Raw genomic sequence first — 56,471 nt, 5'->3', positions numbered from 1 at the left:
TTACCGGCTGCGGACATCGGGGGGCACGCCGAACTGCGCGGTCGGGGCGTCGACGTCGCACTCGACGAGTCGCTGGCAGCGGTCGGTCCCGACGGAATCCTCGACGCCGGCGCGGCAGACGTCCTCGTCTGCAAGCCGATGGCGCTGGGGGGGCCGCGCCGCACGCTGGACGTCGCCCGCCGAGCCGCGAGGCGGGGTGTCGACACCGTCGTCACGACCACCATCGACGCGGTCGTCGCGCGCGTCGGCGCGCTACACGTCGCCGCTGCCCTTCCAGACGTCCGCGCCTGCGGCCTCGCAACCGGGTCGCTGCTCGCAGACGACGTCGGCCCCGACCCGGCGCCGGTCGAGGACGGCGCGATGTCGGTTCCGACAGGTCCGGGCCTCGCCGGAGAGACGTTCGAGACGCTCCGAAAATGACCGAGACGTTTCGAGGATGGCCGAGACGTTTCGAGGATGGCCGAGACGTTTCGAGGATGGCCGAGACGTTTCGGGGATGGCCGAGACGCTCGTGGACGGCAGCCATCCGCCCGTGAGTATAAACGGCACCGGGCCGTACACCGGATATGGCAGAAGCGACATCGGGGCAGCGTCGACTCCTGGCCGGCCTGTTCGCGTTCGCAGCACTCATATTCGTCGGCGGTATCGTCGTCGTCGCGTTCCTCGCCGGAGCCGTTTGAAACGGTATGCAGGGCGGGGTGGCCGAGACACCGAGTCGGTAGCGCGGAGTGGTCGGGAAAACTGACCGAACGGGATCAGCCGTCGTCCGGGCGGTGCGTGACGCCCGATCTGCTGTCGGCGTCCTTCCGCCGGATCGCGGCCGCGGCGTTCGACGCGTCGTAGCCGAAGTGGACGTTTTCCGCGTAGGCCTCTGCGACCTCCGTCGCGTGGACGAGATCGTCGAGGTCGAGGTCGACCGCGTACAGTTCGATCGAGAACGGCGTGTCGAGCGGGTCGAGAAGACTCTCGAACCCCTTTGCGATCGTCTCCAGCCAGTACGTCGTCGCGTAGTGCATATCGTAGAGCGGCACGACGAACTCGTCGACGTAGTCGGCCAGGATTTCGACGTCGATTCCGGCGCGTCGGTAGAGATGGCCGGGGTACGGATCGGGATACAGCGTGAGATAGGTCCGGCCGGGAATCCGCTCGGCGGCCGCAGCGACGAAGTCCGTGATCTCGGCGGCGCGCCACGCCTGTCGGTCCTCGTACTCGCTCTCTGCGAAGCGGCGCTCACAGCGGTCACAGCGGCAGTAGCCTTCGCGCGGGAACCCGACGTCGTCGAGTCTGACGTCGCCGTTCTCGGCGGCGCAGTCCTCGACGATTTCGAGGAGTCCGGCGCGGTACTCCTCGTTCGTCGGGCAGATATGCGACCAATCGAAGTACGGCTGCTCGCGGGTCGCGCGGTTCCCCTCGGCGTCGACCGCGGCGAGGTCCGGATTCGAGTTTACGGCCGCGTTGTCGCCGAAACACGAGATCATATTCACCGCGTTCGAGAGCGGCTCTGCGGCCCGGCCGGTCACGTCTTTGACCTCGTAGAAGCCGGCGTCGAACTCGCTCCAGTCGACCTCCTCGGCGTTCCGCGTGACGATACCGTACATAGTCGGCGTTTCGCGCCGAGCGGTATCAGTCGTTCGTTCCGTCGGACCGGCCGCGGGCGGCCGTCACGTAGGCTAGGGGTCAGCCGGCCGACCCATCGAGCGATAGCCGATGCGATCTCTCGCTGTAGGTAGCTATCGCTGACGCGTCATCGTCCGTCGAAAAGGCAGGATTCGAGTTATTCCTCGTCGATGTCGACTTCGACGGGTTCCTCGCCGCCGGAGACGACGAAGTAGACGAGTGCGATGAGCGCCAGTACCAGGATGAATTTCGCTTTTCCGGACATACCCGGAGATACATCGTCTCGGTACAAAGTCATTTCCCCTCGACGACAGGCGAAGCGTGATTTTTCCCGGACGTGGTCGGGCGGGACCGACCGCTAGGCTCGCCTGAGCGGGAGTCGAGTCAGGACACGTTCAGGTGTGTGGCAACCTCGTCCTCGCGGACGATTTCGCCGCAGTAACCGCAGCGGAGGCCATCTTCGAGGACGATAAAGCGCGTCTGAACCGGTTCGTCGGCGTTCGTGATGCAGTTCCGATTCGGGCACGCGAGCACGTCATCGACCGACTCCGGCCGCTCGATGCGCTTTTTCTCGACGACTTCGTAGTCGCGGATGATGTTGATCGTCGCCTCCGGGGAGATGACCGAGAGGACGTCGACCTCAGATTGGCTCAGCTCTCGGTCTTCGACCTTCACGATGTCTTTCTTCGCGAGCTTATCCGAGGGGACGTTCATCCCGACGGAGACGCCCTCGCCGCCGGAGCCGTCGATGCCGAGGAGCGCGAGGACGTTCAGCGCCTGTCCAGCCGCGAGGTGGTCGATGACGGTCCCGTTTCGGATCTTCGAGACGCGGAGTTCTCGGTCGGCGTCGCTCATTGGTCGTCCTCCGAGGTAGCGTTCTCAAGCAGCATATCGAGCAGCGCCATACGGACCGGGACGCCATTATGCGCCTGCTCGAAGTACTTCGCGTGGCTGGTCTCGTCGACTTCGGGCGCGATCTCGTCGACGCGCGGGAGGGGGTGCATCACGGTCAGCGACTCTTTCGCCCGTTCGAGGTCGTCGGTGTCGATCTGGTACTCACCGGCGACTTTCAGGTACTCGTTCTCGTCGGGGAAGCGCTCGCGCTGGATGCGGGTGACGTAGAGGACGTCGAGGTCCGGAAGAACCTCCGTGAGCGAGGTGTGCTCACGGACCTGTGCGCCCTCCTCGTGGAGGTCGTAGCGGACGCTTCGCGGGAGACTGAGGCTCTCGGGGCTGATGAAGTGCTGGCGGACGTCGAAGTTCGTCAACGCGGCCGCGAGTGAGTGGACCGTTCGCCCGTACTTCAGATCGCCCATAATGCCGATCGTAACGTCGTTGAGGCCGGCGTTCTCCCGCATCGTGTAGAGGTCGAGCAGGGTCTGTGTGGGGTGCTGTCCAGCCCCGTCGCCCGCGTTGACGAGCGGGACGTCGACGAACTCGGTGGCCATCTTCGCCGACCCTTCGAGCGGGTGCCTGAGCACGAGTGCGTCGGCGTAGCCCTCGACGACGCGCATCGTGTCGGCCAGCGTTTCGCCCTTCTTGACCGAGGAGGACTCGACCGACCCCATATCGATCGTTCGGCCGCCCAGTCGTTTCATCGCGGTGTCGAAGCTCATCCGCGTACGGGTGCTCGGCTCGAAGAAACAGAGGCCGAGGACCGATCCGGCGTGCCGCCCCTGCCAGGCGTCCATATCGCCGTCGATCTCCGCCGCGCGGTCGAGCACCGCCTCGATGTCTTCCCGCGACAGTTGTGTCGCGGAGATGAGGTGGTCCTGACGCATTGTATACTCCCGCGCCCGGCACGAACTTGAATCGCTCGGGTTGCTGGCGGTGTGCCTCGCGGGAGCACAGTACCGAGTGAATCGGCGTCGGAACGAACACGCGAGGCTGGACGCCCGAGTGATCGAATCCGACACAGACGAAAGAAGCGGAGTACCCGATGGCGTGTAAACCGCTCGTCTACGGCCAGTTGCCGCTGTTGGTGTAGGCGTCGACGATCCGCTGGATGGCGACGACGTAGGCCGCGACGCGGAAGTTCGGCAGGTCGTGCGTCTCGTATGCATCCACGAGGTCGTCGAAGGCGCTCGTGATCACCGCTTCGAGTTCGTCGTTGACGCGCTCTTCGGTCCACGAGAAGCGCTGGCGGTTCTGGACCCACTCGAAGTACGAGACGGTGACGCCGCCCGCGTTCGCGAGGATGTCGGGGACGACGAGGACGTCGCGTTCGGCGAGAATATCGTCGGCGTCGGGCGTCAGGGGGCCGTTCGCGGCCTCGACGATGATGTCGGCGTCGACGTCTTCGGCCAGGTCGGCGTCGATTGCGTTTTCGAGCGCCGCCGGGACGAGCAGGTCGACGTCGAGCGTCAGCAGATCGTCGTTCGTCATTTCCTCGACGTCGCCGTACCCCGTCACCGAGCCGGTCTCGTTCTTGTGCTCTTTGACGGCGACGGCGTCCAGTCCGTCGGGGTCGTAGATAGCGCCCGAGGAGTCGGAGACGGCGACGACGGTCGCGCCGAGGTCCTCGATGAGTCTCGCAGCGATCGAGCCCGCGTTCCCGTAGCCCTGTACCGCGACGGTCGCGTCGCCGATGTCGCCACCCCGGTATTCGAAGGCGTCGCGAGCCGTGAGCATCGTCGAGCGACCCGTCGCCTCGACGCGGCCCTCACTGCCGCCAGAGGAGATCGCCTTTCCGGTGATGACGCCGGGAGCGGTCGTGTTTTCGAGGGTCTCGTAGGTGTCTTTGATCCAGTTCATCTCGCGCTGGCCCGTGTTCACGTCGGGTGCGGGGATGTCGCGGTCGGGGCCGACGAGCGGACGGAGCTCTTTGGCGAACGAGCGGGTGAGCCGTTCCAGTTCCGACTCCGAGTGCTCGTCGGGGTCGACGATGATGCCGCCCTTGCCGCCGCCGTACGGGATGCCGACGATGGCGCACTTGTACGCCATCCATCCGGAGAGCGCCTTGACTTCGTCGCGCGAGACGTTCGGGTGATAGCGGATGCCGCCCTTGTAGGGACCGCGATCGCCGTTGAACTGCGACCGGTAGGCCTTGAACCGCCGGATCTCGCCGTCGTCCATCTCCACCGACAGGTTGGTTTCGAGCACGCGCTCGGGATGCTTCAGGCGTTCGACGACGTCGTCGCCGACATCGAGATATGCCGCTGCGTCGTCTACTTGCTCTTGAAGGCTTTCGAACGGATTCGCTTCAGACATATTGATTCAGTCTGTCGGGGGGAGTTTAAACGCTGCTGTACAAAGCCGTGACTTGTGCCTCATAAATCGATAGAATATTTCGATTGGTTAATTCAGGTGTCGATCAGTGGATGAATACTTCTAATAGTAAACTACTATATAGTTTTATCTGAAGACCGGTACAAAAGCATCGTATTTGAATGAGGGAGAATTCAATACATATAATTCGAAAGTGCAACTCAGAATTGGATTGTCATCTAATTCAAAGCCTATGTCTCCACAAAAATAAACTCATATAATGTTTTAATATATTTCAACACTGGACACAGTTAGTTTTCACACCGAAAATGTATGTACTTCCTTATCTATCGGGTACATATGACCAAGAAGGCGAACCACCCCGTACGGACCAGCGAGAAGACGTTGGAGTTGATCGAGACGCTCGATACCGACGACGGCTTTCGGCTCAGCGAACTCGAAGATCGCCTCGAAATGAGCAAGAGCGGCATTCACAACCACCTCAGCACGCTCAGAGAGCACGGATACGTGGAAAAGAACGGCGACGAGTACGCGCTCAGCCTGAAATTTCTCTCCCTGGGTGGCCACGTTCGCAGTCGCTCGCCGCTGTATCAGTACGGGCGCTCGAAGATCGACCAACTCGCGACCGACACCGGAATGTTGGCGAACCTGGCGACCGAGGAGAACGGCCGCGCGGTGTATCTCTATCAGTCCCGCGGGAGTTACGCTGTCAACCTCGATACGCACGTCGGATACCGACTGCGACTGCACAACATCGGCATCGGGAAGGCCATCCTCGCGTCGCTCCCTCGCGAGCGCGTCGAGGCGATCGTCGACGAGTGGGGGCTGCCGGAGGCGACCGAGAACACCATCACCGACCGCGAGACACTCTTCACGGAGCTCGATCGGATCCGGGAACGTGGATACGCGACGGACAACGAGGAGCGCACGGAGGGACTCACGTGTATCGGTGCGCCGGTCAAACTCGGCGGTGACGTTCTCGGCGCGATCAGCATCTCCGCGCCCACGAAGCGACTCGGGAACGCCGGCTTCGACGACGACATCACCGCGGAGGTCGAGAGCACCGCCCACGAACTCGCCTTGGACATCAAGTACGCGCGGGAGTGACTCACCGCCACCGGGCAGCAGGACCTCGCGGTTCGCGCCCGATACACCGCGTTCGTTAGTGAGAACAATTATGACTCCCCTCGGGAGTAGTAGCCACTATGCCAGAAATCGTCGACGGCTATACGCACATCCTGACCGAGCACTTCTTCGAGAAACTGACCGACGAGTTCGGCTTTCAGGGCCTCTCCGGTCGGCCGGAGTTCCTCTGGGACGTCGAACAGCGAAAGCAGGATATGGCCGACTACGGCGTCGGCAAGCAGATCATCACGCTCGCACTCCCGACGATGTTCCAGGGGATGGATCACGATCTCGCGCTGGAGATCACGCGCCTCGCCAACGACGAGATCCGTCGGCTCGCCGACGAGCACCCCGACTCGTTCATCCCGGTCGCAACGCTCCCGATGGTGAGCGAGGCGTTCCTCGCTGAGTTCGACCGCTGCGTCGGCGACCTGGATATGGCCGGCGTCCAGATCTTCTCGAACGTCGACGGTCGCCCGCTCGACGACGATCAGTTCTGGCCGCTCTTCGAGGAGGCCGAGACAACCGACACCCCGCTGTGGATCCATCCGCAACTCTGGGAGTGGTACGACTGGGCCGCCGAGTATATGGAGCACCGTCTGTTCGGCTGGCCGTTCGACACGACGCTCGCACTGTCGCGGCTGGTGTTCGGCGGTGTGATGGAAGCATACCCCGACCTGAAGATCGTCTCGCACCACGGCGGGGGAATGGTCCCCTTCTACGGGCGGCGCATCGAGATGTTCTATCAGCAGCGGCAGGCGTATCCCGAGAACTACCCCGGCTTCCACGAGAACGCCGCGTCGCTCTCGCAGCCGGCCGAGGAGTACTTCAAGAAGTTCTACGCCGATACGGCCGTCTCGGGGTCCACACCGGCGCTGGAGTGCGCCGACTCGTTCTTCAACGACGGGAACGTCGTCTTCGGCACCGACTACCCGTTCAGTCCCGAGCGGGGCCGTCGTACCGTCGACGTGACGATCGACGCGGTCGAACGGATGGACGTCGACGCCGACACGCGCGCGGACATCTTCGCAGGTAACCTCTACGACTTGATCGAGTAGTCGCGGCGCGTTTTCGCATTCAGAATTCTTGCGGTGGCGAGCGCTCCCGAAAATGTCGTTTAATCCGGTCCAAACAGGCGTACGTGTGTTATTTCCAAAGAAGGTATGACTGCAAATAGTCCTGTAGCGGCAGTTACCGCGTTTCGCCCTCTCACCCCACACCGTTTTCAAACAGAAAACTAGAGCGGTCGCGGATTCGTTACTCGGCGCGGACCTCGATCGAGCCCAGATTCGAGAACTCGACGTTGTAGACGTCGCCAGGCTCGATGTCGATGGCTGCGGTGATGCCGCCGCTCATCACGAGTTCGCCCTCGCGGAGTCCGTCGTCGACGTCCGCCAGACGGTCGGCGAGCCACGCTACCGGTCGCGCGGGATTGCCCATAATGTCCGCACCGAGGCCCGTCGCTTCGACCTCGCCGTTCACCGAGACGGCGACTCCCTCCATCTTCAGATCGAGGTCGGTGACGTCGCGGTACTGCTCGCCGACGATGACCTTGCCGGCGGAGGTGAGGTCGGCGATCACGTCCTGTGCCGAGGGGATCGACCAGCCCTGGAAGCGGCTTTCGAGGATCTCGACGACCGGGACGACGGCCCGCGTCGACGTGAGTACGTCCATCGTCGAGACAGGTGCGGTGAGGTCCTCGTCGAGGATGAAGCCTATCTCGGCCTCGATGCGGGGCGAGATCATCTCTTCGGTCGGCACGGGCTCGTTATCCAGTACCGTTTCGTGGGCGACGTACCCGAAGATCGGTTCCGGGATCCCGAGCTGCTCCTGTTTCGCCTCGCTGACGAGTCCGAGTTTGTGACCGACAATGTCCTCGCGGCCACCTTCGCTGAGCCGGTCGAACACCTCGAACTGGATGCGGTAGGCGTCTTCGGTCGAAAATTCGGTCTCGTCCGAGAGCGGCGCGATCGGCTCCTTCTCGTCGTAGGCCTCGTACAGTGTCGTCGCGAAGCGGTCGATCTCGTCTTGGCTGAGTGGCATACGTTCCTACGTTCGCTGGTGCATTCATTATACTTTCGACACTCACAGCGACGTTCGCCCCGCGAGTCGGCCCAGCTCCGTTTTCAGGTCGAAACCAGTCCACGGATGCACGGCGATCTTGCTTCGCCTGCACACTGGAGTTGCGTAATTGAATATGGTTACATTTCTGGAGTTGATCCATAATAGGCAACCGGTTCCGGGGTCGGTATTATTTTACTCGTGGGACGTGTTCGCAGACGTGTATGTCCGAGAGTGAGGTATCCCAGGAGATCTCGACCGACGCCTTCTGGAACGCCCTCTACATCGACGGTGAGTGGGAAACGCCCGACGACAGAGACCGAATCGACGTGACGAACCCCGCGACCGGCGAGTCCGTCACGGAGGTCCCGGCGGCCTCAGCCGACGACGTCGATCGCGCCTTCGAGGCCGCTACGCGGGCCCAGGCGGAGTGGGAGGAGACGACCCCCGACGAACGCGCCGCCGTCGTCCGCCGCGCGGCGACTCTCATCGAGGAGTACGAGGACGAAATTCGAGAGATTCTCGCCGTAGAGAGCGGCGGAACGAAGCCGCGCCAAGACATCGAAGTCGGCGGGACCATCACTTTCGTTCACGACGCGGCATCCTTCGCGTTTCGCTCCTCCGGCGGGCACAATCAGTCGAAGATCCCCGGCAAGGAGAACATCATCCAGCGCGAACCAGTCGGCGTCGTCGGCGTGATATCGCCGTGGAACGTCCCGTTGAAGCTCTCGATCCGCGCGGTCGCGCCCGCTATCGCGCTCGGAAACAGCGTCGTGCTCAAGCCCGCACAGGAGACGTCGATCTCCGGTGGGTTGCTGCTCGCGCGCCTCTTCGAGATGGCCGGGCTCCCCGAGGGCGTCCTGAACGTCGTCACCGGTACCGGCCCCGAGGCGGGCGACCGCGTCGCCTCGCACCCCGACTGTGAGGTCATCGCTTTCACCGGATCGACGCCGGTCGGCCAACTCGTCGGACAGAACGCGGTCGATCACTTCGCGTTCCCCGCTTTAGAACTCGGCGGCAACAACCCCCACGTCGTGCTCGAAGACGCCGACCTCGACGCGGCGGTCGATGCGGGCGTCTTCGGCTCGTTCTGGAATCAGGGACAGGTCTGCATCTCGATCAACCGCCACCTCGTCCACGAGTCGATCTACGACGAGTACGCCGAACGACTCGCCGAGCGCGCCGCCGAACTGAAGATCGGGGACCCGCTCGACGACGACGTCGTGATCGGCCCGATCATCAACGCGGACCAGCGCGAGGAGATGCTCGACTACATCGACCGTACCGTCGAGCAGGGGGCGACTCTCGAAACCGGCGGTGCTGGCGAGGGCCTGTTCGTCGAGCCGACCGTCCTCACGAACGTCACCAACGAGATGGCCGCCGCGTGCAACGAGCACTTCGGGCCCGTCGCGCCGATCATCCCCTTCAGCGACGACGACGAAGCGGTCAAACTCGCGAACGATACCGAGTACGGCCTCGCAGCGTCGGTTCACTCAGCCGATCGCGGTCGCGCCCGCGACGTCGCCGACCGGATCGAAGCCGGGATGGTCCACGTCAACGATCAGACTGTCAACGTCGAACCGCACGTTCCCTTCGGCGGGGTGAAAGACTCGGGAATGGGCCGCTACAACGGCAAGTGGATCATCGACGAGTTCACTCAGACCAAGTGGACGTCCGTCCAGCGCGAACCACGCGAGTACCCCTTCTAAAAGGGACTGACACCAGGACTCTGCTTCTCTCTCGCGTCGTTCTACTCCTGATCTGGCCTGACCCGATCTGACACCGACAGCATCGCTGCTATTCGTGCCGCCCGCGGTACGTCGAGAGGTAATCCCGGGCGGTCTCACCGAGCATCGCCAGGTCGGGCCCCATCGCCAGGAAGTCGACGCCCCAGTCGTCGCGGACGTCGACTTCCGCACGGCTCGTCGCGAGCGTGCCGACCGGCGTATTCGCCTCGTCGGCCGCGTCGACGATCCGGTCGACGGCGTCCTGCATTTCGTCGGCGTCGTAGTCGCCGAACACGTCCAGCGAGGCCGAGAGGTCGACCGGGCCGATGAACAGCGCGTCGACGCCGTCGACGGCAGCAATCTTCTCGACGTTTTCGACGCCCCGCTCCGATTCCACCTGTACGATCGTCAGCACCTCCTCGCTCGCCGACGCGACGTACTCCTGGAGGTTCGCGCCGTAGCCGGCCGCACGGTAGCCCGCGACGCCGCGGCGTCCGTGCGGTCGGTACGTGCAGGCGTCGACGGCGCGTTCGGCCTCCGCGGCCGTCTCGACAGACGGCACCATCACGCCCACCGGACCGAGGTCGAGGACGCGCTTCACCTCGGTCGGATCGTTCGAGGCGACGCGAACGATCGGGACCGTGTCCGTGCCCGCGGCCGCGACAGCCCGGACCACCGTCGCCAGCGCTTCCAGCGTCATCTCGGTGTGTTCGCCGTCCAGTACGGCGAAGTCGTAGCCGACGCCAGCGAGGAGTTCGGCGCTGGCGGGATGGCCAATCGAGATCCAACAGCCGGCGACCGGTTCGCACGCGCGGAGTCGCGACGTGAAGTCGTCTCCCATACTGAGGTCGTCTCCCATACCGTCGAGTACCGCTGCAAATCGTTTGAACTTTCGGGTACGCATCATATTCGGCGGTCGCACTCGAATCGCGTGATCTACAGTACGGAGTCCGTATCCGCGTTTCGCGCGGGATTTTCCACCGGCCTACCCGCTCTGCCCGCGTACCGTAGGCGAAGTTATTTGTACGATAGATTCCTACCGAACGATATGTCGTTAGATGCGGCGATAGTCGGTCCGGGTAACATCGGAACCGACCTGATGTACAAGATACTCGACCGGAGTGAGGATATCGACCTCCAGCGGATGGTAGGTATCTTCCCGGTCGAGGAGTCTGAAGGACTCCAGGCCGCCGTCGAGCAGGGAATCGACGTCGGTACCGAAGGCATCGACAGCATCGAAGAACACGCAGACGAGTTCGACATCGTCTTCGAGGCCACGAGCGCGGGCATCCACGAACAGCACGCGCCGGTCTACGAGGACCTCGGGCTGTTCGCGATCGACCTCACGCCGGCCGCGATCGGCCCCTACACCGTTCCGGTCGTCAACCTCGACGACGTGATCGGCGAGACGCAGAACATCAATATGGTCACCTGCGGCGGCCAGGCGACGATCCCGCTCGTCCACGCCGTCAACCGCGTCTCGAACGTCGAGTACGCCGAGATGATCTCACACATCGCCTCGAAGAGCGCCGGGCCGGGCACGCGGGGCAACATCGACAAGTTCACTCAGACGACCGCGGCCGGTCTCGAAGAGGTCGGCGGGGCCGACGACGGGAAGGCGATAATCACCCTGAACCCGGCGGAGCCGCCGATTATGATGCGGAACACCGTCTACACGATGGTCGACGAGAACACGGACGTCGACGAGGTCCGCGACTCCGTCTCCCGTATCGAAGCGGACGTCCAGACGTACGTCCCCGGCTACGAGGTCACGCTCGAACCGACAGTCAAAGACCAAGACGACGTCGCCTTCGACCTCGGCGATTCGATCATTCTCACCACGATGATCGAAGTCGAGGGCGAGGGCCAACATCTCCCGCCGTACGCGGGCAACCTCGACATCATGACAAGCGCAGCACTCGGTGCCGCCGAACGGATCGCACAGCAGCCAGTCGACGCCAGCCCCATCGGAGGTGTCAGCGATGACTGATTCGGTTCGGTTGGTCGATATGACGCTCCGCGACGGGATGCACGCCGTCGACCACCAGTTCACGCCCGAGGAGATGGCAGACGTCGCCAGCGCCCTGAACGCGGCCGAGATGGACGTCGTCGAGGTCTCTCACGGCGACGGAATGGGCGGCTCCTCGATCAACTACGGCTTCTCGGCGGCCAGCACCGAGGAGTACCTCGACGCCGTGACGCCGGAACTCACCGACACTGAACTGTCGGTCCTGATGCTGCCCGGCATCGGCACGATCGAGGAGATCGATATGGCGATCGACCACGGGGCGGACATCTGCCGGATCGCGACCCACGTCACCGAGGCTGACGTCTCCGAGGAGCACTTCGAGTACGTCAAAGACCAGGGCCTCGAAGCGAACGGTCTCCTGATGCTCTCGCATATGGCAGCGCCCGAAACGGTGCTCGAACAGGCCCAACTGATGGAGAGTTACGGCGCCGACGCCGTCTACGTGATGGACTCCGCCGGCGCGTTGCTGCCGAGCGACGTCCGCGACCGCGTCAGCCTGCTCGTCGACGAACTCTCTATCGACGTGGGCTTTCACGCGCACAACAATCTCGGGCTCGCGATCGGCAACTCGCTCGCGGCGCTCGACTCCGGCGCGGTGACGATCGACGGCTGTCTGCGCGGGCTCGGTGCGGGTTCGGGCAACGCCCAGATGGAGGTCCTCGTCGGCACGCTGGAGAAGGCCGGCTACGACGTCAACCCGGACTTCTTCGGCACGATGGACGCCGCCGAGGACGTCCTCGTCCCGATGATCTCCGACGACGAGATGCCCGAACTCGACAACGACTCGCTGCTTTTGGGCTACGCCGGCGTCTACTCCTCGTTCCTCCGGCACACCCGTCGCGCGGGCGAAAAGTACGACATCGACCCCCGCGAGATCCTGATCGAACTCGGCGAAATGGAGGTCGTCGGCGGCCAGGAGGACCTGATCACCGACGTCGCCTCGCGACTCGCCAGCGAGAAAGACGCCGAGACCGCCGAAGCGGCCTCCGACGACTGACGACGAATCGACCGCGCTTTCGTTTTCTGTCTCTCCGGTTCTCGGAACTTATAGGGATCATCGTAAGTCTGCATAGATGTCTCGCCGGACGGTACGGCGAGAATCTCCGAACAGTTCGATAATCCCTATTAGAGGTCTTCTCGCGGCTCGACCAGTTCGATCACGTGCCCGTCTGGGTCCGTGATGAAGGCGACGCGCGCGCTCGCGCCCGTGGAGTCGAGCGGGCCGCGGAGCAGTTCTGTCTCGGTCTCCTCTTGCAGGCGCTCGACCTCCGCGTCGGTGTCGTCGACTTCGAGCGCGAGGTGGTCGAAGCGAGCGCGGGTCTGCTCGCCGAGGTCGTGACCGGGCTTGTGCTTGAACTGGATCTCGGCGTCGCTCTCGCCGCGAACGTAGACGTTTCGGGCGTCGTCGCCGCCGACGAACTCGTTCGTCTTCTCCAGACCGAGCGCACCGACGTAGAAGTCGAGCGTCTCGTCGATGTCCGATACCCAAATCGCGCTGTGAATCACGTCCATACTCCAAGGCGGGGCAGGCGTCGACATAAATCACGGGGGTCAGCGTTCGCGGCCCGCGTTCGGGTGCCGGACACCAACCTATTTGATGCCCGACTCAGTAGCGGGCATATGGCAGTTCCAGCAGAAACCCGCGAGGAGTTGGCCGAATCGCTCTACACGGCGCTTCGGACGCAGTCGCCGATCGATCGCCTCACGGCGGACCACGAACTGACGAAGTCGGACGCCTACGACATCCAGACGCGACTCGTCGAGCGCCGTCTCGACGACGGGGCGGAGATCGTCGGCCACAAGATCGGCCTGACGAGCGACGGTATTCAGGAACAACTCGGCGTCGAGGAGCCCGACTTCGGCCGCCTCCTCGATACGATGTTCGTCGCGGGGCGAGAGATCCCCGGCGACGAACTCCTCCAGCCGCGGGTCGAACCCGAGATCGGGTTCGTTATGGAGGAGTCGCTCTCGCCGCCGGTGACGTATTTGGACGTGCTCGATGCGACCAGTTCGGTGCTGCCGGTCGTCGAGGTCATCGACAGCCGCGTCCGCGACTGGGACATCCGGATTCAGGACACGATCGCAGACAACGCCTCCTCCGCGCTGTACGTCGCGGGCGAGCAGACGACGGTTCCCGATCAGGATCTCTCGCTCGAAGGCGTCAAGCTCTACAAGAACGGTACGCTTGAATCGTCCGGCGTCGGCGCGGCCGTGCTCGATCACCCCGCCCGGTCGGTCGCGTGGCTCGCGAACACCCTCGCAGACTTAGACGAGCAGATCGAAGCCGGTCATCTCGTCTTGAGCGGGTCGTTGACGCCGGCCGTCGATCTCGCGCCGGGCGACGTGATCTCCGTCGAGTTCTCCTCGATCGGCACGGTCAACGCCCGACTCAGCGACGAATAAAAGACGGCGCGGTTCGCGGGCGCGCGCCGCTATTCGGTGTACGGGATGCCGCCGAGACTGTACTGCGTGCCGAACCACTGGTGATCGGACTCCGACCCGATCTCTTCCTGCCAGACGACTGTCTCCCAGTCGGGCTCGAAGTTGAGATAGCCCGGCCCGGCGAACAGTTCGAGACGGATGCCGCTGGCGGGATCCTTGACGTAGAGGTAGTTCGCGTTCGTGATGGCGTGCTTGCCGGGACCGCCGTCGATCTCGATGTTGTTCTCCGAGAGGATGTCGGCGGCGTCCCACAGATCCTGCAGGTGATCGAGGTGGTAGGCGATGTGGTGGAACTCGTGTTTTTCCTCTTCGAGTCGGTGGACTGCGATGTCGTGCGGCAGCGGCGTCGTAGCGTGCCACCATCCCCAGGTCGTGCCGTCCTCGGATTTGAAGACCTCGTTCAGTCCCATCCCGAACTCCTCCTCGAAGAGCTGTGAGGTCTGCTCGGGCTGTCCGTCCTGCACGTGGGTGTGGTCGATCCGCTGGGGGTACACGCGGTTCGCGTACTCGGGGCTGTAGCGCCGCATCGGAATCTTCGAGCGCTGTTCCCCGTCGATATCGGGTTTGTCCATCTCGTAGTAGATCTCGAAGCGGTGCCCCGCCGGGAGCTCGAACATAATCGAGTCGCCGATGCCCGCCTCGTGACCGTCTTCGGTCCACGTGACGTCCATCCCGAGCTCGTCCAGTCGCTCCGCGTACTCCTCGACGGATTCGGGGTTCTGCGCGCGGAACGCGATGTGATCGACGGCCCCCTTCTCGCCCTCGGTGAGGCTCATCGTGTGATGCTCGTAATCCCGGAGCGCACAGAGATATGCGGTGTCGTCCTCCCGTTCGACGACCTTCATACCCATCAGGTCGCGGAAGAACCACAACGACTCCTCGAGATCGGGCGTCTCGAACGCTATGTGTCCAAGTTTGGCAAGTTCTGCCATACTGTGTATCAGTTTTGCAGTTCTGTTATATACATTTTTCTAAGACTGCGGCGAGTGCGTCGTTCGATGGATTCCGAAAGTACTCCCCGAAACGACGCTACGCGTCTGTCGTAGCTGAGGCGTCACCCGGGCGGCGGTGTTCGGAAAGCGAGTACGGATACCGAGACGCGAGCGTCAGTCCGCTTGCGCGTACTCGGAGACGAGGTCGCCGGGGACGACGCCCTCGTCCGTCCAGCCGCGGTGGTCGTAGTACTCCTGGATCGAGGACTCCAGATCGGGCAGGTCGTAGGGGAGCGTGTCGTCGGTGGCGTCGCGGCCGCGCTGATTGCTGAAGTGCCGTTCGAGGTTCACGACCCGATCGCCGACCGCCAGCAGGTCCTCGTAGTCGACGTCGAAGAGCGCCTCGAAGATGTCTTCCTCGATGACGCGACCGAGACCGAACTGGCAGAGGACGGCGCTGTCGCGGACGGCGTTGCGGTTCTCGTTGTCGATGATGAACTCCGCTTTGCCGGCGGTGCCTTCCGCGGGGATGACATCGTTGTACTCGGCGATCATCGTCGTCGAGTACATATGGTCGGCGCCGCGGTTCGCGACGGCGTAGGAGAGCCCTTGGCCGTGGACGACGCGGCCGTCGTGGGCGGCGAAGTCCATTCCCTTCACGGTCCAGTTGTCGACGGCGAGGTCCTCGTAGATGCGGTCGATACCCTCTGCGAGTTTGTCGCCGATTCCCTCGCGGTAGGCGATCTTCTCGACGAGTTCGTGAATCAGTTCGACGTTGCCGAACTCGTCCTCGCTGGCGAGGTACGCGGCGATGGTGTTGCCGCAGGAGATGGTGTCCATCCCGAGGTCGTCACACAGCTCGTTCGACTTCATCACGTCGACGATGTCGTCGACGCCGGAGTTGCTGCCGAAGGCCATAATGGTCTCGAACTCCGGCCCTTCGGTCTCCAGCCCGCTCGCCTCGTCGCGGGTCGGGAGCTTACACGCGAACGCGCACACTGAACAGGCTGCCTTCTTGTACTTCTTCTCCTCGACGCGGTCGCCGTTGATCTTCTCGGCGTTCTCGAAGGAGAGCTCCGAGAAGTATCGCGTCGGCAGCGAGAAGTTGTCGTTGAGGATCTGGACGAGATGAGTCGTCCCCTGCCGGCGGAAGATGTCGTCGCTGGTCGCGGCCTGGCGGTGCACGTCCATCTGGACGTCCTCGTTGGGCATCTCGATCTCGGGCGCGGAGTCGCCCTCGAACGTGAGACACTTGACGTTCTTCGAGCCCAGGATCGCGCCGAGTCCGCCGCGGCCGAAGGCGCGCTCGTCGTAGGTCATCGCCGAGGCGAACCGGACCTCGTTTTCGCCCGCCGGACCGATCGTCACGAGGTTCTCGCTCTCGAGGCCGTGACGTTCGTTCATCGCCTCCGTGACCTCGGGAACGGTCGCGCCTTCCAGTTCGGGGACGGCCTCGAACTCGACGCCGTCGTCGCGGACGTGCACGGCGAGGAGTTCGTCGCTCGCGCCCGCGACCTCGACGACCGGGTGGCCGGTGCCGACGAAGTTCCGCGAGAGGTAGCCGCCGGCGTTCGAGGAGAGAAGCCCGTCAGTGAGCGGCGAGAGGCCGGTCATATTCATCCGCCCCGTGAAGCTCATCGAGGACTGCTGGAGCGGCCCGGAGGCGAGGTAGACCCGGTTCTCCGGGCCGAGGGGATCCGCGTCGTAGGGGATCCGGTCGTGCGCCAACTTGGTCGAGACGCCGCGCCCGCCGATGAACTCCGAGAGTTCCTCGTCGATGTTCGTCGTCTCCGCTGTGCGGTCGCCGACGTCGACCGTCAGCAGCGATCCGTGTGCGTGTAGCATCGTACGCAAATACGCAAGCGAATACAAAAACCCGTCGCCACGGATGACGAGCAGTGGTCACGCGCACGCCGCCGTCACGTGCTTGCGTCCGTCGTTCACCCGGCCATTGCGAGGATTCCGAGTTGGACCGGCACCAAGAGGAGAACCGTCGCGAGCGTGACCGCGGCGACGACGCGGATCAGTTCTCGCGCCTCGACGATCTCGTACGCCAAGATGACGACGAGCACGGCCGACTGATAGGGAAAGAACGGCATCTGGAGCGCAACCGCTTCCGTCAACGTGATCGGTACGACTGGGAGGCCCGCATCGGCGGCGAACGCGACGACGACGGGCGTCACGACGCTCGCAGCGGCCAAGCCGCTGATGACGAACATCAGCCCCACCGTAAACAAAAAGACGATCGCGAGCACCGCAAAGAGCGGTGCCTCAGTCGGGACGATAGTCAGGAGGCGTTCGGCGAGTGCGGACGCAACGTTCGTCCGAGTCAGTCCCTCGCCGATCGCCAGCACGGCGGCGATGAAGAACAGGATCGAGAAGTCGATGTCGCCGACGGTGTCCTCGAAGTCCGCGATGCCGATCCCCGGGAGAAACGCGAGCACCGCTACGAACATCGCGCCGTACACCGGGTGCAGTCCGTGGAACACGTCCGTCACCCAGAGGGCGACGCCCGCCAGCAGGAACGCGAGCATCCGGCGTTCGGCACCCGTCATCGACCGCAGCGTCGACGTCTGTTCCTCGATCGTCCAGTCGGCCTGCGGCCGATAGAGCGCGTAGACGACCCCGAGGATCACGAGCAGTCGACCGACGCCCATCACGGGAAAGAGCAGGACGAACCACTCGGTCCAGGCGATCGACGTCCCCGTGATCGACTCGAAGATCCCGAGCACGACGATGTTCGGCGAGCCGCCGGTGAGCACCGCGACGGTCCCGAGATACGTGATCAGAATCGGTCCGAAGAACAACCCGAGCTTCGCGTCCCGGGCGTCGAAGCGGTCGCCGACTTCGAGTGCGACCGGCGCGAGGACGAGCACGCGGACGATGCCGACCGGGATCACGAGGACGAGCGCGAGTCCGGCGAGCGACAGGCCGGCCAGCAAGCGACGGTACGTCCGGACCGGATGCGCAGCGGGGTCCTCGACCGTGACGCGGTGGACGATCCAGCGCCCCGTCCACTCGGCGAGCCCGCTCCGCCGGGTCGCCTCGCCCATCACGAGACCGAACGCGATGAGCCACGTCGCAGGCGAGCGGAACCCCGAGAGCGCGAGGTCGAGCGAGAACGCGAGGCCGACGAGTCCGAGACAGAGTACGCCGGTGTAGGCCGGCGAGATGAGGTTTCCGATCCACAGCGCGATGCAGAACGCCGTGATGGCGAGCATCGTCGCCCCTGCGGGATCGAACGGCGCTCCGAGCCGCACGCCCGCCGCTGCGACGAGCCCGATCGGGACCGACAGGGCCGCGCGGTCACGAACGATAGCGGTAGCGACGTTCGTCATCGCCGCGCTGTTCCCCCCGACGCTGGCTCCCGTTTCAACACGGATGGGTTATCGACGATCGGTTGTATATATGTTCGGACTTCGCCGTGGTCGACGACTCCGGATTCGATGTACGCGACGGGGACGAATTATTCAACGTCACTCATTATACACAGATTCGTCTTCCGACTGTGTCCCCTGTACACGACCAACGCGGGAAGGACCGTAGGTCACACCAGATCGCATATGATCCCCACGAACGACGCCGACCGAACTGACGACCGTACAGTCGCCGAGTCGATGCTTCGGTCGCTCGCCGAGAGTGGCCTCGGGTACGTCTTCGCGAACTTCGGCACCGACCACACGCCGTTGATCGGGGCCGCGCGCCTTCGCGAGGCCGACGAAGCGATCCCGGAATTCGTCGTCTGTCCGCACGAGTTCGGCGCGATGTTTGCCGCCTACGGCTACGCCGCCGTAGCGGGCGACCCGGAGGCGGTGTTCGTCCACGTCGACGTCGGAACACAACATCTCGGCGCGGCGATTTCGGCCGTCGACCATAGATAGAACGCCGTCGTCGATGTCAGACTCGACGCCGAGTAGTGCCGGAGGACGGCGACGAGAGAGCGGGGTCTCTGTTCGGTCACTGTCTGATTGAAGCATCTACGACGAACGTAGAGATTTTCAATTTCAAAACAATCGGTTCGAGGACGATTTCGGATTATATCTACATAAACCAGGATTTATACCTATTTTCTCAAATTTAATGGCTCAATTCGTGGCGTATATTGTCGAATAATTCGCTTATACGTTAAAACATTGAATATTCTAACGAAAACCGATGACGTACTGTCACTGAAAGCGCTCGTAGCTGCGCCTCGAATAACAGATGTACTGTTGTTTGCATACTCGGATCGGCGTTCAGTCAGCGTCGCGTTCCGAGATCCGTTTTCACATACAGAACTAACGTAGCATTCGCACGTCGTCACGAACGTAATTGCACGACAGCGTGATCGGCTGTGTAATCACTTTCGAACGCGACGATAGCTGTCCAGGGGGACGCGGACTCCGACATACGTGCTGCGTTGGGTCGCCGCCGAACTCGAATCCTAGCGCAACCAACAGGAAGTCGCTGAGTGCAGGGAGTGAACGACAGTCAGCGTCAGTCGCGCTGACACTCACAGCCGCGCTGTTCGAGGAACTCCGAGATAGAGTACTGTTCGCCGCAGTTCTGACAGAGCACCTGCACGTCCAAGAGCACCTCGAACTCGTCGACGTCGATCCGGCCGGTCTCGCGAAGTTTCTCGATGCGTTCTTCGGTCACCGAGAGCGTCCGCGTCATCAGCCGCTGGATGCTCTGGAGGTCCTTCTCCACTTTCTCCTCGTCGGAGAGTCGTCGGTACTCGGCGTCGCGGTACTCGGTGAGGTACGATCTGATCGCCTGGTAACTGACGAAATCGGATTCGAGCGCGTCGACGTCGACGCCGTTCTGTTCGAGGCGATTGCGCGTGTCTGTTCTGACACCTGTACTGACCTCGTCGTCGGTCAGATTCTCGTACGTCGAAGAGACATCGCTCTCGAGCGCGCTCATTCCGGCGTCGATGAGGGCTTGCTCTAGGAGCCGTTCGTTGAAGTAATCCGCGAGGTCGCGCAGGCTCGTCCGCTCGACGCCGTCGCCCGTCCAGCGGGCTTCGAGCTCGTCTCCGAGGCCGTCGAGGCCGTATTCGGAGATCAGCCGCGCCACCTTGCTCGATGGTCGATTGTCGGTCGTGTTTGACATTGGGGTTCTTTCGCCGAAGGGTCTGAAAAATGTACTGGGCTGTCGGTCCTGATGGGGCTCAGATCGACGTCACGCGTGTGAACCGGTCGTCGAGGGCCTGTGCGTCTTCGGGCAGCAGCGCGACGACGAGGAAGTCCGCGTAGTCCGCGAAGTACTCGACGAGCGCGGCGATCCGGTCGGAGTCGATCGCTTCCAGCGAGTCGAGCACCATAAACGGCACCGACTCGTGGAGGTCGTGGACGAGATAGCCCGCGAGCGCGAAGATCAGTCCCGTTACCTCTCGTTCGCTCTCCGAGAGGTGGTCGATCGTGTCCTCGTAGGCCGCGCCGTTCTCGGTCGTCCGCACGATGTGCAGTTCGAAGCGCGTCTGCCCGTTCGTCGAGCCCGCGTCCTCGATCCGCTCGATCCAGATGCGCTCGATGTTCTCATAGCCCAACAGGTCGAGGATCGACTCCATGTGCTCGTTGAACGAGTCGACCGCTTCGGCCTCGATCTGGTCGATCTTCGTCCGCTGGTCGGTGAGTTCGTCGACGAGTTCCGTGCGCTGTTCCCGGAGGTCGTCCGCGCGCTCGACGTCGGCTTCGATCTCTTCGATCTCGCTCGTCACGTCGTCGAGGTCGGATTCGAGGCTGTCGATCTCGAACTCCAGTTGGTTCGCCTCCTTGTGCAGGGTGAGGATCTCGTCGAAGTCCGCCGATTCGAGGCTCTCCACTTCGGACTCCAGAGACTCGACCTCGTCGGTCAGGCCTTCGCGGTTCGCTTTCAGCGCGTCGATCTGCTCGTCACGCCGGTCGAGTTCCGCCTCGATATCGTCGAGTTTGCGTTCGATTTCGGTGCGACGACGCTGCTTTTTCGTCGCCTCTCGCTGCTCCTGTTTCAGCTCTTCGAGCTGGCTTTTGACGTCGTTGAGGGCGTCGACCTTCTCGGTGCGGAGCGATTTCAGCCGGTCGATCGTCGATTCGATCTGCTCGCGCTCCACCGAGGAGCCACAGGTCCAGCAGACGACCGTCTCGGAGTCGGAGTCGACCAACTGGTCGGTGAGCGAGCCGCCGCTCTCCTCGGCAGCTGCGCCCCCGTCCTGCAGCAGTTCGTAGTCCTCGGCTTCGAGGCGCTCCTCGTTGTACTGGATCAGACTGCGGAGTTCGTTGATCTCCGTGTTCAGATCCTGCCGTTCCGTACGGAGCCGATCGATCTCGGATTCGAGATCCCGGTGGTCGCCCATCGGCGTCTCCGGCAGATCGTCGAGATCCGACTCGAGGTCGCTGCGTTCGCGCTTCAGCGACGAGATGCTCTCCTCTTGGCGCTCGATCTTGCGGCGGATGGTTTCGAGTTCCGAGCGGGTCTGCCGCAGCTCTTGGAGTTTCTCTTCGAGTTCGGCCTGCTCTTTCCGCCCCTGCTCGACGTCCCGGCTGCTGTCGTCGATCTCGTCTTCGAGTTCGGCGAGTTCCTCACGCTTGTCCTCGATCTTCTCGCGGAGGGTGTTGCGACGCTGTTCGAGTTGCGGGAGGTCGCGCTTTCGCGACTCGATGTTAGCCAACTCGTCGTTGATGTCGCCCTTCTCGGTTTCGAGTCGGCGGATCTCCGCTCGGATCGCGTCGACGTCGACAGGTCGCATAATGACGTCACGAAGCTGGTCGCCACGGGCGGCCGCCTGCCGGGCGTCGTTGGTTTCGAGCAGGAATGCGAACAGGTCGGCGACTTCGGGATCGTCGAGGTAGCCGTCGCCCTCGAAGGTGACGCCGTCACCCACTCGCTTGAGCGTTCGCTCGTAAGTGTCGCCGTCGAGCGTCATCTCGACGCGACCTTCGTCCGCGTCGCCTTTCAGGGAGGCTCGCTGGCTCCCCATCGCACACATAATCGATCGGAGGAAGGAGGTCCGGTTCGTCGCGTTCTTGCCGGTGAGAACCGTCACGCCGGGCGGAATATCGACCTCTGTCTGGTCGATCCCACCGATGTTCTCGACCGAGAAGTGAGCGGAGTCAGTCAGTTGCTCGGATGTAGCCATACCTGTCCTATTTTCTCTTGCGTATATATACTTTGTGTACTATTATCTGGCCTCGGACAGATGCCCTCGTCGGTCTCGTGTCCAAATATCGCTGAACTGCGTTGGACGAGCCGGTGCCACACCGGACCCAAACCGTCGGAATGCGACGATCGAGACGCCGGACAAGAGTGAGACACGTCCTTCGCTCCGGACGTTCCGTCACGGAGAGAATAACAATTGTACTTCCGTTAGGACCTCGCGACAGTGGTGGGGTTGATCTGCTGGCCGATCCGTGAGGAAAAACACGATTTCGAGTAATAATTCCCCGCACGTCCTAGCCACGAAAGGCCCACAGCCTTCGCCTCGGTGAACGGCTGACAGTTCGCCGAATCACGTTTGCGTTCGGCACGTGGGAGGACCGCGCTCGTTGCCGGACTACCGCAAGCGTCTCATCGCCTCTGGTCAGAACGTGTGTCTGAAATGCCCAGCGTGGCGTCTGAGAAAGTCGGACGGAATCCTAATTCTACATTCTCACACTCAATGCGTCTGCTTCTTTGCTATGAGCCGATCCGATTGTCGGGCCACACTGTCTGTTAGTCCTGTCTTAGTACGCGAAAAGGAACGTCCACACAACGGTTTCGCCGCAAGAGTAGCTCCTCTGATTCGACCGACATACTGTTCGAAATAACCGATGTCTTTAGGTCCGTCGAGTCTGATGCTCGACGTAAGAATGACCGACGACACGCCACCGCTGAAGACGGTCCAACGAGCGTTCGAGATAATGGAAGTACTCAAAGAGGAGAAACAGGTCGGGGTCGCCGAGCTGGCACGACGACTCGATCTCCCGAAGAGCACCGTCCACGACTACCTGCGGACGCTGCGAACGATGGGCTACGTGGTCAACGACGACGGTACCTACCGGCTCGGATTCCAACTGCTCGAACTGGGTGGCCAGGTGAAGTACCGGAATCGGCTATTTCACGTCGCTAAACCCGAACTCGAACGTCTGGTGGAAAAGACCGGAGAACAGGCCAGCGTCAACGTCGAAGAGCGGGGCGAATTCGTCATTCTCCATACGGAGTTCGGATCCGACTCCCTCCAACTGGGAATCTATCCCGGATTCCGGACACCGATTCACACGCACGCGGGCGGCAAAGCCATTCTGGCCCACCTCGGCGAGGACGCCATAGAGCGTATCGTCGAGACGCACGGGTTGCCGGCGCAGACCGCGAACTCGATCACCGATCCCGAGGAACTGACCGCCGAACTCGAAGCGGTCCGCGAGCAGGGATACAGCATCGACCGTGACGAGCAGGTCGTCGGGATGGGCGCGGTGGCGGCACCCGTCCGCGTCGAGGACCGCGTTCTCGGTTCGGTCGGGATCGTCTGTCCGAGCGATCGGCTCCTCGACGACGAGCAACGAGACGAGTTCGTCAGGGAGGTCCAGAAGTCTGCGAACATCGTCTCGGTCAACTACCAATACGCGCCCTGAAAGCGTCCGAATATATCGTACGAAGACGAAACAGTACATCCCGCACAAGGTTGGTGTCACTCGCGAACACGCGCGACTGGAGGGCCGTCTTACGACTCCAGTCACCTATTACCGTACGAGATCGGCATACCCTTATCGGCGTACCGATTTCGCCGGCCACTGTTTCCACATTATACTGCAAACCTCCGATAAATTAATTATGGTAGCTCCGAACTATCACCCGATGGACGAAGCAATCGAGAACGTCGCGGTTCTCGGAGCCGGCAATATGGGCCACGGAATCACCGAAGTGGCCGCAATTGCGGGCTACGAGGTCGTGATGCGCGATATCGAAGAAGAACTCGTAGAGGACGGATACGAGCAGATCGAGTGGAGTCTCGGCAAACTCGCAGAGAAAAATCAGATCGAAGAGGACGCAGACACCGTCCTCGATCGGATTTCGACGACGGTCGATCTGGAGGCGGCGGTCGCCGATGCCGACCTCGTGATCGAGGCCGCGCCCGAGGATCTCGACATCAAGCGCGACGTCTTCGCGGACGTGGACGCCGCCACAGGGGCGGAGACGATTATGGCGACGAACACGTCGAGTCTCCGCGTCAGCGACATCGCGATGGCCACTGACCGACCCGAGTACGTCTGCGGGATGCACTTTTTCAATCCCCCGGTCAAGATGGACCTCGTCGAAGTCGTCTCCGGCGAACAGACGCGAACGGACGTCGTCGACGCGGGCATCGAGTTCGTCGAGTCGCTCGAGAAGACGCCGATCCGGGTCCGCAAGGACGTCCCCCAGTTCGTCGTCAACAACGTGCTGACGCCGCTGATGGGCGAAGCTGCGTTTATGCTCGACGAGGGCGACGTCGAGATCCAAGACGTCGACGCCGCGATGGTCTTCCAGCGCGGGTACCCGATGGGACCGTTCGAGCTCAACGACTTCGGCGGCCTCGACATCTTCACCCACACCCGCGACCAGTGGGATATGCCCGTCCCGGATTCGATCCGGTCCCGGGTCGAAGACGACGACCTCGGGCGGAAGACCGGCAAGGGCTTCTACGACTACGAGGACAGTGAGGGCGTCAACTACGAGCCCACAGACGGCGAGGGCGTCGACACGCTCCGAATCGAGGCCCGGATGATCAACGAAGCGGCGAAGCTGATCGGTGACGACGTCGCCGACCCCGAGGACATCGACATCGGAATGCGTCTCGGCGGCGGCCTCCCCGAAGGGACCTGCCGGACCGCGGACAAACTCGGGCTCGATCGAGTGGTGGAAAAACTCCGCGACCTCCACGAGCGGACCGACGCGGAGCGCTACGAGCCGGCCGAGTACCTCGTCGAGTTGGTCGAGAACGGCCACACCGGCGAGGACGCCGGGCGGGGCTTCTACGACTACAGCGACGGCGGCCCCTACCACTACGTGAGCCACGAACTGACCGACGAGGGCGTCCTCAACGTCGTCTTCGACCGCGAGGAGCGACTCAACGCCTTCTCGACGGATATGTTCGACGAGGTCAAGCGCCTGCTCGACACCGTCGACGACGAGGCGGTGAGCTGTGTCGTCTTCGAGGGCGCGGGCGACCGCGCGTTCAGTGCCGGCGCGGACATCACCGGCTTCACGACGGCCGAGCCGACGGAACTGGCCACCGTCGACGAGACCGTCGAAGCGATCTACGACTATCCGCGACCGACGATCGCGAAGATCGACGGCTTCTGTCTCGGTGCGGGGCTGGAGATCACCCTCGCGTGCGACCTCCGCTATGCGACCGAAGGCTCCACGCTCGGCAGCCCCGAGATCGACCTCGGGTTGATTCCCGGCGGCGGCGGTACCCAGCGGCTCGTCCGCCTCATCGGCGAACCGCGGACGAAAGAGTTGGTCTACCGCGGGATGCAGATCTCAGCCGAGCGGGCCGCAGACTGGGGCATTCTCAACCGCGTCCTCGACGAGGGCGAGTTCGAGGAGACGCTCGACGACGTCGTCTCCGACCTCGCGAACGGCCCCCAGACCGCGCTCGAAGTGGCAAAGCGCGTCATCACCGAAGGACAGAACGCGAGCCTCAAGACTGGAATCGCGATGGAGAGCCAAGCCTTCGGACTGCTCGCGACCACGGACGATATGCTCGAAGGCGTCGCGGCGTTCAACCAGGATCGAGAGCCGGACTTCGGAGGTGACTGAGATGACGCGAAACGTCGGCATCGTCGGCGGCGGCCACGCGAAGTGGGGCGTCCGCGAGGCGAGCTACAAGGACCTGATCCAAGAGGCCGGCAAGGCGACGTTCGATGACGTCCCGGACGTGGGGCCGAAAGACATCGAAGGCCTGTTCGTCGGCTCCGTCCAGCCAGAACGGTTCGCGTTCCAGACGCACGTCGCGCCGATGGTGGCGGAACTCCTCGGCGTCGACGTCGACAGTATGATCGCGCGGACCGAACTCGCCTGTGCGAGCGGGCAGGCCGCGCTGCGCTACGCCTGGCTGGCGATCGCGTCCGGGCAACTCGACACCGCGCTCGTCCTCGGCGTCGAGAAGATGAACCTCCCGCGAGAGCATATGGCCGAGACACAGGCCAGTATGACGAACGTGATGGACCGGGAGTTCGACGGCGTCAACGGACTGAACGCGCCGCCGTACTTCGCGATGATCGCCCAGCGGCATATGCACGAGTACGACACCACGCGCGAACAGATGGCGCGCGTCAGCGCGAAGAACAAGAGCCACGCCGCCCACAACGAGTTCGCTCACTATCAAAAGGAGATCTCTGTCGACGACGTCGTCGACTCCTTCGAGTTGTCGCCGCCGCTGTGTCTGTACGACTGCAGCGGCGTCACCGACGGCGCGGCCGGGCTGATCCTGATGAGCGAGGAGAAAGCCCGAGAGGTGACAGACGAGGCCGCCTGGATCACGGGCAGCGGTCAGGCGTGTATGGCGAGCAACTCGATCAACAATCTCCCGTCGATGTCGGCGTGGCCGCAGGCGACGACCGCGGCCGAGCAGGCCTACGAACAGGCCGGGATCGACGACCCGCTCGCCGAACTCGACGTCGCGGAGGTCCACGACTGCTTCACGATCAGCGAGATCATCGAGTACGAGGACCTCGGCTGGGTCGAGAAGGGCGAGGGCGGACAGTTCATCGAGGACGGCCGCAGCGAACTCGACGGCGACATCGGCGTCAATCCGCGCGGCGGACTGCTCGGGTGCGGGCATCCGTTGGGCGCGACCGGCGTCTCACAGGCGCTGGAAATTTTCAATCAGTTCCGCGGAACAGTCGAAGACGAACGACAGGTGCCAGACCCAGAGACCGGACTCATCCACAACCTCAGCGGCAGCGCCTCAGTGCACAGCGTGATGACGCTCGCGCGAGGGCGACCACAATGAGCGACGAAACCCACAACGACCACGAGACGGACAGAGACGTCGTCGAGATTCCGAAGACGATCGAGCTACCGCGACTGCTCGACTTCTACGAGCTACAGGACGAGGCCCATACGGAGATCCACGAGTTCTACGACAACCTCCGCGACGGGCAGTTGACGACGACGCAGTGTCGGGACTGCGGCGACCTGCAGTTCCCGCCCCGGATCGTCTGTCCGGAGTGTCAGAGCGACGACCTCGAATACGTGGACCTGCCGCACGAGGGGACGCTGTTCGCGTTCTCGACGCTTCGCGCGGGCGCGCCGACCGGGATGGAAGACGACGTGCCGTTCGTCGTCGGCGTCGTCGACCTCGGGGACGTGCGCCTGTCGGCCCGCATCGACGACGCGGCGTACGACGACCTCGAGATCGGCGATTCCGTGCAGCTGAAGATCGTCGACATCGACGGCCCGACCGACCAGGACCGAGTGTTCTACCGATTCGAGCCACGAGAGCAATGAAGGATTACGAGCTCACGATCACGAAGTTCCTGCAACGCGCGGTCGATCTCTTCGACCACAAAGAGATCGTCTCGAAGCTCTCAGACGGCTCGCTCCACCGCTACACCTACGCGGACGCCTACGAGCGCATCTGCCAGCTCGCGCACGCACTCGACGACTACGGCCTCGACCTCGGCGACCGCGTGTCGGTGATGGCGGTCAACCACTACCGTCACTACGAACTGTACTTCGGCCCCTCCTGCAGCGGTCGGAGCATCCACACGACGAACCACCGCCTGCCGGAACACCACCTCGTCGAGATCATCAACGAGGCCGAGGACAAGATGCTGTTCGTCGACCCCGCGTTCCTCGATACAGTCGAGGCCATCGCCGACGACCTCGAAACCGTCGAGCAGTACGTCGTCATCGACGACGAGGTGCCCGAGACCTCGCTGGAATCGGTCGTCGACTACGAGTCGTTCATCGCGGGCTACGACACCGAGTACGACTGGCCCGAACTCGACGAAGAGCGCGAGTTCGCGCTGTGTTACACCTCGGGAACGACGGGCCTCCCGAAGGGCGTCCAGTACCGCCACCGGCGGATGTTCCTGCACACGCTGGTCCACGGCCACGTCGACGTCTTCGGCGTCGGCGAGAACGACACGGTGATGCCGGTCGTGCCGATGTTCCACGTCAACGGCTGGGGATTCCCGTACTCGGCGACGTTCTACGGGTCGAAGCTCGTCTTACCGGGCCAACACACCGGGCCACAGGACGTCGCCGACCTCATCGACGCCGAGGACGTGACGGCTGCGGCCGCGGTCCCGACGATCTGGATCGAGATGGACAGTTACCTCGAATCCGTCGCGGGCGAACCGCTCGACAGCTTAGACCGCGTGCTGACAGGCGGGAGCGCCCCGCCGGCGTCGCTGATGCAGAAGTACGAGGAGGTGTACGAGGCGCCTATCTACCAGGGCTACGGGATGACCGAGGCCTCGCCGCACCTGGCGAACACCTTCGAGACGACGGAGATGCAGGACCTTCCGGAGGAGAAGCGCTACGAACTCAAGCGAAAGGCTGGGATCCCCGCACCGGGCGCGCGCATCCGCCTGCGGACGCAGGACGGCGATCCCGTTCCGCACGACGGGGAGACGCCGGGCGAGATCCACGCGCGCTCGCCGTGGCTTACCGACGGCTACTTCGAGCGCCCCGACGCGAACGCGAATTCGTTCACCGACGACGGGTGGTTCAAGACCGGCGACGTCGGCACGATCGACGAGTACGGCTACCTCGACATCGTCGACCGCATCGACGACGCGATCAAGAGCGGCGGCGAGTGGATCTCCTCGGTCGAGCTCGAGAATTCGCTCATCGACGCCGACGGCGTCGCCGAGGCGGCCGTCGTCAGCGTGCCGCACGAGAAGTGGCAGGAACGGCCGGTCGCGTTCGTCGTGACCGAAGACCCAGCGGTCGACGAGGAGTCCCTGCGGGACCACCTGCTCGACACGTTCCCGAAGTGGTGGCTCCCGGACGTCTTCCGGTTCGTCGACGAGATTCCCAAGACCACGACGCACAAGTTCAACAAGAAGGACCTTCGCGAGCAGTTCATCGAGACAGAGGGTGAACTCCCGCTCGACGAGTGATCGAAAGCACACGAAAATATATTACGAATATCAAACACCACAACACAAAGATATGAAATCCGATATACTCACAGATGCCGTCGTCCCCGAGGACGCACACGACGTGAAAGCGCAGGCTCGCTCGTTCGCGAACGAACACATCCGCCCCGTCGCGGCCGACTACTTCGAGTCGGGATCGTACCCGGTCGACGTCGTCGAGGCCGGACGCGACGCCGAACTCGTCGCCCAGGAGATCGACCCCGCCTACGGCGGACTCGGACGTTCGCTCCCGGAAGTCGTCGCGACCGCCGAGGAGTTCTTCCGGGCGGACGCCGGGATCGGACTCGCGCTGATGGGCCAGAGCTTCGGCACCAACATTATGGAAGCGTTCGGCAGCGAAGAGAAGAAAGAGACGTACCTCAGACCTATCGCCGAGTACGAACAGCGGACCGGGATGGCGATCTCCGAACCCGACACCGGCAGCGACCTCGCCGGGATGGAGACCACCGCTCACCGCGACGGCGACGAGTGGGTCATCAACGGCGAGAAGTACTGGATCGGGAACGGAATCTCGGGCGATTGGATCACCGTCTACGTCCGCACCGAGGACACCGACGACCGACACGGCAACCACTCGCTCTTGATCGTTCCGACCGACGCCGAGGGGTACGAGGCCGAGCACATCCCCGAGAAGATGGGGATGCGCGCCTCCGAGCAGGCTCACATCACGTTCGACGGCTGCCGCGTGCCCGCGGAGAACCTCATCGGCGAACGCGGCGATGGCTTCCGGATGGTCGCGGAGTTCTTCAACCACGGGCGCGTCCGCGTCGCCGCCCAGGGGATCGGACTCGCCGCGGCCGCCATCGAAGAGGCGTGGGACTACGTCCACGACCGCGAGGAGTTCGGTCGCAGCGTCTCGGACTTCCAGTCGGTCCAGCACGATCTCGCGGAGATGCGGATGGAGTTCGAGAGCGCCCGGGCGCTGCTCTGGCGAGCCGTCGAACACGTGATGGCAGGCGACGACGCCGAGCGGTGGGCCGCGATGGCGAAAGCCAAGGCCACTGAGGTCGCCGCCGAGTGCGCCGAAACGGGGATGAAGCTCCACGGTGGACAGGGCCTCCTCGACGAGAACCGCATCGCTCGCGTCTATCGCGACGCGAGGATGCCGATGATCTACGAGGGCGTCGGCGCGATTCAGCGCGACCTCATCTACCGGAACTACTGAGGGGAGCCGTCGGATCGGCTTCACTCGTCTCTTTTGGACACATAGTAGACAGACGACAGATCGCGACCCGAGTTACCGTCTACACGAGACGGACCTGCGGAGCTGCGCTCCTCGCCGCCGGGTCAGAAACGAACGGCGGATCTCGACCGCCGATGTGACGCGGGCGATTCAGTAGTTGCCGCGGCCGGTCGAGGCGATCGGCGGCGGGGTGTGCGGACCGTACGGCGCGTCGTCGAGGTACTCGCCGGCCGGCTCGAAGTAATCTGCGAGCGACGCCGCGGCCTCCTTGCGGAGCACGGTGACGGGCGTGTCGCCCTGGAGGTAATCGAGCGCCTGACCGGCGGCCTCGATGTTGTACTCGGCCGCGCGCTCTCGACGGGCGGCGTAGAGTTCGACCTCGTCGCGAGCGACGGCGTCGTTCGAGCGCGTCGCGACGGCGACGGCCGAGGCGGCCTCGTCGGCGTCGGCGACGCAGGAGTTCATCCCGCGGGCGCCGAACGGCGCGAGCAGGTGTGCGGCCTCACCAGCGAGCAGGACGCGGCGGTTCTCGTCGATGAACGTGTCGGCCTGGACCTGCAGGAACTTGTACGTCGAGGTCCACTGGATGTTGTCCTTGTAGTCCTCGCCCATAATCTCGCCGACGAACTCCCGCATCTGCTCGTCGCTGGAGATCTCCTCGGGGTCGTCGTCGCCGAGACACTGGATGTCGAGCCGCCAGCCGCCGGTGAACGGCACGAGCATCACGTTGCGGCCGTCGGCGTTGGGGGAGTCGTAGTGGAACAGGCGCTCGAACGGGATCGGCTCCTCTTCGATCGTGTTTTCGTCGAGCGTCTCGACGTCGACGATGATGAAGGAGTTCTCGGACTGCTCGCCCTCGAACTCGGCACCGATCTCCTTGCGGACCTGCGAGCCACCACCGTCGGCACCGATCAGGTACGGCGTCTCCCACTCCTGGCCGTCTGCGGTCTCGACGTGCACGCCGTCGGGCGTCGATTCGACGCTCTCGACGCCGGCATCCCAGTGGATGTCGATGCCGACTTCGTCGAGAGCTTCGTGCATATATTCCTCGGTGACGACCTGCGGCAGGCTCGTGAAGTGCGGGATCTCGCCGTCGCCGCCGGGGTTGTCGTAGGTGCGTCGGAAGACGGTCTTGCCGCGCCACATCGTGTGGCGAGTCGGCCAGACGAGGCCTTCCTCGACGAGGTCCGTTCCAAGTCCGGGGTGGATCCGTTCGAGCGTCCGGAGCGTCGATCCGTGAACGTAGATCGCGCGGCTGCCGGCGCGGTCACGATCTTCGGAGTCCGCCTCGATGATCGCTGCGGGCACGCCGCGGGCGTGAAGCGCGAGGGCCGCAGTCATTCCGGTGGGTCCGGCACCGGCGATCAACACTGGCTGGTCGGCATCGTTTGAACTCATCGTGTCTATGCATCTGTTACCACACGTACCTCATAATCGTTGTGGTTGACTCGGGCGGAGACGGCCGAACACGGCCGTTTTTGTTGGATTCAGCGGACGCTGTCGGCGTGAAAATGGCGTCGCGATCCGCGCCGCCGGCCAGCGTGGTTAGTTCAGACCGAGCTTCTCGGCGACCCAGTGGTCGCGCACGGCGAACACCATCTCTTCCTCGTCGTCGAAGTCGGTGGTCTCGGCGACGAACTCGTCCCACTCGCCGTCGGGCACCAGTTCGAGGTCGTCCGCCGACGTCGCGTCGGAGGGACTCGCTGCGACCATCTCGTCGAAGGTGTCGAAGTCGGTGTTCTCCTGCATAAAGTCCTCGTCGAACAGCTCTTCGATCGGGATCTCCTCGTCCTTCGAGACGATCTCTCGCGGGTCCGGCAGGTCCTCAGCCTCCTCAGCAGCCTCTTCGAGGTCGAACTGTTGCGCCATACCACACCGTTCGGACTACCCCACGTAAACCTTTGCGGTACGCTGCTGCACATCCGCCGCTGCAACGCAGTTCGCGCTCGGCCCCGCCCTATCCCGTTCCGGGCGTCGAAGGGTTTTCGACGTGGGCGAGCGTGCGAAGAATATGCGGTACTACGAGGACGTCGAGGTCGGTTCGATGGCGACGTTCGGCGGCTACGACGTGACGGCAGCAGAGATCAAGGAGTTCGCCGAAAAGTACGACCCACAGCCGTTTCATACGGACGAGGAGGCCGCCGCGGACTCGGTCTTCGGGGAACTCGTCGCCTCGGGATGGCACACGATGGCGATGTGTATGCGACTGCTCACGGAGGATCCCGACCCGCTGGCGGCGCTGGCCGGCGTCGGTGCCGACAACATCCGCTGGCGCGAGCCGGTTGCACCGGGTGACCGACTGCACCTCCACACCGAAATCATCGACAAACGTCCGGCCTCGGAACACGACGACCGAGGCTACGTCACGACGCACTTCGAGGGGCTGAACCAAGAGGACGACGTCGTCGTCAGCTACGAGGCCACTGCGCTCGTCAAGCGGCGGTGTTACGAGTAGCGTCTGCGCTGTCGTGCCACCGCAGAAACGAGTCCCGTTCGAGTACTACCCTCTCGCGGCGTTCCCCTGGGCCAGATACGAATATCAGCTGTGAAAACTGTGCGAATCAGTTAAATAGTGACACGGATACGCACCTCGCAATGACACAATCACCCCCGATCGAGACAGCCTCTCTCGCTCCGGACGTCCCGGACGACTACACCGAGGCCGAGCGGTATCGCGCCGAACGTGATTACTGGCGACACCTCTTCGACGAACTCGCCGCCGAGTTCCCCGAGCCGGTGCTCGTCGTCGACGACGATGGCCGACTGACCCACTGGAACGACGAGCACGCGGAGTTTATGGGTCTCCCTCCTGAGGAAGTGCTCGGGCGACCCGCAAACGAAATCATCGGCACTGAGAGCACGACAGAAACGCTCGCTGAGGAGGTCGCTCGTACCGGCGAAACCGTCCGCGAGTCAGAGATCAGGTCTGGGACCAACGAGGAGGGAGAGGAGTGGCACGTCCGCGCGACCGGCATCCCGCTGTCAGCTCCCGACGGCGACGTCGTCGGCGCGTTCGAGGTCGTGAGCCGCGTGACGGACATCGTCGAACAGCGCAAGTCGATGGAGCACGTCCAGAAACAGGTCAGTGAGGACCTCGACGACACCGTCGGCGAACTCGAAGCGGCGTCCTCACAGGTCACGGCGAACGTCGACGTGATCGCCGACGTCGCCGAACAGGAAGCGGCACACGTCAGAGAGGTCGACGACGACATCCAGACGTTCAGCGCCACCACCGAGGAAGTCGCCGCCAGCGTCGAGACGATCAGTTCCCAGAGTTCCGAGACGGCCGATCTCGCGACCGAGTCCGAGGAGTCGACCGAGGAACTGCTACGGACCGTCGAAGATGTCGCCGACGCGAGTGACCGAATGGCGGACGACGCTGCGAACCTCGCCGAGCGCGTCGAAGAGATCGACGACGTCGTCGCCGTGATCGACGACATCGCGGATCAGATCAACATCCTCGCGCTGAACGCGTCGATCGAAGCGGCCCGTGCCGGCGAAGCGGGCGACGGATTCGCCGTCGTCGCGGACGAAGTGAAGTCGCTCGCGGCCGAGTCGAAGACCGAAGCCGATCGGATCGAAGGGCTCGTCGAGTCGATCGCGGCGATCGCGACCGACACGATCGACGGCATCGAACAGACCACAGCACGGGTCGACGAAATCGAACGCCAGATCGAGACGGTCAACGAGAACCAACGGGAGATCCAGTCGGCGATCGCGGACGTCTCAGAGCAGTTAGAGCAGATCGCGACCGCGACCGACGAGCAGGCGACGAGCGCCGAAGACATCTCTGCGATGCTCGGCACCACGGTCGAAGGTGTCGAACGGATCGCCGACGAAGTCGCCGAACTCGCGGCGGCGAACCAACAACAGACCGAACAGGTCGCAGAGATCCGTCGGAGCGTCGAGGCGCTCGAACGGAACCTCGACTCGGCGATCGGCGACCAGTAACGACGGTCGGTCGTCGGATATCTCGGACGAGCGGCGAGCAGAACGGGGTCGAACGGCCCTGCGCCGAGTTACTCTTCGTCTTCCTCTTCGCTTCCGCAGACGAGCACGGGTTTGTGTGTCCCGAGAATCACGTCCTGCGTCACGCTGCCGAAGAGGGCTTTCCCCGCCGGCGAGCGCTTTCGACCGCCGACGCAGATCTGATCCACGTCGTACTCCGCTGCGTACTCCAGAATCTCTTCGGAGGGCGACCCGCTCGCTTCGAGCAGTTCGACGTCGACGCCGAGGGCTTCGAGTCGGTCTTGGGCTTCGCGGACCGCTTCGACCTGCTGGACTGACGCGCCTTCTGGATTGTCGCTGAAGACGTGCAGGATGAACACTTCCGCGCCGCTGGCCGTCTCGACCATATCTTCGATCGCGTTCGTCTGTGCGTGCGCCTGCGGGATGTCGTCGTCGAGTGCGAGTAGTACTCGAACCATACCCTCTCTGCATCGGCCACCTACTTATATTTCGGCGGTGAGTTCGGTGATTCCCCGCTTCGGATCCGACGACCGTACCGCACTCTCCCGAACGCTGTTCGACGTGATCGAAATTTGTTCCGGATAACGGGACGGCAGAGCGGACACCGTACGTCACCGGACGCCACCTGGGTTTATACTCACGGATCTGGGTAGCAGACGTATGCAACGAGCGTTCGAGGGGTCCGAACCCGATGTCGCAGACAGCGCCTTCGTCTCCGAGATGGCGTATCTCGTGGGCGACGTCGCCGTCGACGAGCGAGCGAGCATCTGGCCGTACGTCTGCTTGCGTGGCCACGGGACGATGGTCGACGTGGGGAAAGAGACGAACGTCCAGGAGTTCACGACGCTTCACGGCGCGTCGCTAGGCGACAACGTGACCGTCGGCCACGGGGCCGTCGTCGACTACGCCGACGTCGAGGATCACTCGCTGATCGGGATGCAGAGCGCGGTGATGGGTGGTGCGACCGTCGAAGATCACTGTATCGTCGCCGCCAACGCAGTCGTACTGCAAGATCAGACCATTCCCTCTGGACACTTGGCGTACGGCACGCCCGCGGAAACGCGTCCTCTCACCGACTCACAACTGGCGCAGATCGAGGAGACGAACGAGACGTACGTCGAACTGGCTGCACGGTTCCGCGACGCCGGGTTAGGGCGAGACGCCTCGCCCTGATCTGTTCGATGCTGTCGAACAAACTGCTGTCCCTTAACACGGGATTGTTTGTCGTGCAACGAGTGAACATAGCTGAACTGTCGAATTTCGCGCGCTCGATCGAGAATCTCGTTCGGAAATCTCGAACACGCTCGTGGTAACACCCGTACGGTTGTTATGTTCGCTGCTGTACTGCTTCTGTGTTCGATGCCATCGAATAATTACTCTGCCTACCGGTGAAATTGTGGTGAAGTACCGACTGCCACGTACACGACAAATACTTGTCTATCGTCCAGTGAGAGTTAGTATGGAGCAGGGACCGAGCGAAGGACGAGGGATCAAGTCCGACGAGACGTTATTCGACATCGTCGAACACATCCAAGATCTCGACGGTGCCGGAGTCACCGAACTGGCTGCGGGGCTCGATATCGCCAAGAGCACGGTTCACGGTCACCTGACGACGCTGCGGGACCGTGGCCTGGTCGTCAAACGAGGCCAACAGTACCACCTCGGGCTGAAGTTCTTCGAGTACGGGCAGTACGTCCGCAGCCAACTCGACATCTTCCAGTCGGGGATGTTCGCCGTCGACCGACTCGAAGCGGAGACTGGCGAGATGTCGTGGCTCATCACCCATCAGAACGGCAAAGCGATCTACGTCTACGGCCGCGGCGGCGACAACGACATCGACGTCAACACGATTCTGGGCACGCAGGTCCATATGCACTTCAACTCCGGCGGGAAAGCGATCCTCGCGCACCTGCCGGACGAGGAAGTCGAACGGATCGTCGACGAGCACGGGCTCCCTGCACGCACGGAGAACACGATCACCGATCGGGAGCGTCTCTACGACGAACTCGAACAGATCCGCGAGCAGGGCTACGCACTCAACCTCAGTGAGGACCTCGAGGGGATCCAGGCGATCGGCGTTCCGCTGATGGTCAACGGCGAGATACAGGGCGCGCTGAGCGTCGCCGGGCCCGCCCACCGGATGTCGAAAGAGCGGTGTGAGGGCGAGATTCTCGATCACCTGCGAGCGGCGACCGACGAGATCGACCTGACGCTCGCATATCGCTGAGTGTCGTTCCGACCCTAGGAGCCGGAGCGCACTTCGAGCGCCCGCTGCAAGAGGTCGAGGCCCGCACACTCGCCGCCGCACGCCGACAGAAACAGGAGCACGGCGAAGACGTACGTGAGTGCCATCTGGATCTGGACGGCGCGCTCGTCGGTCGCGAGCGCCGTCGCCGCGAGACACCCGACTGGGACGGCCGCAGCGGCGAACGCGAACGTCGGAACGAGTGCGACCACACCGGCGACGCCAGCGGCCCCGAACCCAGCAGTGAGGAGCGCAGTCCCGCCGAAGACGCCGAACGCGATTCTGTCAGCGTTCGCGGCCCCGTACGCGACGGGGATCGTCCGCTTGTCGATGGTGCTATCGAACGCCGCGTCGAGGCGGTCGATCCCGATCTTGATGCCGGAGAGCAACGCGCCGAAGGCGGCTGCGACGGCGACGACCGCCACGGCGACGCCGCCGGTCTGCGTCGCGGAGCCGCCAACGAGCGCGATACCAATCCCGAACGGATAGTCCACTGTCACCGTCAGCGGGTGTCGATCGAGGTATGGCGCGTGCAACAGTGCGAGCGCGAGCAGCGCGATGGCGGAGGCCGCGGCGATCACGCCTCCAACGACCAGCAGTATCGCGGCGAGCGCGAGGACGACGGCGGCGCCGACGCCGATGCTCCAGCGAAACCCTGCGACGGAGAGCAGCGGCGTTTCCTCGCCACGTTGGTGGCCGTCGACGAGTCCGTCCCGAAGGTGTGCGACGAACAGCGCGAGGCCGACAGTCACGGCGTGGAGCACGGCGAGGACGAGATCGAACGACGACGCGGGAGCGAGCGCGGCACCGTAGACGGACATCCCGATTGCGGGGAGCATAAACGTCGGTCGGACGTACGCGAGCAGGCGGCCGAGCGCGCCGAAGTCCTCCCACGTCGGTGCCATACGCGCCGATTCCGTGCCGTCGGTGATAAGTGCGACGCGTCGTCTTGGCGTCCCTGCGGGGCCGATATCGCACGTCGTCCGCCGCAAACAATACTGTATACAGCCCGTATCGAGCCGTCTCGGCGGCTGAAACGTGCAAATGCTGGTGTGGGACAATCAAAACAATTAATGTCGCGGTAGGCTTGGTGGTTTCTAACAGACCTACTATGAGACTTGGTGACGCCCTCGAACGGACGGTCCGCTGTTATCCCGACAAACTCGCCCTCGTGACCGACGACGGCCGTTCGTTCACGTACGCCGAACTGGACGAGCGGAGCACGCGGCTGGCGAACGCGCTCACAGAACGGGTCGGTACCGAGCGGTGCGCCGTGCTCGCAATCAATCACGTGTCAGCGATCGAGGCGATGCTGGCCGGCAACAAACGGGGCGTCGCGACGGCGCAACTCTCCTATCGGGCGACCGTCGGCGAACTGGAACGGATGTCCGAGACCGCGGCGGCGGAAGCGCTCCTCTTCGACGACGCCAACGCCGACGACGCGCTGGAACTCCTCGACCGTGGCGCGTTCGACGTCGCCATCCACGCCGGCGACCGGGACGTCGACCACGAGAACGTCGAATCCTACGAGGCGGTCCTCGCCGACACCGACGCCGATCTCGACGCGTCGCTCCCGGCGGGTGATGAGTGTGCCGTCCTGTACACGAGCGGGACGACGAGCGTCCCGAAAGCCGTCTCGTTCGACCAAGAAAAGCTCTGGTACGGTGCGATCCAGGTGATAATGGAGCACGGCATCGACGAGACCGACGTCGCGCTGTGTACCTCGCCGTGGTACCATATGGTCACGACCGACGCGTGGCTCTATCCGCACTTCGTCGCGGGCGCGACCGTCGTCCTGCACTCGGCGTTCGACCCCGAAGAAGCGCTCGAACTCATCGACGACCACGACGTGACCGGCCTGCTGGCCGTCCCCACACAGCTCAAAGCTCTCAACGGCATCCAGCGCGAGGGCGGCGAGCCCTACGACACCGACTCGTTGTCGTACATCCGCACCGGCGGATCGATCGTCACCGACGACCTCATCGAGGAGACTCACGAGTACCTCAGCGAGCACGTGTACAACACCTACGGGATGACGGAAGCCGGACCGGACCTGACGTTCGCGCACCCGGAAGTTCAGGCGGAGCACCCGGGGACGATCGGCAAGGAGTCGTTCTCCTGGGAGATCCGCGTCGTCGAGTCCGTCTCGCTCGCCGAGGATCCCGACCCCGAGGCGACAGTCGATGCTGGCGAACGCGGCGAGATCATCGCCCGTGGTCCGGGGATGTCGGACGGCTACATCGACAACCCCGACGCCGACGAGAAGACGTACTTCGACGGGTGGCTCCGGACGCGGGACGTCGCCCGCGTCGACGAGGAGGGCTACCTCTACATCGTCGACCGCGTCGACAATATGATCGTCAGCGGCGGCGAGAACGTCTACCCCGCCGAGGTCGAACGCGTCCTCGGCAATCACCCGGACGTCGAGGAGGCGTGCGTGTTCGGTCGGGACGACGACCAGTGGGGCGAGGTCGTCACGGCCGTCGTGGTCGTCGCAGAGGGAGCGGACGTCTCAGACGAGGATCTCGACCAGTACTGTCTGCAGCACGACGGCCTGGCGGACTTCAAGCGTCCCCGCGAGTACGCGATCACCCACGATACGCTCCCGCGGACGGATACGGGGACAATTATGCGCGAGCAGTTGGTCGAAAAGCACTTCTCCTAACGCGAGCTTTCAGCCACGAAGATCCGGCTGCAGCGACTGTGCTTTTCTGGGCCGAAGCGCTGCCGACCCCGAGCGGAATCGGCGGAGATTCAAAAGAAGAGTACGAACAGCGCGATCTGGATCGGGACCAAGAACACGAGCGTCGCGATCGTACAGACGCTCGCCATCCGGCTCAGTTCGACCGAGTCGACGACGCCGAGACCGAGGATCGCGACGAGGACGGCCGACTGGTACGGGAAGAAGTAGGCGTTCAGTGCCACGCTCTCGATCATCGCGACCGGAACGAGCGGCACACCGGCACTGTTCGCGAACGTGACGAAAATGGGCGTGATGACGCTCGCGACGGCCATCCCCTCCATCACGAACGCCAGGAGCATTGAGACCGCCACGACGAAGACGAGCACGAGCGGCAGCGACGGGTCCGCGGGGAGATACGACAGCAGCGTCTCCGCGGCGAGGTCGGTGAAGTTCGTCCGCTGGAGGCCTTCGGCGATGGCGAAGATCGCGCCGAGGAAAAAGAGGATCGAGAAGTCCGTCTCGCCGATCGCCTCGTGGTCGATGACGCCGATCCGGGGGGTGAACGAGAGCAGCGCGACCACGACCGCGCCGAAGAGCGGGTGCAGGCCGTGAACGAAGTCTGTCGCCCAGATCGCGACACCGACGAGCAGGAACGCGAGCATTCGGCGCTCACGCGAGGAGAGCCCTTTCGATCCGCGCTGTCCGAGCGATGCTATCGCCTCGCGGTCACTGGGTCGATACAGCAGATACGTGACGGCGACGACGACGACGACGCGCCCGACCCCCATTATAGGTCCCATCCACAGCGTCCACTGGGTCCAACTGATCGCCGGGCCGCCGCCGGACTCGACGAGTCCCGTGACGATGATGTTCGGGAGCGCTCCGGTCAGAATCCCCGAGGCGCCGTAGTACGTCGCAAAGAGCGGGCCGAGGAAGATGCCGATCTTAGCGCCGCGCTCTTCGAACATATCGCCCATCGAGCTGAGGATCGGTGCAAGAATGAGTACCCGGACGAGCGAGGAGGGGACGAGCACCGCGAGAGCGAGGCTCCCGACCGAGAGGACGACGAGCAGATACCGGTAGACGGCGACCGCGTCGGTGGCGATGCGATCGGGCATCCACGACAGCGCCGTCCGCTCGACGAGTTCTGCCAGACCGCTCGCGCTCGCGGCTTCGCCGATCAGCAGGCCGACGACGACGAGCCACGTCGCCGGCGAGCGAAAGCCCGTCAGCGCGAGTTCCGTCGAGAAGCCGACGCCGATCAGGCCGATGCCGAGCAGCGCGGTGAACCACGGGTCGACCGGCGAGCCAATCCACAGCACGACACAGAAGAGCGTGATCGCGAGCATCCGCGCGGCGTCGGGCGCCAACGGCGCGAACTGGACGACGCTGCCCGCCGCGAGGAGGCCCGCCGGGAGAGCGAGCCAGGCCGCATCGACCGGGAGCGTCTCGGATGCCCGAGCCGAAATTCCATCAGACATACGTATTCGTTGTCACTCGTGTCACCGTGGACCACAATGAGATTGTCGATGCGCTCGCCGCCGCACAGTCACCACTGACCCCGTCGCCGGTGTACGTTTATCAAGGACGGTGGCGTATGCAGAGACGATGACAGAAGCGCGAGACATCACAGAGATCGCACCGGACGTGTACGACATCACCGTGAAGATCGCCGACGACGCGCGCTGGCGCGTCTTCCTCTTCGACGGCGAGACGCCAACGCTCGTCGACGCCGGCTTCGAGGACACCGTCGACGTCGTCGCTGGCGCCGCCGAAGAACTGGGTATCACGCCCGAGCGGGTCGTCATCACGCACGGTGATCCCGACCACGTGGGCGGTCTCGCCGGCCTCGTCGCGCGCTTCGACCTCGAAACGTGGGTTCCTGAGGGCGTCGAGGTCGACGTCGACGTGGATCACCGCTTCGGCGACGGTGACCCCGTCGGGCCGTTCACTGCTGTGTCCGTCGCCGGGCACGCGACGGGCCACCACTCGCTGGTCGACGAGTCGCGTGGGATCGCCGTCATTGGGGACGCGCTGTTCGGATCGGACGCCCGCGGGCTCCCGGCCGGCTACTTCGTCCTGCCGACGGCGTACTACTCCGAAGACCTCGCGACCGCCGACGCGGAACTGTCGAACCTCCTCGAATACGATTTCGACGTCGGCCTCGTCTTTCACGGATCGAGCGTGACCGAGGACGCGAGCGAAAAGATCGCGGCGTTCGTCGACTTCGCCGGCAAGCGGTAGTCGCGGGCGACGGACGCGGCTGTCGTTGGATGCAACGCCGTCCGTTTCGGAACTGAAAACGAGGGAGAACGAAGCGAAACAGCGACCGCGCACAGCGGTTGCGATAACCCCGATCAGTCGCCAGCGACCGCGTCGGAGAGGTCCTTGCCGGCGTGTTCGCCGAGGTAGGCCTCGATGACCTGGTCGTCGTTTTGAATCTCTTCGGGCGTGCCTTCGGCGATGAGTTTCCCGTTGTCCAGCACCATCACGCGTTCGCTGACGGTCATCAGCGCGCGCATCACGTGGTCGATGAGGAAGACGGTCTTGCCCTCGTCGATGATGTCGCCGACGAGGTCGATGATGCCTTCGGTCTCCTCGGGGTCGAGCCCGCCGGCGACCTCGTCGAAGAGGACGATCTCGGGGTCAGTCGCGAGCACGCGGGCAATTTCGAGGCGTTTGAGCTGACCGACGCTGAGTTCGCCCGGATCGGCGTGCATCTGCTCTTCGAGGCCGACGAACTCGAGCATCTCGGCCGCCCGCCCGCGCGTGTCGTCGAACTCGCGGCCACCGAACTCGGCGCCGACAGCGACGTTCTCCAGGAGCGAGAGGCTCTCGAAGGGGCGAACGATCTGGTGGGTCTTCGCGAGTCCGCGGTGACAGATCTCGTATTGGGTCTTGCCCGTGATGTCTTCCCCGTCGAAGAACACCTGTCCCTCCGTCGGCGGATGGACTCCCGAGATCGTTCGGAACAGCGTACTCTTTCCTGCTCCGTTCGGCCCAATGAGGCCGACTGCCTCTCCCCGATCGACAGTGAAGGAGACGTCCTCGATGGCGACGACCCCGCCGAACTTCTTCGTCAGCCCTCGTCCTTCCAACAACGTCATTATCGATCGGTATCCTATCCACGCAGATAAACTTACGGAATGTGCAAGCAGGTCACATTGCGGAAGACACGTCGGCCGGATGCCCGGTTGCTTGCTCGCTGACGGTTCGCTCGTCAACGAGTCGGACAGTCGCCGACTGTGAACAGTAGGGAAAACGCTTTGATGGTGTTGAGTATATGTGCGAGCGTGACTCTAACACAGATGTTCGAACCCTCGGCGGTCGCCGTCGTCGGCGCCTCGAAGGTCGAGGGAAAGATCGGGTACGAAGCGATGGCGAACGCCGCCCTATTCGACGGACCGGTGTATCCGGTGAACCCCTCAGCGTCGGGCGAGCTGTTCGGCTCGGAGTTCGTCTCGTCAGTGACCGACATCGACGGCGAGGTGGATCTCGCGCTCTGCTGTGTCCCGGGGCCGGCCGTCCCGGACGTGCTCGAAGAGTGCGGTGAGGCGGGCGTCGGCGCGGTCGTCCTCTATTCGAGCGGCTTCGCCGAAGCGGGCGACGAAGGCGAGGAGCTACAGGAGACGATCGTCGAAATCGCCGATGAACACGGTATCTCGCTACTCGGGCCGAACACCAGCGGCTTCCTGGTGCCCGCGCGGAACCTCCGCTGTTCGTTCGCCAGCGGCGTCGAGGAGATCCCGGCCGGAAACACCGCGATCCTCGCGCAGAGCGGTGGCGTCGCGCATACGCTCGCGTACCAGTCGCGACGCCAGGGCCGCGGCATCTCGGCGATGGTCGGACTCGGGAACCGCGCCAACGTCGGCTTCGCCGAGACGATCGAGTACTTCGACGGGGACGAGAACACGGACGCCATCGTCCTGCACGTTGAGGGGACCGACGACGGTCGGGGGCTCCTCGAAGCCTGCCGCGCGAGCGACACGCCGGTCATCGCCTACAAGGTCGGTCAATCCGACGTGGGCGACTTCGCCGAGTCCCACACGGGCGCGCTCACGGGCGATCACGAACTCTACACCGCGGGCTTCGCGCAGTACGGCACGCCGACGGTCGACGCCACCGACGACCTGATGGACGCGGCCGCGGCGCTGGGCGACTGTCCGACGCCGGACGGACCGAACGTCGGTGTCGTCACCGCGCAGGCCGGTCCGGGGATCATCATCACCGATCGGATCCAGCGCGCCGGCGGCCGGCTGCCGAAGCTCTCGGAATCGACCCAAGAGCGCGTCGACGAGATCCTGCCGGGCGTGACCTACGCCGACAACCCAGTCGACACCGGTCGGCCGATGCCCGAGTTCGGCGAGATCGTGACGGCCGTCGCCGAGGACGACCGCATCGACATCGTGCTCGTCTACGAACTGTTCGAGGAGGCGCTGGGCCTCCCGGTCGAGGACCTCGACGGGCTCGCCGAGCGGGTCGGCAAGCCGGTCCTGTTCGCGACCGAGGGAATCGAGGAGACGCTCGCCGAGGAGCGCGAGGCGCTCGAAGCCGCGGGCGTCCCGACGTTCGCGACGCCCGAGCGCGCCGCCGACGCCGCGGGCACGCTGGCTCGCTACGCGCAACTCCAGACGGGACAGCCGGCGACTGACGGTGGGACCGGGACCACGCCCACTGTAGGCGACGCCGCCGAACAGGAGGTGAGCGCCGATGAGTGAGGAGACGCCGGCGCCCATCGCGGCCGCACGCGACGATGGCCGTCACACGCTGACCGAGGCCGAGGGGAAGGAACTCCTCGCGTCGGCCGGCATCGACACGCCCTCGTTCGCGGTGTGTGCCGACGCCGACGCCGCCGTCGACGCGGCCGAGGACATCGGCTACCCGGTCGTCGTAAAGGTCTCCTCGCCCGCGGTCACGCACAAGAGCGACTGGGCCGGCGGCATCGGTGTCGCGGTCGGACTCGACTCGGCTGACGCGGTTCGCGGTGCCGCGGACGAGATCCTCACGACCGCAGACGAGCGCGGGATCGACGCCGACGTCCTCGTCGAGGAGGCGATGGACCTCGACCGCGGCACGGAAGTGATCGTCGGCGGTATCCGCGATCCCTCCTTTGGGCCGGTCGTACTCACGGGGCTCGGAGGCGTGTTCACGGAGATATTCGAGGACACGAGCCACCGGATCGCCCCGATCGACCGCGCCGAGGCCCGCTCGGCGATCGAGGAACTCCAGTCCCTGCCGCTACTCGAAGGGTACAGGGGAAGCGAGCCGGCGGACGTCGACGCGCTCGCGGATGCGATCGCTACCGTCGGCGACCTCGTCACCGAGCACCCGATCGCCGAACTGGACGTCAATCCCGTCCTGGCGACAACCGATGGAGTGATAGCACTCGACGCGCTCGTCGTACTGGAGGATCACTAATGTTCGAACGTATCTGGACTGTCCGGTTCTCGGACACCGATCCCTTCGGCATCGCCCACTATCCGCGTATCGTGGACGCGCTCCACGAGACGTCGGATATGTTTATGCAGGAGATCGGCTACCCCTTCTGGGAGCTCTCGCAGGAGCACGACTTCGGGCTGCCGCTGGTCGAGATGAACTTCGAGTTCAGAAACCCCATCAACGCCGGCGACGACGTCCGAGTCACGCTGACGCCGGACGTCGGAACCCGCAGCGTTCGCTTCAACTACGAGGCCTACGTCGATGACACGCTCGCGTTCGAGGGCTACGAACAGCGAGTCTGTGCGGAGGTCGGCGGCGGGAGCGCGATCGAACTGCCCGCGGATCTCAGAGAATCGCTCCTCGAATACGCCGACGACTGATACTGTCGGCTGTAACCCAGCGGTCGCGTGTGTGCAGCTGGCCACACGCCCGATCGAAGACAGTGTTCGATCGGGGACGTCAGGACGTGCACACGTACCGTAACGCCTGCAACTCTGCGCGGAGTCGCCGTGGCGGTCACCGGTGGTAGCGATACGCTTTTAGGAATTACGTTGGTACGTGAGGGTATGGCGGAGTTCGAGAATCCATACGCGACGGAGGATCCGTTCGTCGAGGCCCACTTCGATTGTCTGGACTGCGGCGGGAAACTCTGGGAGTACGGGATCCAGCGACAGATGGTCTGTGAAGACTGCCGAGCCGTCTTCTCGACGGAGGAAGTCTTCGAGCAGGCCAAAGCGAACGCGGAAGCAGAAGCGGAAGCCTGAGAACCGACTGAGCGATCGGTTCGCGACTGACGATCCGGACAGCGAAAGCGGTGTCTGACTGCCTCACAGGGCACACAGCGACCGGTTCGCCGATCGTGGAGCGTGGCCACGTCCAACACACTTATTATCGCGTTTCACAATTATTTCACTATGGCAGAGCAAGAGCCAGAGGAACTCCTAGAGATGAGTTCCAACACCCGGAGTATTCTCGAGGAGCACGATCTCCAGCCGCTCTGGGAAGTCGAGGACAATATGGGACACGTCCTCGAGGACCCGGAGGCGGACATCTGGAAGTGGGAAGACATCCAAGAGGCGATCGACGCCATCGAGCGCGACGTTCCGATCGCGGATCTGCCACCGGGATTCCAGCGACGCGTCGCCGTCCCGATCAACACCGCCAACGCCATCTCGAACACGATCTACGTGGGCGTCCAGACGGTGTCGCCGGGCGAGACGGCACCCTCCCACCGCCACGGCGCAAACGCGCTGCGGTTCACGATCGACGGCCACGAAGATATGAAGACGGTCGTCGCGGGCGAGGAGTTCCCGATGAAGGACAACGACCTCATCACGACGCCGCAGTGGGAGTGGCACGACCACGTCAACGACGGCGACGAGACCGCCGCGTGGCTCGACGTCCTCGACCTCCCGCTCGTCCTCGACTCGCTCAACGCGAAGAACACCTTCGAGTACCACGAACTCGAACGCCAGCCCGTCACGAAGAGCCAGGGCTACTGGGAGTCCCAGTACGGCCGCGGCCGGCCGCAGGAAGACGTGAAATCCGACGACATCCCCGGTCCGTTCGAGGGCAATATGGAGCCGACGCCGCCGTACCGCTTCAAGTGGGCGGATATGGTCCAGTCGCTCCACCAGCGCGCCGACAACGACGATCCCGACCCCAACGACGGCTACAGCCTCTCGTACGTCAACCCGGCGACGGGTCAGCCACCGCTGTTCCCGACGATGTCGTTCCGCGCGCAGTTGATGCAGGAAGCGACCGATCCGCACTTCCACAATATGACGGAAGTGTTCTTCGTCATCGACGGTGAGGGCGCGACCCACATCGGTGACGAGGCGTTCGAGTGGAGTCAGTGGGACATCTTCATCGTCCCGCCGGACGAGATCCACCATCACGAACCGGACGGCGAAGCGACGCTGCTCGCGATGACCGATCGGCCGGTCTTCGAGGCGTTCAACCTCTACGCCGAAGCCGAACCCTCCTCGTAATTCCCGGAGTACTCCCTGATCGGACGTCCTCGCTTCGGACGTCCGGCATCGTTTCAGAAGAGCGGACGCGAACTACCGGAGAATAGTCTTTCAGAGATATCACTGGATAGACGCGTTAACGACCCGGTCTATACCATACAGTTTTATATTCCGTTATAATTATTGTCCCACACGGTATGGCTCGTGATGACACATTTCCACGACGGACGTATCTCAAAGGTGCCGGAGCTTCCGGTACGGTCGCACTAACTGGCCTCGCTGGGTGTACGCTCGGCGGTGGCGGCGGTGACGGCGACGGTAGCGACGGCGACGGCGGTGGCGAGACGGGAACCGGTGGGAGCACCGACAGCGGCGAGGACACCACGCCACTGACGATCGCTGGGACCGTCCCCGAGACCGGGAGTTTCTCTTCGCTCGGACAGGACCTCAAGCGCGGGTACGAACTCGGCGTCGAGCGGATGAACGAGACACTCGACCGCGAGGTCGAACTCATCCTCCGAGACGACGAGAGCGACGCCCAGACGCTGCGCGAACAGCTCCAGGCCATCGTCAGCAACAACGACGTGAATATGATCTGGGGGAGCTTCTCCAGTCTGCTCGTCACGGCTGGGAGTGCCTTCGCCGAGAATCAGGGTCTTCCGTTCCTCGGCATCGCCTTCGCGTACGAAGAGCCCCACCGCAACAGCAACTACGAGTGGACGTTCGCTCCGTTCCCGAAGTCCCGTGACGTCGCCCGCTCGACGCTCGGGACGATCGAACTCGTCCCCGAGGAGAACCGACCGACCAACATCGGCATCTGGGAGCCCAACTCCGGGTGGGGGAAAGAGCAGGCCGACTACTGGGAGGAGACGCTCGGCGATGCGGGCTACGAAATCGTGATGCGCGAGACCTTCGAGATCGGTGCCTCGGACTTCTCGACGCTCATCTCGCAGGCCCAAAGCGCCAACGTCGAGGTGCTGCTGTCGAACCCGACGCCGGGCGGCGGCATCACCGCAGTCAACCAGATGAAGTCGAACAACTGGGCGCCGAAGATGCTCAAGTTCGTCCGCGGTGCCGACCCCTCGGCGTGGTGGTCCGCACTCGGTCAGGACGGCGCGTACGCGCTGATGTGTCCCGGCTGGGTCCCCGGCCTCACGGGCAACGGCAACCAACAGCTCCGAGAGACGTATATGTCGACCTACGACACCGAGAGCCAGTATATGCCGGCGAACGTCGGCGGCTCGTACAATCTGACGCAGGTCGCCGAACAGGCCGTCGCCGCGGCTGGCTCCGTCGAACCGGAGGCTATTCGGGAGGCGCTCCGCAACGAGGAGTTCCAGACCGTCATCGGCACGTTCGGCTTCGAGGACAACGGACTGCCGACGGAGGGCCAACTGACGGCCCCGACCGGCCAGTGGTGGGAGGGCGCCCAGCGGCTCGCGTACCCGAACACGGACTCCGAACGCGCGCTCGACTTCAAGTACCCCATCCCGCCGTGGAGCGAGCGATGAACGCGGGGGACACCGTCGTACCCACGGCCTGACGATGGTTGCAAGCGATCTTCTGACGCAGTCGGTCGTCAACGGGCTGCTGTTGGGCGGGATCTACGCCCTCGCAGCCCTGGGCCTCTCGCTCGTCTTCGGAATTATGGACATCGTGAATCTCGCGCACGGCCATATGCTGATGGTCGGCGCCTACGTCGCGATTCTCGTGTTCACGGCGACCGGCATCACCCCGCTCGTCGGGATGCTGCTCGCGATGGCGCTGATGTTCGGCCTCGGCGTCCTCCTGCAGAAAGTGCTGCTCAAGCACGTCGTCGACGAAGGGCTAGAACAGCCGATCATCGTGCTGTTCGGTCTCGCGCTCGTCTTGCAGAACCTCGGGCGCGTCATCCTCGGCGGCGACGCTCGAACGGCCGACATCGGGATTCCCGGCAACGGGTTCGACATCGGCATCGCGTTTATGTCGTTCCCGCGGACGGTCACGTTCGTCGTCGCCGTCCTGCTCATCGTCGCCACCTGGGCGTTCCTGCAGTACACCAAGACGGGTCAGGCCATCCGCGCGACCGCCCAGAACCGCACGGCGGCGAAGTATATGGGCATCGACACCGACCAGATCTACGTCATCACGCTCGGCATCGGGACCGCACTCGCCGGCGCGGCCGGCGCGCTGCTCTCGATGCTGTTCCCGATCGACCCCTACGTCGGCTGGTCGTACCTGCTCAAGACGTTCGCCGTGGTCGTCCTCGGTGGGGTCGGCAGCGTCGTCGGGACGCTCGTCGGCGGCCTCGTGCTCGGCGTCTCGGAGAACCTCGGCGCGCTCTATCTCGGTGGCGGCTACCGCAACGTCGTGAGCCTGCTCATCTTCCTGGGCGTGCTGCTCGTCAAACCAGAGGGGCTGTTCGGTAGCTCCGGAGGTGGTGAGTAATGAGCATCTTCCAGCGCGCTCCCGGCGAATCGCTCGCCGAGGACCGTCGCGTCCAGGCGCTCGGCGTCGTCGCCGTGCTAGCGCTCGCAGTCGTCCCGTTCACCACGACCGACTCTCTGACAGGGCTCATCCTGACGGGTCTCGTCTTCGTGATGCTCGGCGTCTCCTGGAATCTGCTCGCCGGATACGCCGGCCAGATTTCGCTGGGGCACGCGGCGTTCTTCGGGATGGGCGCGTTCGTTTCGGCGTGGCTGACGACGCCTGCCGCAGCGGGCTTCCCCGAATCGATCCAGTTGCCGATCCTCGCGGCGGTCGTCGTCGGTGGGGTCACCGCGGCGCTCATCTCGCTCGTCATCGGGCCGATCATCTTCCGGTTGAGCGGCCACTACTTCGCCATCGGGACGCTCGCGCTCGCGGCCGTCATCGAACTGGTGATGCTGGACCGACGGGACCTGACCGGCGGCGCGACCGGCTACTACGTCAGCGGCGACCTCTCGATCGGCGAGGCCGTCTCCCACGGCGATACGATGTTCTTCCTGACGCTCATCGCCACGGTCATCACGGTCGCGGCCACGTACGTCATCGTCCGCGGCCCGGCCGGACTGGGGATGAAGGCGATCCACGACGACGAGGACGCCGCGAGCAGTCTCGGCGTCAATCCGCTGAAGTACAAGATGTACGCGTTCGTCGTCTCCTCGTTCTTCGCGGGGATCGCCGGCGCGCTGTACGGCCACTACACGCTCTACATCAACGCCCAGTCGACGCTCGCCGTCACGTGGACGATCGACTCGCTCGTCGTCGTCATTCTCGGCGGAATGGGGACCTTCGCCGGGCCGTTCTTCGGCGCGGCGCTGTTCTTACTCCTCGACAACGGTCTCTCGGCGATCGTTGGTGGGTTCTCCTCTGCGGTCGAGGGAATTCTCATCATCCTCTTCATCATCTTCCTCCCCACGGGGCTCTACGGCCTCATCAAGGAGTATCTCGTCGAGGAAACCACCGACACGGACGCCGCGACCGAGTAGGTCGGCGTCCCACTCCCCGACGTCGTTACGAGCCTCTCGTCTTCTCCGTTTGACCCGTGCTCTCGATGCGCCATAGCGACCGCTCTGGGAGGTTCGAGGCGGTCTCTCAGGACGATCCGCGAGAGAGCGACTGTGAGCGACGGCCAAACTGATCGCAGAAAAGACTGCTCCGCTCAGGCGCCGAGGTAGGATTCTTCGACGCGTTCGTCGCGTGCGAGTTCTTCGGCCGTTCCCGACAGCGCGATTTCGCCGGTCTTGATGACGTAGCCGCGGTCGGCGACGCGGAGTGCGTTGTAGATGTCCTGCTCGACGAGGAGCACGGTCGTCCCCTCGTCGTTGATGCGCTGGATGGCCTCGAAAACGTCGTCGACGAGGACGGGCGCGAGACCGAGACTGGCCTCGTCGAGCAGCAGGAGGTCGGGTTCGCTCATCAGACCGCGACCGATCGCGAGCATCTGCTGCTCGCCGCCCGAGAGCGTCCCGGCCTGCTGGTTCGAGCGCTCTTCGAGCCGTGGGAAGATGTCGTAGATGTCTTCGAGGCGCTCTTTCAGCCGACTGCGATCGAGATACGCGCCCAGTTCGAGGTTCTCGCGAACGGTGCTCTCGGTGAACACCTCGCGGCCCTCGGGGACGTGGGCGACGCCCTTGGCGACGACCTCCTCGTGTGGGAGGTCGCCGATCGACTCGCCCTTGTAGCGGATCTCGCCGTCCATCGGGGCGAGGTCGCCGCAGATGGTCTTCAGCGTCGTCGTCTTTCCAGCCCCGTTCGCCCCGAGCAAGGCCACGGTCTCGCCCTCCTCGACCGTGAGGCTCACGTCCCACAGCACCTGTACGTTGCCGTACGCGACGTCTATCGAATCTACTTCGAGCAGTGACATCGAATACCACGTCGTTCGTCGTGACCTTTCTTAAGCCTACCTTTCGGAGATGCAGATCTATGATAGACTGGGCGTCGAGGGAGCGCTGCCGCTCTGTCGGCTGTGCCTGAAAAAGAACAAAGAACGGTTCGAACGTCGCCGCGGCGAGCGGCGCGAAGGAGTTACTCCTGTCCGCCCTTCTGGACGTCGGCCTCGGCGTAGCTGACGTCGCGGCCGGTGACGTCGACGGTCATCGAGCCGACGTCTTCGATCTCGGCGTCGATGGTGTCGCCGTCGTGGAGTTCGCTCACGCCTTCGGGCGTGCCCGTCGTGATGACGTCGCCGACTTCGAGCGTCGCGCCGAGGGAGGCGTACTGGACGACGTCTGCGCACGTGTAAACCATATCGCCGGTGTTCTCGTACTGGCGGCGCTCGCCGTTGAGCTGGAGCTCCATCTGGAGGTCCTGGGGGTCGTCGATCTCGTCGGCCGTGACGACGCACGGGCCGATGACGGTGAACGTGTCGTAGGACTTGCGGTTCGAGCGGTCCTGGTCGCCGCGCAGCGAGATGTCGAGCAGGATCGTGTATCCGAAGATGTGATCCCACGCTTCCTCGGCGGAGACGTCCTTCGCCTCCTCACCCATTACGAACGCGAGTTCGATCTCGTGGTCCGTCCGACGGTCGTTGAACGGCAGTTCGATGCCGTGATCGGGGCCGACGACGCTGGAGGGCGCTTTCAGGAAGTAGCCCTTGTCCTTGATCGAGAACCACTCTTCGGTGGTGATGTCCTTGTCGGAGATGGCCTCCTCGATGTGGTTCTCGTAGTTCAGCGGCGCGGCGATGACCTTGCCCGGGCGGCCGACGGGCGAGCCGATCTCGACGTCTTCGACGTCGTAGTCGGGGTCTTCGTCTTCGTACTCGGAGGCGTCGTAGTCGCCCTCCATATACTCGACGAGCGGCTCGTCGCCCTCGAGACCGAGTCGGTCCGAGAGGTCGATGACGCCCTCTCCATCGTCTGTAAGCAGTCCGAGTTTATCGTCGTCGTAGCGGACGAAGCGCATACGCAATTCATCGTCGGAATCAGTGATAAAAGATGCCTTTCGCCTCTCCGAGCGACAGTGGTTGGGGAGCGGCGTCGGTGCCGACGCGCCCGACGATTACGGGAATAGCGGGCCGAACGCCCGCGTTCTCACAGGTAGCTGTCGGTCCGCGCCAACTCGACGTCCGCGGCGACGTCCTCGCGGAAGTGCTCGGCGAGCGAATCGAGCGTCCACCCCTCGGGGTTGACGCCGACGGCCTCCATCGCCGGGTCCGAGAAGACGCCGACGCGGTCGCCCCCGGCGTACAGCGTACACCCAGTGAGGTCTTCGGCGTGCTCGCTGGCCAGGTACGCGACGAGCGGTGCGACCTTCTCGGGCGGCATCTCCGCCTCGGTGTAGGGGCGGTGCTCTTCGGGCACCGTCTCGGTCATCCGCGTGTAGCCGTTCGGAATCAGGGCGTTGACCCGGACGTCCGAGCGGACCAGTTCAGTCGAAACAGAACGAACCATCCCGAGGATCCCTGCTTTCGCCGCAGCGTAGTTGGCCTGCCCGAGGCTGCCGCGGGCCGCCCCGGCGCTGACCGCGAGATACGAGCGCTGTCGGTCGAAGCCGTCGTCGCCGGCGGCCTTGTTCGCCTCGCGCCAGTGGGCGGCGGCGGCGCGGAGCGGTGCAAACTGGCCGGTGAGGTTGTTCTCGATGACGGCCGTCCAGTCCTCCGGCGAGAGCTTGTAGCTGAGCCCGTCCCGGAGAATGCCCGCGAAGTTACAGACGAAGTCGACGCGGCCGTACTCCGCGACGGTGTCCGCGATGAGCGTCTCCGCGTATGCGAAGTCGCTCACGTCGCCGTGGTGCGCCATCGCGGTTCCGCCGCGCTCGCGGATCTCGGCGGCGACGTCCTCGGGGACGGACGGGTCGCTGCCCGTCCCGTCGACCTCGGTGCCGAGGTCGTTGACCACGACGCGCGCGCCGTGGTCTGCGAGTTCGTACGCCGCCTGCTCGCCGAGGCCGTTGCCGCCGCCGGCGACGACGCACACCGCGTCTTCGATCATCTTAGAACGGGAACTCGCGCGGCTCGTGCTGCAGCGAGATCCACTTCTTCTCGGTGACCTCGTCGAGGAAGTCCTCGCTGTTGTAGCCGCCGATGCCCGACGCGCCCGTCCCGCTGAACGGGACGTGCGCCTCGTCGTTGACAGGCTGGTCGTTGACGTGGACCATTCCCGTCTCGAGTTGGTTCGCGATGCGCTTGCCCGCGCCGACGTCGCCGGCGTGGACCGAGCCGGAGAGGCCGTACTCGGTGTCGTTTGCGAGTTCGATCGCCTCGTCGACGTCCGAGAACGGAATCACCGGGGCGATGGGGCCGAAGTGCTCGTTGCAGGCGGCCGCCATATCGTTTGTCGCATCCGAGAGCACCGTCGGCTCGACGACCAGCGAGTCCTCGACGCCGTCGATTTCGACGACGTCGCCGCCGGTTTCGAGCGTCGCGCCCGCTTCGACCGTCCGCTCGACGTAGTCGAGCATCTCGTCGCGCTGGGACTCGTCGATGATGGGGCCGACGACGACGTGCTCGTGAGCGCTCCCGGCCGGGAGCTGGGAGGCGCGCTCGGTTAGCTTCTCGACGTACTCGTCGTAGACGTCCTCGTGGACGAGGTGGCGGTTGATGGAGATGCAGACCTGCCCCTGGTGGATGAACGACCCGAAGACGCCGGCGTCGACCGCGGCGTCGACGTCGGCCTCGTCGGTGACGATGTGTGCGTTGTTGCCGCCGAGTTCCATCGCCGGGACGGCGAGGTTCTCCGCTGCGGTGGCGGCGACGCGGCGACCGACCTCGGTCGAACCGGTGAACGCGACGACGTCGCTCTCCTCGTGGCCAGCGACGCGGTCGCCGATTTCGGAGCCCTTGCCGGTGACGACGTTGACGACGCCCTCGGGGAAGCCGGCCTCCTCGAACAGGCGTGCGAACAGCAGTCCGCCGATGACCGGGGTATTCGTCGCCGGCTTGAGGACGACCGTGTTACCGGCCGCGACAGCGGGGACGACAGCGCGCGCGGAGAGGTTCAGCGGGAAGTTCCACGGCGAGATGACCGTGACGACGCCTTTCGCCTCGCGCTCGACGATGTTCTCCTTGCCGGGGATGTTCGAGGCGGCGTGCTCGCCCTTCATCCGGCGCGGAAGCGTCGCGGCCTCACCGATCTGGTCCTGCGTGAGCTCGAACCCGGTGTCCGATACACCTTGCATCGCGCCCGCTTCGGTGGTGTAGAGCTCGACGATCTCCTCTTTGTGCTCTGCCATCACCTGCTGGAGGCTGTGGATGAGCTGTTCGCGCTCGGCCGGCGGCGTCTGGGCCCATTCGGACTGGGCCTCCGCCGCGGCTTCGTAGGCGGCGTCGACGTCCGCCTCGGTGGCGCGGGGGACCTCCGTGACGACCTCGCGCGTCGAGGGGTCCTCGACTTCGAGCGTCTCGCCGCTCTCGGCGCCGACCCACTCGCCGCCGATATAGAGTTGACTCCAGTCGTCGTCGATACTGTATCCTGACTGGCCTTCGAGTGCCATACTCGTAGAGTCTCGGGATTCACTAATGAAAGTTTGGTCAGATAGCCGTTTTTACCGGCTGTCGTCGGGCTACGCTGTCGAATCCGCGTACCGACTGGTGAGACGACGCACCGGTTACGTCCCGCAATTTGGGACACACGTCTGTATGGGAAAATAATAAGAGACACTGGAAGGTTCTTACGCCAGAGCTCTCGATTCGCGGGCGCTGTCCGGCGGCTCTCGGAGGCGCCCGCGATCGAGATGCGATAGGTCCCAGCGATGAACGACGAACACGACTCCGCGTTCGATTCGGTGACTAGTTGGATCGTTGCGGCGCTCGGACTGCTCGTACTCGTGCTCGTCTGGGGCGTGATCTTCACGTTTACTGTCTACTCACAGGCACTCGGGGACGCGTTCGGACTGTCGAGTCTTCGGCTCTCGTCCATCTTTTCGATCACGACGGCGGCGTTCTACATCGCGGGCGGGACGATCGGGATCCTGATCGCGCGCGTGCCGCTTCGCCCGGTGGTCGCCACGGCCGGCGCGGTCTTCGGCGTCGCGATCGGGCTCTTGCAGATCTCGTCGTCGTATCTCGGGCTCGCGGTCGTATTCGGGCTATTGGGGACGGCCGGGGGCACGATGTTCGTGATCGTCATCTCGCTCGTGCCGCAGTGGTTCGAGCAGTACGAGGGCCGCGCAATGGGGATCACGATGGCGGGCAACGGCCTCGGAATTTTCGTGTTGCCACCGGTCTGGGTGTGGTTGCTCGAACGGACGGGCATCCGGGAGGCGTTCGTCGTCGTCGGGGGCGCGACGGTGCTCGTGATCCTCGTCGCCGCCGTCGTCTACCGCCGGCCGCCGGAACTCCGCGCGCAGGGTACCGCACCGGTCGACGTCGCGTGGCTCCGGTCGAACCTGACCGACGGCCGATTCGTCTCCAGCCTCGTCGGCTTCGCGCTCCTGTGGAGTTGGTACTTCCTCCTCTCGGCGGACCTTGTCGGCATTCTCACCACCGGCGGGATCTCCCGAGCGGTCGCCGCCACCGCGTTCGGCATCGTGGGCGGCGTCAGCGTCGTCGCCCGCGTCGCCAGCGGTGAGTTCGCCGACCGCATCGGGATGCGGGTGACGCTGGCCGTCGGAACGCTGCTCGCGGCGGTCGGGATGGTCGTCCTCCCGTGGACGGGCACGGAACCGCTGATGTACGTGCTGCTCGTGACCTTCGGGATCGGACTCGGCGCGATCGCGCCGCTGTTCTCGCCGATCATCATCGAGCGGTTCGGTCCGGCGAACGCGACCGCCATCGTCGGGGTGTTCACGGTCGCCGAGGCGGCGACCGCCTTCCTCGTCCCGATCGGGCTGAACCTCCTCTTGGGCGTGACGAACGGGTACGTCGTCCCGCTGCTTACCGTCGGCGGGCTGACGCTCCTCGGCGCGGGGCTGTTCTACCGGGGGACGGCTCCGAAAACGAGTCCGCAACTGTGACTGCAACCGCGCCGGGCGAGAGCGCCCGCGACGGCGACGAATCGTATTCCGGCTACCGCCTCGACCCGACTACCGACCGGCCAGTCCGGCCGCGAGCGCCTCGATCGGCGTCGGCGGCTCGTCGTGGCTCCCGTCGTGATCGGGGAACAGCGCCGGGTCGATAGTCGCCCCGAGATCGTTGAGTTGCGTGCGGCAGGACGCGCCGGGCGCGACGACGGATTCCGCCTCGCTGGCGTCGACCTGGCCCTTGAGCGTCTCGCCGATCGCCTCGCTCATCGCGCGGTGTTCGGACTCGTAGCCGAACGTCCCGGCCATCCCACAGCAGCCCGAATCAAGCGGATCCACGCGGTAGCCGGCCCGTCGCAGCACGC

At 64.1% G+C, this 56,471-nt stretch carries 52 protein-coding genes (1 of these 52 running past the window's edge); 29 read left to right on the top strand and 23 right to left on the bottom strand.

Going from position 1 to position 56,471, the window contains the following annotated elements:
- Positions 1–420: the final stretch of a mandelate racemase/muconate lactonizing enzyme family protein gene (locus D3D02_RS12045; protein ID WP_121570239.1), read on the top strand. 624 nt of this gene lie to the left of the window's left edge; 420 of the gene's 1,044 nt are visible here — the last part of the coding sequence; its start codon lies off the left edge, out of view; its stop codon occupies positions 418–420.
- Positions 421–755: 335 nt separating this feature from the next.
- Here the strand turns inward: D3D02_RS12045 and D3D02_RS12040 are convergent, their stop codons facing one another.
- From D3D02_RS12040 to D3D02_RS12025, 4 genes are all read right to left on the bottom strand, one after another.
- A complete protein-coding gene (locus D3D02_RS12040) occupies positions 756–1,598 on the bottom strand; it encodes a hypothetical protein (protein ID WP_121570238.1) in 843 nt (280 codons plus the stop codon).
- 403 nt (positions 1,599–2,001) lie between these two features.
- On the bottom strand, positions 2,002–2,472 hold the full coding sequence (gene pyrI, locus D3D02_RS12035) for an aspartate carbamoyltransferase regulatory subunit (RefSeq protein ID WP_121570237.1): 471 nt from the start codon (positions 2,470–2,472) through the stop codon (positions 2,002–2,004).
- Positions 2,469–3,398: an aspartate carbamoyltransferase gene (pyrB, locus tag D3D02_RS12030; protein WP_121570236.1), complete on the bottom strand. Its 930-nt coding sequence runs from the start codon at positions 3,396–3,398 to the stop codon at positions 2,469–2,471. The genes pyrI and pyrB overlap by 4 nt, the downstream gene beginning before the upstream one ends.
- 178 nt (positions 3,399–3,576) lie before the next feature.
- On the bottom strand, positions 3,577–4,827 hold the full coding sequence (locus tag D3D02_RS12025) for a Glu/Leu/Phe/Val dehydrogenase (RefSeq protein WP_121570235.1): 1,251 nt from the start codon (positions 4,825–4,827) through the stop codon (positions 3,577–3,579).
- Between the two features lie 357 nt (positions 4,828–5,184).
- Between D3D02_RS12025 and D3D02_RS12020 the strand changes: the two genes are divergently transcribed.
- Entirely contained in the window at positions 5,185–5,952 is a 768-nt protein-coding gene (locus D3D02_RS12020) for an IclR family transcriptional regulator (RefSeq protein WP_121570234.1), read from the top strand.
- 98 nt (positions 5,953–6,050) lie between these two features.
- Positions 6,051–7,028: an amidohydrolase family protein gene (locus tag D3D02_RS12015; protein ID WP_121570233.1), complete on the top strand. Its 978-nt coding sequence runs from the start codon at positions 6,051–6,053 to the stop codon at positions 7,026–7,028.
- A 199-nt stretch (positions 7,029–7,227) separates the two neighbouring features.
- Here the strand turns inward: D3D02_RS12015 and D3D02_RS12010 are convergent, their stop codons facing one another.
- Entirely contained in the window at positions 7,228–8,013 is a 786-nt protein-coding gene (locus tag D3D02_RS12010) for a 2-keto-4-pentenoate hydratase (RefSeq protein ID WP_121570232.1), read from the bottom strand.
- A gap of 242 nt (positions 8,014–8,255) precedes the next feature.
- On the opposite strand from D3D02_RS12010, the gene D3D02_RS12005 reads away from it, so the two are divergent.
- Complete coding sequence (locus D3D02_RS12005; RefSeq protein ID WP_121570231.1) at positions 8,256–9,740, top strand: aldehyde dehydrogenase family protein; 1,485 nt, start codon at positions 8,256–8,258, stop codon at positions 9,738–9,740.
- An 88-nt stretch (positions 9,741–9,828) separates the two neighbouring features.
- Here the strand turns inward: D3D02_RS12005 and D3D02_RS12000 are convergent, their stop codons facing one another.
- A complete protein-coding gene (locus D3D02_RS12000) occupies positions 9,829–10,617 on the bottom strand; it encodes an HpcH/HpaI aldolase/citrate lyase family protein (protein WP_158599361.1) in 789 nt (262 codons plus the stop codon).
- Between the two features lie 189 nt (positions 10,618–10,806).
- Here D3D02_RS12000 and D3D02_RS11995 point away from each other — a divergent pair, with 189 nt between their 5' ends.
- On the top strand, positions 10,807–11,748 hold the full coding sequence (locus D3D02_RS11995) for an acetaldehyde dehydrogenase (acetylating) (RefSeq protein ID WP_121570229.1): 942 nt from the start codon (positions 10,807–10,809) through the stop codon (positions 11,746–11,748).
- Positions 11,741–12,784, top strand: coding sequence for a 4-hydroxy-2-oxovalerate aldolase (gene dmpG, locus D3D02_RS11990; protein ID WP_121570228.1), 1,044 nt, complete (start codon positions 11,741–11,743; stop codon positions 12,782–12,784). Before D3D02_RS11995 ends, dmpG begins: the two co-directional genes overlap by 8 nt.
- Positions 12,785–12,912: 128 nt before the next feature.
- Here the strand turns inward: dmpG and D3D02_RS11985 are convergent, their stop codons facing one another.
- A complete protein-coding gene (locus D3D02_RS11985) occupies positions 12,913–13,299 on the bottom strand; it encodes a VOC family protein (protein WP_121570227.1) in 387 nt (128 codons plus the stop codon).
- 108 nt (positions 13,300–13,407) lie between these two features.
- Here D3D02_RS11985 and D3D02_RS11980 point away from each other — a divergent pair, with 108 nt between their 5' ends.
- Positions 13,408–14,190, top strand: coding sequence for a 2-keto-4-pentenoate hydratase (locus D3D02_RS11980; protein ID WP_121570226.1), 783 nt, complete (start codon positions 13,408–13,410; stop codon positions 14,188–14,190).
- A 29-nt stretch (positions 14,191–14,219) separates the two neighbouring features.
- On the opposite strand, the gene D3D02_RS11975 is transcribed toward D3D02_RS11980, so the two are convergent.
- From D3D02_RS11975 to D3D02_RS11965, 3 genes are all read right to left on the bottom strand, one after another.
- Positions 14,220–15,161 carry a VOC family protein gene (locus D3D02_RS11975; protein WP_121570225.1) on the bottom strand — a complete coding sequence of 314 codons (942 nt, stop codon included), beginning with the start codon at positions 15,159–15,161 and terminating at the stop codon, positions 14,220–14,222.
- A 174-nt stretch (positions 15,162–15,335) separates the two neighbouring features.
- On the bottom strand, positions 15,336–17,006 hold the full coding sequence (locus tag D3D02_RS11970) for an aldehyde ferredoxin oxidoreductase family protein (protein ID WP_121570224.1): 1,671 nt from the start codon (positions 17,004–17,006) through the stop codon (positions 15,336–15,338).
- A 95-nt stretch (positions 17,007–17,101) separates the two neighbouring features.
- On the bottom strand, positions 17,102–18,499 hold the full coding sequence (locus tag D3D02_RS11965; protein ID WP_199723081.1) for an SLC13 family permease: 1,398 nt from the start codon (positions 18,497–18,499) through the stop codon (positions 17,102–17,104).
- Between the two features lie 225 nt (positions 18,500–18,724).
- Between D3D02_RS11965 and D3D02_RS11960 the strand changes: the two genes are divergently transcribed.
- Positions 18,725–19,042 (top strand): thiamine pyrophosphate-binding protein, encoded by a 318-nt coding sequence (locus tag D3D02_RS11960; protein WP_199723080.1) that lies wholly within the window; start codon positions 18,725–18,727, stop codon positions 19,040–19,042.
- A 595-nt stretch (positions 19,043–19,637) separates the two neighbouring features.
- Here the strand turns inward: D3D02_RS11960 and rdfA are convergent.
- Both rdfA and D3D02_RS11950 read right to left on the bottom strand, forming a co-directional pair.
- Positions 19,638–20,255: a rod-determining factor RdfA gene (gene rdfA, locus D3D02_RS11955; protein WP_121570223.1), complete on the bottom strand. Its 618-nt coding sequence runs from the start codon at positions 20,253–20,255 to the stop codon at positions 19,638–19,640.
- A 58-nt stretch (positions 20,256–20,313) separates the two neighbouring features.
- Positions 20,314–22,260 (bottom strand): archaea-specific SMC-related protein, encoded by a 1,947-nt coding sequence (locus tag D3D02_RS11950; protein WP_121570222.1) that lies wholly within the window; start codon positions 22,258–22,260, stop codon positions 20,314–20,316.
- Between the two features lie 694 nt (positions 22,261–22,954).
- Here D3D02_RS11950 and D3D02_RS11945 point away from each other — a divergent pair.
- The 6 genes from D3D02_RS11945 to D3D02_RS11920 all read left to right on the top strand — a co-directional run bounded on the left by D3D02_RS11945 (position 22,955) and on the right by D3D02_RS11920 (position 30,419).
- The gene (locus D3D02_RS11945) at positions 22,955–23,731 is read left to right on the top strand and encodes an IclR family transcriptional regulator (protein ID WP_199723079.1); all 777 of its coding nucleotides are present in this window, start codon (positions 22,955–22,957) and stop codon (positions 23,729–23,731) included.
- A 223-nt stretch (positions 23,732–23,954) separates the two neighbouring features.
- Complete coding sequence (locus D3D02_RS11940) at positions 23,955–25,901, top strand: 3-hydroxyacyl-CoA dehydrogenase/enoyl-CoA hydratase family protein (RefSeq protein ID WP_199723087.1); 1,947 nt, start codon at positions 23,955–23,957, stop codon at positions 25,899–25,901.
- A 1-nt stretch (position 25,902) separates the two neighbouring features.
- Positions 25,903–27,096: a beta-ketoacyl synthase N-terminal-like domain-containing protein gene (locus D3D02_RS11935; protein ID WP_121570220.1), complete on the top strand. Its 1,194-nt coding sequence runs from the start codon at positions 25,903–25,905 to the stop codon at positions 27,094–27,096.
- Positions 27,093–27,593 (top strand): Zn-ribbon domain-containing OB-fold protein, encoded by a 501-nt coding sequence (locus D3D02_RS11930; protein WP_121570219.1) that lies wholly within the window; start codon positions 27,093–27,095, stop codon positions 27,591–27,593. Before D3D02_RS11935 ends, D3D02_RS11930 begins: the two co-directional genes overlap by 4 nt.
- Positions 27,590–29,215 (top strand): long-chain fatty acid--CoA ligase, encoded by a 1,626-nt coding sequence (locus tag D3D02_RS11925; protein ID WP_121570218.1) that lies wholly within the window; start codon positions 27,590–27,592, stop codon positions 29,213–29,215. Before D3D02_RS11930 ends, D3D02_RS11925 begins: the two co-directional genes overlap by 4 nt.
- Positions 29,216–29,267: 52 nt before the next feature.
- A complete protein-coding gene (locus tag D3D02_RS11920) occupies positions 29,268–30,419 on the top strand; it encodes an acyl-CoA dehydrogenase family protein (RefSeq protein WP_121570217.1) in 1,152 nt (383 codons plus the stop codon).
- Between the two features lie 168 nt (positions 30,420–30,587).
- Here the strand turns inward: D3D02_RS11920 and D3D02_RS11915 are convergent, their stop codons facing one another.
- Positions 30,588–31,835 carry an FAD-dependent monooxygenase gene (locus D3D02_RS11915; RefSeq protein ID WP_121570216.1) on the bottom strand — a complete coding sequence of 416 codons (1,248 nt, stop codon included), beginning with the start codon at positions 31,833–31,835 and terminating at the stop codon, positions 30,588–30,590.
- Positions 31,836–31,982: 147 nt separating this feature from the next.
- The gene (locus D3D02_RS11910; RefSeq protein ID WP_121570215.1) at positions 31,983–32,306 is read right to left on the bottom strand and encodes a hypothetical protein; all 324 of its coding nucleotides are present in this window, start codon (positions 32,304–32,306) and stop codon (positions 31,983–31,985) included.
- Positions 32,307–32,448: 142 nt separating this feature from the next.
- Here D3D02_RS11910 and D3D02_RS11905 point away from each other — a divergent pair, with 142 nt between their 5' ends.
- Complete coding sequence (locus tag D3D02_RS11905) at positions 32,449–32,892, top strand: MaoC family dehydratase (protein ID WP_121570214.1); 444 nt, start codon at positions 32,449–32,451, stop codon at positions 32,890–32,892.
- 140 nt (positions 32,893–33,032) lie between these two features.
- On the top strand, positions 33,033–34,388 hold the full coding sequence (locus D3D02_RS11900) for a methyl-accepting chemotaxis protein (protein WP_121570213.1): 1,356 nt from the start codon (positions 33,033–33,035) through the stop codon (positions 34,386–34,388).
- A 68-nt stretch (positions 34,389–34,456) separates the two neighbouring features.
- On the opposite strand, the gene D3D02_RS11895 is transcribed toward D3D02_RS11900, so the two are convergent.
- A complete protein-coding gene (locus tag D3D02_RS11895) occupies positions 34,457–34,864 on the bottom strand; it encodes a universal stress protein (protein ID WP_121570212.1) in 408 nt (135 codons plus the stop codon).
- Positions 34,865–35,066: 202 nt separating this feature from the next.
- Between D3D02_RS11895 and D3D02_RS11890 the strand changes: the two genes are divergently transcribed.
- Positions 35,067–35,579: a gamma carbonic anhydrase family protein gene (locus D3D02_RS11890; RefSeq protein WP_121570211.1), complete on the top strand. Its 513-nt coding sequence runs from the start codon at positions 35,067–35,069 to the stop codon at positions 35,577–35,579.
- Positions 35,580–35,865: 286 nt separating this feature from the next.
- Positions 35,866–36,633, top strand: coding sequence for an IclR family transcriptional regulator (locus tag D3D02_RS11885; RefSeq protein WP_121570210.1), 768 nt, complete (start codon positions 35,866–35,868; stop codon positions 36,631–36,633).
- A 14-nt stretch (positions 36,634–36,647) separates the two neighbouring features.
- On the opposite strand, the gene D3D02_RS11880 is transcribed toward D3D02_RS11885, so the two are convergent.
- On the bottom strand, positions 36,648–37,556 hold the full coding sequence (locus D3D02_RS11880; protein ID WP_121570209.1) for a prenyltransferase: 909 nt from the start codon (positions 37,554–37,556) through the stop codon (positions 36,648–36,650).
- A 206-nt stretch (positions 37,557–37,762) separates the two neighbouring features.
- On the opposite strand from D3D02_RS11880, the gene D3D02_RS11875 reads away from it, so the two are divergent.
- Entirely contained in the window at positions 37,763–39,316 is a 1,554-nt protein-coding gene (locus D3D02_RS11875; protein WP_121570208.1) for a class I adenylate-forming enzyme family protein, read from the top strand.
- Between the two features lie 89 nt (positions 39,317–39,405).
- Here the strand turns inward: D3D02_RS11875 and D3D02_RS11870 are convergent, their stop codons facing one another.
- Positions 39,406–40,815, bottom strand: coding sequence for an SLC13 family permease (locus D3D02_RS11870; RefSeq protein WP_199723078.1), 1,410 nt, complete (start codon positions 40,813–40,815; stop codon positions 39,406–39,408).
- Between the two features lie 127 nt (positions 40,816–40,942).
- Between D3D02_RS11870 and D3D02_RS11865 the strand changes: the two genes are divergently transcribed.
- The gene (locus tag D3D02_RS11865) at positions 40,943–41,578 is read left to right on the top strand and encodes an MBL fold metallo-hydrolase (protein ID WP_199723077.1); all 636 of its coding nucleotides are present in this window, start codon (positions 40,943–40,945) and stop codon (positions 41,576–41,578) included.
- 113 nt (positions 41,579–41,691) lie between these two features.
- On the opposite strand, the gene D3D02_RS11860 is transcribed toward D3D02_RS11865, so the two are convergent.
- Entirely contained in the window at positions 41,692–42,441 is a 750-nt protein-coding gene (locus D3D02_RS11860) for an ABC transporter ATP-binding protein (RefSeq protein ID WP_121570207.1), read from the bottom strand.
- A 186-nt stretch (positions 42,442–42,627) separates the two neighbouring features.
- On the opposite strand from D3D02_RS11860, the gene D3D02_RS11855 reads away from it, so the two are divergent.
- From D3D02_RS11855 to D3D02_RS11820, 8 genes are all read left to right on the top strand, one after another.
- Entirely contained in the window at positions 42,628–44,052 is a 1,425-nt protein-coding gene (locus D3D02_RS11855) for a CoA-binding protein (protein WP_121570349.1), read from the top strand.
- A complete protein-coding gene (locus tag D3D02_RS11850; RefSeq protein ID WP_121570206.1) occupies positions 44,045–44,752 on the top strand; it encodes an acetate--CoA ligase family protein in 708 nt (235 codons plus the stop codon). Before D3D02_RS11855 ends, D3D02_RS11850 begins: the two co-directional genes overlap by 8 nt.
- Positions 44,752–45,153 carry a thioesterase family protein gene (locus tag D3D02_RS11845; protein ID WP_121570205.1) on the top strand — a complete coding sequence of 134 codons (402 nt, stop codon included), beginning with the start codon at positions 44,752–44,754 and terminating at the stop codon, positions 45,151–45,153. Before D3D02_RS11850 ends, D3D02_RS11845 begins: the two co-directional genes overlap by 1 nt.
- Positions 45,154–45,339: 186 nt before the next feature.
- A complete protein-coding gene (locus tag D3D02_RS11840; protein WP_121570204.1) occupies positions 45,340–45,537 on the top strand; it encodes a hypothetical protein in 198 nt (65 codons plus the stop codon).
- A 150-nt stretch (positions 45,538–45,687) separates the two neighbouring features.
- Entirely contained in the window at positions 45,688–46,764 is a 1,077-nt protein-coding gene (locus tag D3D02_RS11835) for a cupin domain-containing protein (RefSeq protein ID WP_233560647.1), read from the top strand.
- 176 nt (positions 46,765–46,940) lie between these two features.
- On the top strand, positions 46,941–48,254 hold the full coding sequence (locus tag D3D02_RS11830; protein WP_121570203.1) for an amino acid ABC transporter substrate-binding protein: 1,314 nt from the start codon (positions 46,941–46,943) through the stop codon (positions 48,252–48,254).
- A gap of 34 nt (positions 48,255–48,288) precedes the next feature.
- On the top strand, positions 48,289–49,170 hold the full coding sequence (locus tag D3D02_RS11825) for a branched-chain amino acid ABC transporter permease (protein ID WP_121570202.1): 882 nt from the start codon (positions 48,289–48,291) through the stop codon (positions 49,168–49,170).
- Complete coding sequence (locus tag D3D02_RS11820) at positions 49,170–50,192, top strand: branched-chain amino acid ABC transporter permease (RefSeq protein WP_121570201.1); 1,023 nt, start codon at positions 49,170–49,172, stop codon at positions 50,190–50,192. Before D3D02_RS11825 ends, D3D02_RS11820 begins: the two co-directional genes overlap by 1 nt.
- A gap of 173 nt (positions 50,193–50,365) precedes the next feature.
- On the opposite strand, the gene D3D02_RS11815 is transcribed toward D3D02_RS11820, so the two are convergent.
- The 4 genes from D3D02_RS11815 to D3D02_RS11800 form a co-directional block, all read right to left on the bottom strand.
- Positions 50,366–51,064, bottom strand: a complete 699-nt coding sequence (locus D3D02_RS11815; protein ID WP_199723086.1) for an ABC transporter ATP-binding protein — start codon at positions 51,062–51,064, stop codon at positions 50,366–50,368.
- A gap of 167 nt (positions 51,065–51,231) precedes the next feature.
- Complete coding sequence (locus D3D02_RS11810) at positions 51,232–52,110, bottom strand: fumarylacetoacetate hydrolase family protein (RefSeq protein ID WP_121570199.1); 879 nt, start codon at positions 52,108–52,110, stop codon at positions 51,232–51,234.
- 128 nt (positions 52,111–52,238) lie between these two features.
- Positions 52,239–53,138: an SDR family oxidoreductase gene (locus D3D02_RS11805; RefSeq protein ID WP_121570198.1), complete on the bottom strand. Its 900-nt coding sequence runs from the start codon at positions 53,136–53,138 to the stop codon at positions 52,239–52,241.
- A gap of 1 nt (position 53,139) precedes the next feature.
- Positions 53,140–54,639 (bottom strand): aldehyde dehydrogenase family protein, encoded by a 1,500-nt coding sequence (locus D3D02_RS11800; RefSeq protein ID WP_121570197.1) that lies wholly within the window; start codon positions 54,637–54,639, stop codon positions 53,140–53,142.
- 258 nt (positions 54,640–54,897) lie between these two features.
- Here D3D02_RS11800 and D3D02_RS11795 point away from each other — a divergent pair, with 258 nt between their 5' ends.
- Positions 54,898–56,100: an MFS transporter gene (locus D3D02_RS11795; RefSeq protein WP_121570196.1), complete on the top strand. Its 1,203-nt coding sequence runs from the start codon at positions 54,898–54,900 to the stop codon at positions 56,098–56,100.
- Between the two features lie 69 nt (positions 56,101–56,169).
- On the opposite strand, the gene D3D02_RS11790 is transcribed toward D3D02_RS11795, so the two are convergent.
- On the bottom strand, positions 56,170–56,471 hold a 302-nt coding region (locus D3D02_RS11790), incomplete at its 5' end, for a heterodisulfide reductase-related iron-sulfur binding cluster (protein ID WP_147435609.1).

The organism is Halobellus sp. Atlit-38R, assembly GCF_003665925.1.
GTDB lineage: Archaea > Halobacteriota > Halobacteria > Halobacteriales > Haloferacaceae > Haloquadratum > Haloquadratum inordinatus.
This window is presented reverse-complemented; position numbering and strand designations above follow the sequence as displayed.

Bases quoted from the DNA above. Each gene is read 5' to 3' on its own strand.
- D3D02_RS12040 (WP_121570238.1), bottom strand. From the start codon at position 1,598: ATGTACGGTATCGTCACGCGGAACGCCGAGGAGGTCGACTGGAGCGAG.
- pyrI (WP_121570237.1), bottom strand. From the start codon at position 2,472: ATGAGCGACGCCGACCGAGAACTCCGCGTCTCGAAGATCCGAAACGGG.
- pyrB (WP_121570236.1), bottom strand. From the start codon at position 3,398: ATGCGTCAGGACCACCTCATCTCCGCGACACAACTGTCGCGGGAAGAC.
- D3D02_RS12025 (WP_121570235.1), bottom strand. From the start codon at position 4,827: ATGTCTGAAGCGAATCCGTTCGAAAGCCTTCAAGAGCAAGTAGACGAC.
- D3D02_RS12020 (WP_121570234.1), top strand. From the start codon at position 5,185: ATGACCAAGAAGGCGAACCACCCCGTACGGACCAGCGAGAAGACGTTG.
- D3D02_RS12015 (WP_121570233.1), top strand. From the start codon at position 6,051: ATGCCAGAAATCGTCGACGGCTATACGCACATCCTGACCGAGCACTTC.
- D3D02_RS12010 (WP_121570232.1), bottom strand. From the start codon at position 8,013: ATGCCACTCAGCCAAGACGAGATCGACCGCTTCGCGACGACACTGTAC.
- D3D02_RS12005 (WP_121570231.1), top strand. From the start codon at position 8,256: ATGTCCGAGAGTGAGGTATCCCAGGAGATCTCGACCGACGCCTTCTGG.
- D3D02_RS12000 (WP_158599361.1), bottom strand. From the start codon at position 10,617: ATGGGAGACGACCTCAGTATGGGAGACGACTTCACGTCGCGACTCCGC.
- D3D02_RS11995 (WP_121570229.1), top strand. From the start codon at position 10,807: ATGTCGTTAGATGCGGCGATAGTCGGTCCGGGTAACATCGGAACCGAC.
- dmpG (WP_121570228.1), top strand. From the start codon at position 11,741: ATGACTGATTCGGTTCGGTTGGTCGATATGACGCTCCGCGACGGGATG.
- D3D02_RS11985 (WP_121570227.1), bottom strand. From the start codon at position 13,299: ATGGACGTGATTCACAGCGCGATTTGGGTATCGGACATCGACGAGACG.
- D3D02_RS11980 (WP_121570226.1), top strand. From the start codon at position 13,408: ATGGCAGTTCCAGCAGAAACCCGCGAGGAGTTGGCCGAATCGCTCTAC.
- D3D02_RS11975 (WP_121570225.1), bottom strand. From the start codon at position 15,161: ATGGCAGAACTTGCCAAACTTGGACACATAGCGTTCGAGACGCCCGAT.
- D3D02_RS11970 (WP_121570224.1), bottom strand. From the start codon at position 17,006: ATGCTACACGCACACGGATCGCTGCTGACGGTCGACGTCGGCGACCGC.
- D3D02_RS11965 (WP_199723081.1), bottom strand. From the start codon at position 18,499: ATGACGAACGTCGCTACCGCTATCGTTCGTGACCGCGCGGCCCTGTCG.
- D3D02_RS11960 (WP_199723080.1), top strand. From the start codon at position 18,725: ATGATCCCCACGAACGACGCCGACCGAACTGACGACCGTACAGTCGCC.
- rdfA (WP_121570223.1), bottom strand. From the start codon at position 20,255: ATGTCAAACACGACCGACAATCGACCATCGAGCAAGGTGGCGCGGCTG.
- D3D02_RS11950 (WP_121570222.1), bottom strand. From the start codon at position 22,260: ATGGCTACATCCGAGCAACTGACTGACTCCGCTCACTTCTCGGTCGAG.
- D3D02_RS11945 (WP_199723079.1), top strand. From the start codon at position 22,955: ATGCTCGACGTAAGAATGACCGACGACACGCCACCGCTGAAGACGGTC.
- D3D02_RS11940 (WP_199723087.1), top strand. From the start codon at position 23,955: ATGGACGAAGCAATCGAGAACGTCGCGGTTCTCGGAGCCGGCAATATG.
- D3D02_RS11935 (WP_121570220.1), top strand. From the start codon at position 25,903: ATGACGCGAAACGTCGGCATCGTCGGCGGCGGCCACGCGAAGTGGGGC.
- D3D02_RS11930 (WP_121570219.1), top strand. From the start codon at position 27,093: ATGAGCGACGAAACCCACAACGACCACGAGACGGACAGAGACGTCGTC.
- D3D02_RS11925 (WP_121570218.1), top strand. From the start codon at position 27,590: ATGAAGGATTACGAGCTCACGATCACGAAGTTCCTGCAACGCGCGGTC.
- D3D02_RS11920 (WP_121570217.1), top strand. From the start codon at position 29,268: ATGAAATCCGATATACTCACAGATGCCGTCGTCCCCGAGGACGCACAC.
- D3D02_RS11915 (WP_121570216.1), bottom strand. From the start codon at position 31,835: ATGAGTTCAAACGATGCCGACCAGCCAGTGTTGATCGCCGGTGCCGGA.
- D3D02_RS11910 (WP_121570215.1), bottom strand. From the start codon at position 32,306: ATGGCGCAACAGTTCGACCTCGAAGAGGCTGCTGAGGAGGCTGAGGAC.
- D3D02_RS11905 (WP_121570214.1), top strand. From the start codon at position 32,449: ATGCGGTACTACGAGGACGTCGAGGTCGGTTCGATGGCGACGTTCGGC.
- D3D02_RS11900 (WP_121570213.1), top strand. From the start codon at position 33,033: ATGACACAATCACCCCCGATCGAGACAGCCTCTCTCGCTCCGGACGTC.
- D3D02_RS11895 (WP_121570212.1), bottom strand. From the start codon at position 34,864: ATGGTTCGAGTACTACTCGCACTCGACGACGACATCCCGCAGGCGCAC.
- D3D02_RS11890 (WP_121570211.1), top strand. From the start codon at position 35,067: ATGCAACGAGCGTTCGAGGGGTCCGAACCCGATGTCGCAGACAGCGCC.
- D3D02_RS11885 (WP_121570210.1), top strand. From the start codon at position 35,866: ATGGAGCAGGGACCGAGCGAAGGACGAGGGATCAAGTCCGACGAGACG.
- D3D02_RS11880 (WP_121570209.1), bottom strand. From the start codon at position 37,556: ATGGCACCGACGTGGGAGGACTTCGGCGCGCTCGGCCGCCTGCTCGCG.
- D3D02_RS11875 (WP_121570208.1), top strand. From the start codon at position 37,763: ATGAGACTTGGTGACGCCCTCGAACGGACGGTCCGCTGTTATCCCGAC.
- D3D02_RS11870 (WP_199723078.1), bottom strand. From the start codon at position 40,815: ATGTCTGATGGAATTTCGGCTCGGGCATCCGAGACGCTCCCGGTCGAT.
- D3D02_RS11865 (WP_199723077.1), top strand. From the start codon at position 40,943: ATGACAGAAGCGCGAGACATCACAGAGATCGCACCGGACGTGTACGAC.
- D3D02_RS11860 (WP_121570207.1), bottom strand. From the start codon at position 42,441: ATGACGTTGTTGGAAGGACGAGGGCTGACGAAGAAGTTCGGCGGGGTC.
- D3D02_RS11850 (WP_121570206.1), top strand. From the start codon at position 44,045: ATGAGTGAGGAGACGCCGGCGCCCATCGCGGCCGCACGCGACGATGGC.
- D3D02_RS11845 (WP_121570205.1), top strand. From the start codon at position 44,752: ATGTTCGAACGTATCTGGACTGTCCGGTTCTCGGACACCGATCCCTTC.
- D3D02_RS11840 (WP_121570204.1), top strand. From the start codon at position 45,340: ATGGCGGAGTTCGAGAATCCATACGCGACGGAGGATCCGTTCGTCGAG.
- D3D02_RS11835 (WP_233560647.1), top strand. From the start codon at position 45,688: ATGGCAGAGCAAGAGCCAGAGGAACTCCTAGAGATGAGTTCCAACACC.
- D3D02_RS11830 (WP_121570203.1), top strand. From the start codon at position 46,941: ATGGCTCGTGATGACACATTTCCACGACGGACGTATCTCAAAGGTGCC.
- D3D02_RS11825 (WP_121570202.1), top strand. From the start codon at position 48,289: ATGGTTGCAAGCGATCTTCTGACGCAGTCGGTCGTCAACGGGCTGCTG.
- D3D02_RS11820 (WP_121570201.1), top strand. From the start codon at position 49,170: ATGAGCATCTTCCAGCGCGCTCCCGGCGAATCGCTCGCCGAGGACCGT.
- D3D02_RS11810 (WP_121570199.1), bottom strand. From the start codon at position 52,110: ATGCGCTTCGTCCGCTACGACGACGATAAACTCGGACTGCTTACAGAC.
- D3D02_RS11805 (WP_121570198.1), bottom strand. From the start codon at position 53,138: ATGATCGAAGACGCGGTGTGCGTCGTCGCCGGCGGCGGCAACGGCCTC.
- D3D02_RS11800 (WP_121570197.1), bottom strand. From the start codon at position 54,639: ATGGCACTCGAAGGCCAGTCAGGATACAGTATCGACGACGACTGGAGT.
- D3D02_RS11795 (WP_121570196.1), top strand. From the start codon at position 54,898: ATGAACGACGAACACGACTCCGCGTTCGATTCGGTGACTAGTTGGATC.